The sequence below is a fragment of the Polaribacter sp. genome, assembly GCF_051251875.1.
Lineage (GTDB): Bacteria > Bacteroidota > Bacteroidia > Flavobacteriales > Flavobacteriaceae > Polaribacter.
In genome coordinates, this window is record NZ_JBPOGL010000018.1 from 1 (window position 1) to 57,671 (window position 57,671).

Consider the following 57,671-nt stretch of genomic DNA (forward strand, 5'->3'; position numbering starts at 1 on the left):
CAAACGCTAAATGTCACACTGAGCTTGTCGAAGTGCAAGTAAAAAGGTCTTCGACAGGCTCAGACTGACAATCGTTTAGTAAATTGTTTTTTGAAATAAAGATCAAAATTAGTTTAAATGTAAAATATTACCAAAATAAAACCTGAAGGCAATTCAAACGCTAAATGTCACACTGAGCTTGTCGAAGTGCAAGTAAAAAGGTCTTCGACAGGCTCAGACTGACAATCGTTTGGTAAAATGTTCTTTGGAATGAGTATCAAAAAAAAAGTAAACTTAATACTCAAATATTACCAAATTAACACCTAAATGCAATTCAAACGCCTAATGTCACACTGAGCTTGTCGAAGTGCTAACAAAATGGTCTTCGACAAGCTCAGACTGACAATCGTTTGGTAAATTGTTTTTTGAAATAAAGATCAAAATTAGTTTAAAAGTAAAAATATTACCAAAATAAAACCTAATCACAATTCAAGCGCTAAATGTCACACTGAGCTTGTCGAAGTGCAAGTAAAAAGGTCTTCGACAAGCTCAGACTGACATCCGTTAGGTAAAGTGTTCGTTGGAATGAGCATCAAAAAAAAGTAAATTTAAAACTAAAATATTACCAAAATAAAACCTAATCACAATTCAAACGCTAAATGTCACACTGAGCTTGTCGAAGTGCAAGCAAAATGATCTTCGACAGGCTCAGACTGACATCTGTTTGGTAAATTGTTTTTTGAAATGAGATAAAAAAAATTAAAAGTAAAATATTACCAAGGTAAATCCTAAATGCAATTCAAACTCTAAATGTCACACTGAGCTTGTTGAAGTGTAATTAAAATAGTCTTCGAAAAGCTCTTACTGACAATCGTTAGGTAAATTGTTTTTTCAAATGAGGATAAAAAAAATAAAGAGTAAAAATCTAATTTTAGCTAAAAATCCAAATATTATAAAAAGAAAAACCTCAAACTTGCAAAGCAAAATTCAAGGTTTTAATCAACTAATTATAATTTAAAATAGAATTAAAAACCACCACTATTTTGCTTGGTATTATCATCTCTTTGTCTTCTACTTTTTGCTTTATTTTTACCACTTCCAAAGCGGTAATTAAATCCAAGATAAGCCGTTTGACTTTCCCAATTAAATTTTCCGTTTTGCACAAAAGGACTCGAAGAATTAAAAGCAAATTTCATTCCTTTAAAAATATCATTCACCCTAAAATTAATAGTACCTTTTCCTTTTAACACATCTAAACTTGCCCCTGTATTTACCATCCACATATTTTCTACCTTCCATTGAATGTCTTCTGATGGCCCTCTATACATTGCAAACAATTGAAATCTTAAATTTTTCGATGCTTTAAAACTATTGCTAATTCTTGCATTAAAAACTTCATTGGTTACTTCTATTCTTGGTGCATTTTGACTTACAATTCCTAATTGTTTTTGCGAATAAAAATCTGTGCTTGCGTTTATTCTCCACCAATTATTTACCTTATAATTTGCAGACAACTCTAATCCGTAAGAACTAGTGTCATCAAAATTAGTAAAAGAAAGAATTTGTTTTACCTCCGGATCTAAAGGGTCTGCATAGGTTACACGAGAAATATTATCATTAATTTTTCTATAGAATGAACCAAAAGTTAATGAGCCGTTTTTAATTTGTCTGGTGTAATTTACTTCGAAAGAATTAGTGAATTGAGGATTTAAATCTGGATTACCCACAGAAGTAATTAATGGCGTACTCCATTCTCTAATTGGGTTTAATTGCCCAATACTTGGTCTGTCTACTCTTCTACTATAACTTAATTGAAATTGATTTTTATTTGATGCAGCATAGGTGAAAAATACTGAAGGATATAAGCTGTTAATTTTATCAATTATTTTTTCTGAAGCAAATTCTTCTTTAAAAGTACCTTCTATTTCATATTGTTCAAAACGTGTACCTAATTGCATGGTTAGTTTTCCAAATTTATGTCCGTAGTTTATATATCCAGAGTATATTTTTCTATCATAATCAAAAGAAGAATTCCCTACTCTTTCATAACCTGTTATAGTTCTATTAACATCTCTTATCTCTCGTTCTTGGTCTGTAAGATTTGTATTTGCAGTAGAATTAGTTCTATATTCTAATCCTAGTTCTAATTTACCATCTTTAGAAATTGGGTTTGTATAATCAATATTAATTAAAGAATTGTTTCTATCATTTTCAATATCATTAGTGTAGTTATAAATTTTATAGTCCGCATCATTAGCATTCTTTAAAATATCTGTATTCTGTGCATCTTCAGGTGAATCTGTGTTAGAATATGTAGCTTCAAACTCTAAATTATGTCCTTCTTTTTCGAAATCAATTTTATAATTGACATTATACGTATTAGACTTATTTTCTTGTAATTGTTGGTTATTTGCATTACTTATTAAAACATTATTGGCTGTATTTACAAGTGTTCTTCCACTTCCACCACCATTAAACCAGTTTTTAGTGGTGTAAAAAGAAAGGGTGTTTTTATCGTTTAAATAAATATCTGCACCAATTTTTACTAAATGAGATTGATTGTCATTTACAAATTGAAAATCTTGATTGTTTTGCCCTGGTCTATCTACAAAACCTTTGTTAAAATTTTCTCCACCATTATAACCATAGTTTCCAAAGAAATTAATTTTTCCGGTTTTGTAATTCATGTTTGTTGATGCATTATAACGCACATAATGACCTGCCGTTATTCCTGTATCAACAGAACCATTAAACCCCATATTAGCATTCTTATTTAAAATAATATTGATAATACCACTCATTCCTTCTGGATTGTATTTTGCAGATGGATTTGTGATTAATTCGATACTTTTTATAGAAGTAGAAGGTATTTGTTTTAACAATTGGGCCGCAGATATATTGGTTGGTTTTCCATCTACTAAAACACGCACATTATCATTTCCTCGTAAACTAATAGCACCAGATTGGCTATCTACACTCACAGATTGTACATTATTTAAAAGTTCTGATGCTGTTGTACCAGCAGCGGTTAAATCTTTACCAACATTTATAACTTTTCTATCTACTTTTTGTACAACTGTAGATGTTTCTGCTCGTACAACTACCTCATCTAACGTTGCATTATCTTCTTCTAAAGCAATAGTTCCTAAGTTTAACTCTTTATTTTTATTGGTGATACTAATTTTTTTTGAATAGAGTTTAAATCCAATATATTGCACCTCAACCAAGCTTTTTCCCTTTGGAATGTCCTTTATTTCGAACAATCCATTTTCATCAGTTATACCGCCGGTAAGTATTTTTTTAGCAAAGTCTCTTATCACAATATTTACATAAGGTAAAACTTCTTTGGTGCTTTTATCTATTACTTTGCCCTTAATAACTCCAGGTTTGGGCAATTTGTCTTTAGCCATTTGCGAAAAAGTATTTGCAGATACAATTAAGAAGGCAAGTAGTATTATTTTTTTCATTTTGGTTGATTTATTTCATCTTTGAACACTAACAAGACGCAACTATTTATATATTTGTTACTGTTATTAACTTTGTTTAACGTATTTTTAACATTATGAAAAATGTAACTTTAGTTATTGGTGCATCAACAAACCCTAATAAATATTCTAACATAGCTATTAAAAGGTTGATAGATAAAGATTTGAAAATTGTTGCCTTAGGCTCTAGAAAAGGAAGTGTTTTTGGGGTGTCTATTGATGACCAAAAAAAGGATTACAAAAACATAGATACGGTAACTTTGTATTTAAATCCTAAAAGACAAGTAGAATATTACGACTATATTATTGGCTTAAAACCTAGAAGGGTTATTTTTAATCCTGGAGCAGAAAATATAGAATTTTTTAAACTTTTAAAGGAAAATAATATTGAAGCTGAAGATGCCTGTACCTTGGTTATGCTTAGTACAAATGAATTTTAAAGAGTAAGTAAATTGAATTAGCCTAAATAACTTTCCTTTTTCAAAATATTGTATATTCTAACAAACGCTTTGTGGCTTATCAGAAAAAACCAATCCAATTTACTTAACGCAAATATACTTTGCGCATAAGTAAACGACAATACTCATATTGAGTATTTGTAATTTTAAATTAATTTTGGGTTGTTTTTGAAATAACTTATTAGCTCAAACGTAGAGTTTAAATCTAACTTTTTTAGAATATTTCTTCTATGTGTATCTACTGTGTGTTTGCTAATATTTAGTTTGACTGCAATTTCTTTACTTGTATTACTTACTAGCAGTAATCTAATAACATCTGTTTCTCTATTACTAATTACATGTAATAAATTTTTACTAGATATATTTCTATAGAAAAGCGTTTCATACTCATTTTGGTCATTTAAGTATTTTGCACAAGCACAAATATCCATATGTAAATCGCAATCTAAAACAGTGTAATGTGCCAAACCAATAATAGGTTTATTCTCTTTATCAAATTGTAATGGAGTTGTATTCTGAATAATAGTAACGTAATTCCCTTTGGCATTTTTAATTCTATAATTCCAAGTATAACTCATTTTTTTACGTTGCTCATCACTGAGTTCATTCATTGTAAAAGTCATCAGATCATTTAAACAACTTATCCAAGGTTTTATATCTTTCGGGTGAAAAAGGGACCAAAAATAATCCATTCCGCCGTCCATCATGTTTTCTTTTGACAAGCCCGTACATGCCGAAAAATTTTTACTAATGTATTCGAAATTTTGATGAACCGTATTGGTTATACAAAAGAAAGTGGTGTTATATGGATAATAAAAATCGAGTTCAATAAGCTTTTTAATATGTTTTTTAATCTCTACCTTGGGGTAAGAATTAAAAATCTCATTATACTTTAAATTTATATTTACCTTTTCCAAATAAACCTTTTTTTATATTATAATTAAACACTAAACACTTTTCCCGGTTCTGCCAATTCTGTATTTTCAAAGATTTCTTGTGCTTCTTTTTTAAACAACGAAAGATCTTTATATCTTCCAGAATAATGCCCAATAACAAGTTGTTTTACCACTGAATCTTTTGCAATTTTAGCAGCTTGTTTGGCAGTAGTATGTTTGGTTTTAATAGCCAAATCTTCTCTATCTTCTAAAAAAGTTGCTTCATGATATAGCAAATCTACATTTTTAATGATTGGTATAATATCTGGTTTATAACTAGTATCACTACAAAAAGCAAAACTTAAAGGTTTAGCTGGCGCCGTTGTTAATTCTGAATTTTGTACAATTTCACCAGAAGATAAAACAACATCTTTACCCGCTTTTATATTTAAATAATCTGCTCTACCAATTTCTGGATATCCGCTAATATTTAGCATGTTCAATTTTCTTGGTTTTTCTTTTTCAACAAATAAATAACCATTTGTGTACACTCTATGGTGTAACGGAATGGTACTTACAGAAACCTTGTCATCTTCAAAAATGAGTTCACTTTTTTTTGATGATAACTCATGAAAAATCATCTTATATTTTGCATGAGACTGAGATATTTTTAATTGTAATAAAGTAACGTCTTTAATACCTTTTGGCCCATAAATATGCAACTCTTTGTCTCTACTTAAAATGCCATAAGTAGAAAGTAAACCCACCAAACCATAAAAATGATCGCCATGTAAATGAGAAATAAAAATATGGTCTATTTTAGTAAAACCTACCTTGTATTTTCGCATTTGACGTTGCGTACCTTCTCCACAGTCTATTAAAAAATGACTGTTATTAATCTCTAAATATTGTGCTGTTGGAAACGCGTTTACCCTTGGTGTTGCAGAATGACACCCTAAAATAGTTAACTTAATACTGCTCATCTAATAACCAGTCTTTTAGAAGTTATTTTTTGATTACTTTGAATTGAATAGATGTACAACCCAGAAAGTAAATCTCCTTTAAAAAAAGGAAGTATATTCTTACCTTTTGTAGCTTTTATACTTTTGCTAAAAACTGTTTTTCCCAGTACATTTTTAACACTAAATTGAATATCTTGATTGCTAGTTGATTTAAACTGAATATTAGTATAACTAATAAAAGGATTTGGCACAGCAGACAAAGCATCTATGGTTTTTATTTGTGAAAAACCAATACATGAAATTGTAAAAAACAACATAAAAAGTATTTTTTTTACCATATTTTCCTTTTTAAAAGCCCAATTCTCTCTCCATAGCTTCCATTTCTAAAACATCTTCTGCCTCTTGTAATGTAGGAACAATTGTTAATGTTTCTGGAAAATCATCTACATCTAATAGAGTTTGTATTAGTACAAATGATGTTGCAAGTTCCTTTTTTTTATTTGATAAATTCAAAAACAACAACACATCTTCTTTCGTATAACTCATATTATCAGATATTTGTAAAACAACATGTACCAATTCATATTCCTTTTCAATTTTTAAAAAAGAATTGTAAAAATCTTTAAATACGTTTTCATCCGAAGAAATGAGAAAATAATTTTCTTTTTTTTCTACTATCATTTTTCTTTAATTTGCTTTTGCACAAATTACAATTTAAATATAAGAAATTTATCTTTTAACTTGCTGTGCTAATAAATAAATTACAGCCATTCTTACTGCAACGCCATTTTCTACCTGATTTAAAATAATTGAATCATCAGAATCTGCAACATCACTTGTAATTTCTACACCTCTATTAATAGGTCCGGGATGCATAATAACAATTTTCTTGCCAAGATTGTCTAAAATTTCTTTATTGATACCAAAAAGCTGTGTGTATTCTCTGGTAGATGGAAAATACTTTATGTCCATTCTTTCATGTTGCACACGTAAAACATTGGCAACATCGCACCATTCTAAAGCTTTTTTTAGATTGGTTTCTACTTCTACTCCTAAACTAGAAATGTATTTTGGTATTAATGTTGTTGGACCGCAAACTTTTACTGTTGCACCCTGCAATTGCAATGCAAAAATGTTAGACAATGCAACTCTAGAGTGTAAAATATCACCAACAATAACAATTTTTTTTCCTTTTACGTTTCCTAATTTCTCTCGTATAGAATATGAATCTAATAAAGCTTGTGTAGGATGCTCATGTGTTCCATCTCCTGCATTTATAATTTTAGCATTAACATGATTCGATAAAAAAACACCAGCGCCAACATTAGGGTGCCTCATTACTACAATATCTACTTTCATAGATAAAATATTGTTTACCGTATCTATTAAAGTCTCTCCCTTTTTTACTGAAGATTGACTTGCAGAAAAGTTAATAACATCAGCAGATAATCTTTTTTCTGCCAATTCGAAACTTAATTTTGTTCTTGTACTATTTTCAAAAAACAAATTGGCAATGGTAATATCTCTTAATGAAGGTACTTTTTTTATGGGTCTGTTTATTACTTCCTTAAAATGATCTGCAGTTTTAAAAATAACATCAATATCATTTGGAGTAAGGTATTTTATTCCCAATAAATGTTCTACACTTAATTTTTGCATTTTATTTACTTTCTAGATATACTGCGTCTTTATTATGCGTTTCATTCCAGGTTACTAAAACCTTTTCTTTATTTATAGCATCTACTTGCCTACCTCTATAATTAGGTTGTATAGGTAAATGCCTACTAAAACGCCTATCAATTAAAACTAAAAGTTCTATTTGTTTGGGTCTTCCGTAAGATTGTATTGCTGTTAAGGCCGCTCTAATACTTCTACCAGAAAACAATACATCATCTATAATTACAACTCTTTTATCTTCAATTAAAAAATTAATCTCTGAGGTAGCTGCAGCTAACGGAGTTTCTTTTCTTCTAAAATCATCTCTATAAAAAGTGATGTCTAACAAGCCCAGCTCTAAATCTTTAATGTTGTATTTATTTTTTAGTAAAGCGGCTAATCTATTGGCCAAAAAGATACCTCTAGGTTGTAAACCTATTAAAACAGTATTTGAAAAATCGTTATGGTTTTCGATTAACTGACACGCCAATCTATGCAGAATGATTTCAATATCTTTAGAGTTAAGTAAAGTTTTTTTGCTCATAAGAACGCTATCAAATTAGCTTGATAATAATTGAAAATCAAAATTAGGGTAAATAAATGTATGTGCAAAATTAATTAAGGTTCGAATTGCTTAAATTTTTATTATCTTTAATATAAATAACCATTTTAAGTAATTAGCCATTGGTCTAAAACTGAAATATTCAATAAAAAACAGTTAATTCTGTGGCATTTTTTTTTATATTTATAAAATGATACGTTCACATATAATCACTAAAAAATAAAAAACAGGGTGTAAAAGTAACTGTTTTAATTTTGTCATACGCCTAACTAAACACGAATGAAAAGTTGTTAATTAAATTGTTGAAAACAATTACGTCAAAAGATAATGTGGCCTAAGTCTTGCAGTACCTTTATTTTAATAATTCAAATCTCTTAGCTATGTCTCTATTAAAATTTGAATCCATGCTTAAAACCAACAGTATTTATTTCTTTGATTTGTTAGAATTTGAAGAAATAATTATCCATTATTTGGATGTTGGCAAGCATTCTCTTGCAAAAAAAGCAGTAAAATTAGGGTTACAACAACACCCAGAATCTGTAGATTTAAAATTACTACAAGTAGAAATCTATATTTTTGAAAATGAAATAGATAAAGCCACATCATTATTAAAAAAAATTGAAATAATTGAGCCAAATAATGATGAAGTTTACATACAAAAAGCAACAATTAATTCTAAAAAAGGAAACCACCAAGAAGCTATTGATAACTTTAAAAAAGCTTTAACTTTTACAGATGATAAAGCAGATATTTGGTCTTTATTAGGCATGGAATTCTTGTATTTAGACGATTATGAAAACGCACGTTTTAACTTTGAAAAGTGTTTACAAGAAGATATTGAAGACTATGCAGCTCTTTATAATTTAATGTATTGCTTTGATATGGACAAAGAACATGAGTTGGCAATACGTTATTTAAATGAATATATTGATAAAAACCCGTATTGTGAAATTGCATGGCATCAATTAGGAAGGCAATATTTTATTTTAAAAATGTTTACAGAAGCCTTAACTTCTTTTGATTATTCTGTTTTAATTGATGAATCTTTTATTGGTGGTTATTTAGAAAAAGCAAAGACTTTAGAAGCATTAGAACGCTACCAAGAGGCTATAGACAATTATTTAATTACATTAGAATTAGATGATCCAACTGCATTTGCTTACGTAAGAATTGGCGAATGTTACCAAAATCTAGAAAAAAACGAAGCAGCAATTTCTTATTACAAAAAAGCAGTACATGAAGATCCGTTGTTAGAAAGAGCCTGGATGTTGCTAACCAATTTATTTTTTGAAGAAGAAAATTACCAAAAAGCAGCTTATTTTATTTCTAAAGCATTAAAAATTGATGATGAAAATATTTTTTATTGGAGAAAATATTCTGAAATAAATTTAAAACTTAACTTTTTTGAAGAAGCAATAGAGGGTTTTCAAAAATGTCTTGCTCTAAATGATGATGGTCTTGAAATTTATGTTGGTTTAGCAGATGTTTTAACCTTTTTAGGTGAATTTACAGAAGCGCTTGACGTGCTAGAACTAGCCAAGGAAACTTATACTGATTTTCCTGAAATTAATTACAGACTTACTGGTTTGTACACGCTGCTGAACAAAAATAAACTTGCCAAAGTGCATTTTATCAAAGGACTAGAAGTAGACTACGAGTTTCATTTTATTTTAAAAGAATTGTTTCCTACTGCATTTGAAAATAAAAAAATTCAAAAATTATTATTCGCATTTAAGAAAGCAACACAGTAGTTTTAAGCAACTTACATTCTTTACAAGAGTTATTAATTACAATAACGTTGCGCTTCTAGGTAATTCCTTTTTACCCAAATTGGCGCAAGTCCCGCAGGTCTATTTCTTGTAATATCATTTATTAAGGCATTTTTTTCGAAATCATTACAGCTTTTACTATTTGGTATTTGATGATGGTATAAATCATAAAGTTGTTTATCATACTCAAATATTTCTCTACAATAATAAATTCTTAATGCATGTACATAATTATCTATAACTTCACTTCTTACCTTTCTAATATCTTGAAAAGTAGCCCAAGCATCATCAATTGGCAATTGTAAACTTTCCCACTCATCTAAACCTACTAATAAATAAGACACCAATTTGGTTGTTTTGTCTACAACTTCACTTAAAACAGGTATTTTACCTAAATAACTAAATTTATCACTTACACCTGACAAATAGTTATTCCAAGATTCATCAAATTCTAAAGTACCAACTTGTGAATAATGATCTACAGTCTTGGTACAAAAGTTAACGCGTGTATTTTTATCAAAAGCTTCCATTTCTTTTACTAATTCTGTATATTTTACAGCTGCTTTAGAAATGTTTCCTTGTAACGTGTAAATTAGTTTTCTATAATCATCACACTCTTTATTTGTTTCAATTATTTTGTCTGGTGTATACGGTTTTAAGCAATCATAAAAAGCAATTGAATTTCCTTTTATAACAAAATTAAAAGTACTATTTCTCCAATCTGGCGTTCTATCATCTTGCCATCTATATTTTGTAAGTCCTTTATAAGAATTATTTGCCGTTTTATTAAACGTATAAACAAGTTCATTATCTTTAAAATGATAGCTGCGTTTAGAGGGTCTTACTTTTGTTGTAAAACCTTCAAATTTATTTGGTCCCACCTGTTTAAAAGTATAAATACCTCCATCTTTACATTTATAAACACCAACAAAATCTTTGGGTTTTACTTCTTGTGAGAAACTAGCAATAGGTATTAAAAAAAATGTCAGAAAAACAAAAAGTAGATACCTCATAATACGTAGCTTAAAGTTAGTAGATAGCTAATTTATTAAAAAAAAGGCGCATCAACAAAACATTTAAGACGTAATTAATTAAAAAACAACAAGTTACAACCAGTAAAAATGACTGTATTTTTTTTATCTTTATACTTTAAACAAAAAGTAGATGAATATAGAAGAGTATAAAATTAACAAGGTAATTTCATTAAAAGATTACCCCACAAAAGTAGTACTGAAAGGTGCTGAAAAAAAATTAAAAAAACTGCGAAAAAAAATAAGCAAGCTACAAGATGCCATGTATGCAGAAGGCAAATATAGTGTACTAATTTGTTTACAAGGTATGGACACTTCTGGCAAAGACAGCTTAATTAGAGAGGTTTTTAAAGATGTAAATGCAAGAGGTGTTGAAGTACATAGTTTTAAAGTTCCAACAGAATTAGAATTAAAACATGATTTTTTATGGCGCCATTATATTGCCTTACCAGCAAAAGGTAAAATGGGTGTTTTTAACAGAACTCATTATGAAAACGTGTTGGTAACAAGAGTGCATCCTTCGTATGTTTTTGGTGAAAATATTCCTTCAGTAAAAAGTTTAGACGATATAAACGATGCTTTTTTTCACAACAGAATGGACAGAATTAACCATTTTGAGAAACATTTAGCAGATAACGGAACCATTATTTTAAAATTCTTTTTAAACTTGTCTAAGGATGAGCAAAAAAATAGATTGTTACGCAGGTTAAACATTCCAGAAAAAAACTGGAAATTTTCTGCTGGCGATTTAAAAGAACGTACATTGTGGGATAAATATATGTTTTGCTATGAAGATTTATTAAATAGAACCTCTAAAGAAAATGCACCTTGGTTTGTGATTCCTGCGGATGACAAACCGTCTGTACGTTTTATTTTAGCAGAAATACTACTAAAAGAATTAGAAAAATATAATTTTACAGAACCTACTTTACCCAAAAGAGTGCTAGACCAAATAGATGTTTTTAAAGAACAATTAAATAAAGAATAAACTATAAAATATCAAGGTTGAAATTAAAATATTAAACCTTGATTATAAACCTTAAATTTTAAATTTTGAAGCTTAAACTTAGTAAACCAATCGTGTTTTTCGATTTAGAAACCACAGGCGTAAATATTGCCACAGATAAAATAGTAGAAATTGCTATCTTAAAAGTGTTTCCAAACGGAAATAAAGAAAGTAAAACCTGGCTAGTAAATCCGGAAATTAAAATTCCGCAAGAATCTATAGATATACATGGAATTACAAACGAAAAAGTAGCCTCAGAACCAACTTTTAAAGAATTAGCTCCAAAAATAAATGAAATGATTGCCGATTCTGATTTGGCAGGGTTTAACTCTAACCGTTTTGATATTCCGTTATTGGCAGAAGAATTAATGCGCGCAGGAATTGACTTTAACATGAAAAATAGAAAAGCAATTGATGTACAAGTTATTTTTCACAAAAAAGAACAAAGAACATTAAGCGCCGGTTATCAATTTTATTGCGGTAAAGAATTAGAAGGCGCTCATGGCGCTGAGGCTGACACCAATGCAACCTATGAAATTTTACTAGCTCAATTAGATAAATATGAAGATATAGAAAACTCTGTAGATGCGCTTAGCGAGTATTCTTCTCACGGAAAACGTGCAGATTTTGCTGGTTTTATTTTGATGAATGATGAAAATCAAGAAATTTTTTCTTTCGGAAAACACAAAGGTAGAACGGTAGAAGAAGTGTTAAAAGAAAATCCTGGTTATAATAACTGGATTCAGAATGCAGATTTTCCGTTGTATACTAAAAAGGTATTAAGAGAAATTAAAGAAAGAATGTCAGCGCCCAAAAACACCATGACCGACGCAGAAAAATTACAAGCATTACAACAGAAATTTAATTTAAGATAACGGCACAACCTTATTTTACTTTTAGAGATTGCACACTTCACTAAAAACACAAAGCTGTTAGGTTTTAAAAACCTGACAGCTCTGCAATTTAAATTATTAAAATCTATTATATTTAACAATAATTTAGACTAAAAAAATATAAATTTCCTGTAATTTAGATGCTGAAAATAAAGCATACAAATACATCACAAAAATGTTTACAGAATATAAAAATTTACCTAACAATTCTCGTGTTTGGATTTACCAATCCGATAGAGAATTTACCAATATAGAAATGGAATCTGTTGCTGCAAAAGCAGAAGATTTTATCAATCAATGGACGCGTCATGGAGATGATTTAAAAGGTTCTTTTACCATAAAATACAATCAATTTTTAGTACTTGCAGTAGATGAAAGTTTTAACAATGTTTCTGGTTGTTCTATAGATAGTTCTGTTCGTTTTGTACAACAACTAGAAAACGAATTACAGCTAGATTTAATGAACAAAATGAATGTTACTTTTAAAGATAATGACCATATTAATTTGGTAAAATTATCAGATTTTCAGAAATTTGCGAAGGAGAAAAAAATTACTTCAGAAACCATTGTTTTTAATAATATGGTTGCTACAAAACAAGACTTTGAAAATAATTGGGAAGTTCCGGCAAAACAAAGTTGGCACAAACGTTTTTTGGTATAAAATTTGACATTAAATTTTAGCAATAAGCCAACAAACAAGCTGCGTTAAGGATTGAAATGGCATCCTTTTTAGTTCTTTGTTTGCGTAATAACGACTTTTTGGAGTGATTATGTAAACAAAGAACTAAAAAGATATAATGGAAAGCCTGTTAAAACGCCCAAAAGCATATTCAAAAAATAACATGAAAAATAAACTATTACTCTTATTTTTTGCCGGATTTATGCTAAATATTTCTGCGCAAAATATAGATCCTTTAAGAACTATAGATGCTGAAGCCCAAACTGTTTGGGTAGATACTATTATAAACAATTTGACTTTGGATGAGAAAATTGGTCAGTTATTTATGGTACAAGCATATTCTAACAAGGATAAAAATCATGCAGAACATATTACCGAAATGATTAAAAAATATCATGTTGGTAATTTGATTTTTATGCAAGGAACACCTGAAAAACAAGCAGCATTAACCAACAAGTACCAAGCGGCTTCAAAAACGCCTTTATTAATTGGTTTTGATGGTGAATGGGGTTTAGACATGCGTTTAAAAAACACGTATAGATTTCCTTGGAACATGACTTTGGGCGCTATACAAAATGATTCTTTAATAAAAGAGTTTGGAGAACATTTAGGCCAACATTGTAAACGTTTAGGCATTCATATAAATTTTGCACCGGTTGTAGATATTAACACAAATCCTGAAAATCCTATTATCGGAAATCGTTCTTTTGGCGAAAGCAAAGAAAATGTGACTAAAAAAGCCATTGCTTTTACACAAGGTATGCAAAGCAAAGGAGTTTTAGCAAATGCAAAACATTTTCCGGGTCATGGAGATACTGCAACGGATTCTCATCATACATTACCTGTGTTAAATTTTGATTTATCGCGTTTAGACTCCATAGAATTATATCCTTATAAAAGAATATTTGATGCCGGAATTGCAAGTGTAATGACGGCGCATTTAAGTATTCCTAGTTTAGAGTCTAACCCAGCTTTACCAACATCTTTATCTAACAATGTTGTTACTACTTTATTACAAGAAAAGCTAGGCTTTTTAGGGTTGGTAATTACCGATGGTTTAAACATGAAAGGTGCTGCAAATTATGCATCTTCTGCAGAAATAAATTTGGCAGCCATACAAGCCGGAAATGATATTTTGTTAATTCCGAATGAAATTCCTGAAACAATTAACTTAATTAAAAAAGCGATTGAATTAAACACCTTAACAGAAGAACGAATTGATGTTTCTGTTAGAAAAATTTTAAAAGCTAAATATTGGGCAGGTTTAAATGCTTATAAACCTATTGATTTAATAAATTTAAACCAAGATTTAAACACTGTAAATGATGAGTTATTACACAGAAAATTGGTGAAAAAATCATTAACTGTTGTTAAAAACTCTGAATACGATATTCCTATTAGCAATTTAGAAAGCAGAAAAATTGCTTATGTAAAACTTGGTGATGATACTGGTGATTTTTTTTTAAAAATGTTAAAAAATTACACCAAAATTACACCTGTTTCTGATGTAAATTTAGACGGATTAATTACAAAATTAAGACCATACAATTTGGTAGTTATTGGTTTCCATAAATCGAATTCTAATCCTTGGAAAAGCTATAAATTTACTAATAAAGAACTAGTTTGGCTGCAAGAAATTGCAAGAGAAAAGAAAGTAATATTAGATATTTTTGCAAGTCCATATAGTTTGCTGAAATTAAAATCATTTACCAATATAGAAGGTTTAATAGTGTCTTATCAAAACAGTACATTGGCACAAGAACTCTCTGCACAGCTTATTTTTGGCGCTTTTGGTGCAAACGGAAAACTACCTGTTTCTATAGGAAATGAATTTGCAGCAGGACATGGAATGGTTTCTGCAAATTTAAGTAGGTTTGAGTATTCTATACCCGAAGACGTAAAACTTTCATCAAAAACATTAGCGTTCATAGACAAAACAGCAGACACTATTTTAAAGGATAAAATGGCACCAGGTTTTCAAGTATTGGTTGCTAGAAAGGGAAAAGTTGTTTTTCAAAAAAGTTATGGATATCACACAGGAAAAAAACTAAGAAAAGTTCAAAATTCTGATGTGTATGACTTGGCCTCTTTAACCAAAATTTTGGCTTCATTACCCGTAATTATGAAAGCAGAAGAAGATAAAAAACTATCTTTAAGTTCAAATCTTAGCGATCTGTTGCCTAATTTTATTCATTCTAATAAAGAAAAAGTAACCGTTAAAGAAATTCTATCTCATTACGGTAGATTAAAAGCTTGGATTCCTTTTTACAGAGATACGCAAGATAGTGTTACTCATAAAAATTTATCTACTTGGTACAGCAAAAAAAAGTCGAACGCATTTCAATTACAAGTTGCTAAAAACTTGTACATCAAAAAAGACTACACAGACAGTATTTATAAGCATATAAAAGATGCAGACCAAAGAGAAAGGTTGGGATATAAATATAGCGATTTAGGCTACTATTTATTTAAAGAAGCTTTAGAAAAAGAATACCACAAACCTTTAGACAAATTAGTAGATGAAGAATTTTATCAATCTTTAGGAGCAGACAGAACTACTTATTTACCATTAAAAAAAATACCTAAAAGCCAAATTGTACCCACAGAAATAGATGATTATTACCGAAACCAATTGGTACATGGTTATGTGCATGATATGGGCGCGGCAATGTTGGGCGGCGTTGGTGGCCACGCAGGTTTATTTGCCAATGCAAACGACGTTGGTAAAATTATGCAAATGTATTTACAAAAAGGGTATTATGGTGGCAAACGTTATTTAAAACCAGCCACAATAGCAAAATTTAACCATCGTTATTATTCTAATAAAAAAGTTAGAAGAGGTTTAGGATTTGATAAACCTCAACTAAATCCTAAAATAAAAGCCACTTGTGGTTGTGTTTCTAACCAAAGTTTCGGGCATTCTGGTTTTACAGGAACGTATACTTGGGCAGATCCTGAGAGCGAAATTGTGTATGTGTTTTTATCAAACAGAGTGTATCCACATGCAAATAATAGAGGTTTGATACGCAGTAATGTACGAACAAAAATTCAACAAATTATTCAAGATGCCATTATAGAATAGTAACTTTTTCTGGCTTAGAATTTATCTTGAACAAAGTGGAAGCCCAACTCTTTATTTATTAATTTTAAAGCAAAACAAACAGTACTTTTTACAGGAATTTTATTATTTCTAATAACTATTGAAATTAGTTTGGCATAAAAAGGATGCCGTTTCAATCTTTGCTCAACTTTGTTTTTGGCTTTTGCTATGCTTTAACTTGCACTTGTATTTGTTACAGCAAATTTGCTATACATACCAATTAAAAACAAAGAAACAATTAGATAAACACTTCCTACTCTCCATCCGCAAAAACAACTTAAAACCCACGCTTGAAAAATGTAAAAGACGCAGAAACTTACTGTACTAATTCCAAATCTAAAAGTATCTACAAATTCAATTTCATCAATTTTTTTAGAGGCAATTTTCCAAATTAAATAAGGAAAAATACTATTTAAAAGAATCATTTTATACAATGGCGTTAAGTAGTTTTTTTTTGGTGTTTGCTTTTTTGGTATACTTTCAGAGGCAATCATTTTGTTTACGAAATCAACATTTGTAAAATCTACTTGTGCTTCATTTAATTTAAGTAAAGTAGTTGCATACTGCTCATTATCTTTAATATGAACACTTAGCTTTTTTAATTGAAAACTTACTTCATTCTTTAATTTAACAACAGAAATCACTGGTTGTTTAGTATTATAAAACTCATTTACGGAAATTGGTTTCCCAAAATTTACCGCCACTTTTGTAGGATAAAAAGAAGCATTCTGATAGGTTAAACCTACAGGAATTACTTTTATTTCTAATTCTGGATATTTCTCTAAAGCACCAAAAACAATTCTTGTAAATCCTTTACTAATTGGTCTTATGGTTCTATTTACATGATGACTTCCCTCTGGGAAAATAAGCAAGGTTTTACCATTTTTAAAAATTTGAAAACACTTTTCAAAAATCTGTTGGTTTTTTCCTATTTTTCTAACACCATCTCTAATTCTATAAATTGGCATTAAATTTAATGTTGATAAAAACTTTTTTACGATTGGTTTTTTAAAAACGGCAGCTCTTACTAAATAATGATTTTCTCTAGGACAAACTGTAGTTACAATTAAAGGGTCAATCAATCCATTTGGGTGATTTGCAGCAAATAAAATTGCACCTTTTTTTGGTATATGTTCTCTACCCGTAACTTTTATTCTTTTCGAATAAAAAAACAAACCAGTTTTAACTATAATTTTAAAAAAATGATACCAAAGTTTTTTCAACATACAATTTTATTCTTTTAATTGTTGCATAAGAGTTTCATCTTGTATTGGCTTTCTTCCCCAATAAGTTGCCAATAGCAAGCCAGAAAACACGTCCCAAATTCCCCAAAAAGCTGCCAACAAAGCCATGCCTCCTAAACCTTCAAAAAAGCCAAAAATTAATAACAATCCTAAACCACCATTCTGAATTCCTGTTTCCATAGAAATAGTTGTAGTATCTCTCTTGTTTAATCCAAAACTTTTAGCCGTATAAAAACCAAGAACATAGGCAAAAATATTATGAAAAATCACCAAGAAAATCACATGATGAATATGATTTACAAAAACATCTAAATTTTGTGAAAAAGCAATAAATATGAGTGCAATAAAAACCAACATAGACAACGGTTTTAAAACTTTTTCAATTTTTTGAGCCATTTCTGAATGGTAATAATTAATCAACATGCCAAAGAATAACGGAATTCCTAAAATTAAAGAAACCAATTTAAATAAATCAAACGGATTTAAAGAAACCGTTTTTAAAATTTGATTTGTGGGTTCATATAAACTTCCCCAAAATTGCAAATTAAAGGGCGTCATTACAATACAAATTAACGTTGCAAAAGCGGTTAAACTTACAGATAAAGCGGCATTACCGCCTGCCATCTTACTAAAAAAATTCGAAACATTTCCACCAGGACAAGCAGCAATCATCATCATTCCTAAAGCAAAACTAGGATGTGGATTTAAAATTAAAATGGCTATAAAAGTTGCGGCTGGTAATAAAATAAATTGCGATAAAACACCCACAAAAACAATTTTAGGATTTTTAAATAATCGTTTAAAATCATCTACAGAAATAGCCAAAGCTACCCCAAACATAATGATAGCAATTGCAATATTTAAGACCCAAAGGCCACTTTCATCAAAGTTAATTTTAATATCATCTATGTTAATTTCTGTATTAGTTTTTAAAAGCATATTCTATTATATTTGCGCCCATTTGTAAAGCCTTTTCCCGCACATTTTTTGGGTTATTGTGTATAATTTCATCTTCCCATCCATCACTTAAATCGGTTTCATAATCGTAAAAAACAACCAATCTTCCTTCATAAAAAACACCAAAACCTTGTGCAGGTTTATTATCATGTTCATGAATTTTTGGCATTCCTTCAGAAAACTTAAAACTCTGATGATATATTGGGTGTTCAGAAGGTATTTCTTGAAACGCTAAATTAGGAAACACTTTTTTAAGTTCTCTTCTTATAAATTTATCCAAACCATAATTGTCTGATATGTGTAAAAATCCACCAGAAATTAAATAATTTTTTAAGTTTTGAGCATCATCATCAGAAAATAAAATATTTCCATGACCGGTTAAAAATAACATTGGAAAATTAAAAATATCTTCACTATTTACAGCTACTGCCTGCGGATTTTCATTAATTGCAGTTTTACAATATTTATTCGTAAATGCTATCAAGTTAGGCACTGCAGTTGGGTTTGCATACCAATCTCCACCTCCACTATATTTTAAAATGGCCACCTCTTGGGCGTTTACAATAAAAAAAAAACTACTAAAAAAAAGAAATAAAATGTGCTTCATACTTTTTATTTGAAAGAAATACAAGCAATATAACAAATAGAAATGAATGTTGGTGGGTTTTAAAACTTCAACTTAAAATATTATTTCAGAAACCACTATAACTGTATATTTTACAGAAATTATGGTATTTTTACAAGTATAAAATTATAGATACTTTTAGCCTTCACCAACCACTTATTTTATGAAAATTCTAAAAAAATTCATTAAAGTTTTTACCGTTATTCTATTATTATTTGTAGTATTTGTTTGGTTTTTTGCTAAATCTTATCAACCGAAATATACAGGAAACTTACCCCTTGAAAATCTTACAGAAGAAGTTACCGTACATTTTGATGAAATTGGCGTGCCTCATATTACTGCTAAAAACAAAAATGATGCTTTTACCGCATTAGGTTACGTACATGCACAAGATAGATTATGGCAAATGGAACTGATTAGAAGAATTGCTGCAGGAAGATTGTCTGAAATTTTTGGTAAAAAATTGATCTCAACAGATAAATTATTTTCTGGTTTGGGCATTGAAGAAGCTTCTGAACAAACCATTAAAAACCTAGATACAAATTCCGAACCGTATCAATTAGCAATAGCCTATTTAGCGGGAATTAATGACTATATAGAAAATGGTAAAACGCCAATTGAGTTCTCTTTAATTGGGATAGAAAAAGAAAAATATACACTAAAAGACATGTACAATGTTTTTGGTTATATGGCTTTTAGCTTTGCTATTGCTCATAAAACAGATCCTTTATTAAATGAAATAAAAGAAAAATTAGGCGAAACCTATTTTAAAGAATTGGTAAGTGCAGAAACTAAAAATTTAACATTGATTAAAAATGAAAAAAATGCCGAAATTAAAGCAGTTTTCTCTGAAGCTATGCATACAATTTATGAAGTTTTACCAATTTCGCCTTTTATAGGTAGTAATTCTTGGGTGCTTGGCGCTGATAAAACTAAAAATGGAAAAGTAATTTTTTCTAATGATCCTCATATTGGTTTTTCACAACCTTCTGTATGGTATCAAGCCCATATAAAAACGCCAAATTACGAAATGTATGGCTTTCATTTGGCATTAACTCCGTTTCCTTTGCTTGGTCATAATAGCCATTATGCTTATGGTTTAACCATGTTCGAAAATGATGATGTCGATTTTTATGTGGAAGAAAACAACCCAGAAAATCCGTTAGAATATAAAACAGAAAATGGTTTTTTACCATACAATTTGATTGAAAAAAAATTAAAAATTAAAGATGAAAAAGACTCTATTTACACGATTAAAGTAAGTAGACATGGTCCTTTAATGAATGGTATTATCAATAATTTAAACCACAACAAACCTATTGCAATGCAATGGATTTATACAAAGTTAAACAATCAAATTCTTGATGTAGCCTATGAAATTTCTCATGCAACAAACTTATCAGAATTTAAAAATGGAGCAAGTAAGTTGCACGCACCAGGTTTAAATATGATGTATGGTGATGCAAAAAATAATATTGCGTGGTTTGCCTCTGGAAAATTATATAAATACAGAGATTCTTTATATACAAAAACATTTTTAAATGGTAGTTCTGGCAACGATGAAATAGTAGATTTTATTGACTTTGAAGAAAATCCTCAGGCCATTAATCCTAGGAGTAATTATGTATATTCTGCGAATAATCAGCCAGATTCTAATACAGAAAAGTTATATCCTGGTTATTATTTAAATGAAGATAGAGCAAAAAGAATTGTAAATTTAAATGCCCCAAAAAATGATTGGACAAAAGAAGATGTCGCAAAAATGATTTTAGATGTTACCTCTCCTTCTGCTCCTAAAATTGCCGCAAACTTGATTCACTCCATCAATACTACAGGTTATACAGCAAGTGAGAAAAAAGCAATTTATCAGTTAAAAAATTGGAAAGGTAATTTTGAAAAAAAGGAAGTTGGAACTGTTATTTATAATCGTTTTGTGTATGAATTTCAGTAAAACACATTTAAAGATGAATTGGGAAAAGGCTTTGATAAATTTGCAAATACTCCTTTAATAGAAAAAGTTTTACCAGTACAAGCAGCTAGGAAAAGCTCTATTTGGTGGGATAATATTTCAACAAAAAATAAAATTGAAACCAAAGAAGATATTGTTACCATTTCATTTAAAAAGGCGTTTTCTTTTTTAGAATATCAATTGGGAGAAAATGTAGACAATTGGACTTGGAATAGGGTTATTTCTGTGGAATACAATCATGCCATAGGAGAAGTAGCCTTACTCAGAAAATTCTTTAATGTTGGTCCTTTTATTACAAATGGTGGTGACCAAGTAATTAATAATCAAATTTATAATATAGATTCAACCGGAGTTTACAAAGTAAAAGCCGGGCCATCAACCCGAAGAATTGTAGATTTTTCTGATGTAGAAAATAGCTTGGCAATTTTACCAACGGGTCAATCCGGACGCGTATTAAGCAAGCATTATAAAGACCAAGCTCAAAAATACTTGCATGGCGAATTTGTAAAAATGAAAATAGATTCGGCAGAAATATCATTGAGTAAAAATGTTTTGATTTTGAAACCAAAAAACTAAAAACAATGTAACAAAGAATTTCTGTTCTTTTTAAAAAGACAGTATCTTTAAAAAAACATGTATAATGAAAAAAATCACACTTTTACTTTTGTTAATAAACTTCTCATTTTCAGCACAAACAGATGCTAAAATTTATACCATTATAAATGCAATTTCTTCAGACAGCATTCAAAAAAATGTAAAAACATTGACCGAGTTTGGCACAAGAAATACATTTTCAGATACCATATCTACTACACGAGGAATTGGTGCTGCTAGGCGTTGGATAAAATCTAAATTTGATGAAATTTCTAACCATTGTAACAACTGCATAAGCACCTTTTATCAAAAGGATTTTGTAACAAAAAAAGGCAACAAAAGAGTACCTCATGATGCTTGGGTAGTGAATGTTATTGCAATTCAGAAAGGCACAAAATACCCTAATAAGTATATTATTATGAGTGGAGATATTGATTCTCGTGCAAGTGATACGATGGATTTTACCACAGATGCTCCGGGTGCTAATGACAACGCTTCTGGAATGGCTGGCACCATAGAAGCTGCAAGAGTATTAAGCAACTATAAATTTGAAAGTAGTATAATTTATGTGGGTCTTTCTGGTGAAGAACAAGGGTTATTTGGGGGCGCAGGCTTAGCCAAATATGCAAAAGAGAATAACTGGGATATTATTGGGGTTTTAAACAACGATATGATTGGCAATATACAAGGTGTAGATGGTGTCATTGACAATAGAAGTTTTAGAATTTTCTCTGAACCTGTACCAGCAAATGAAACAGAAAATCAACGTAAACTACGTAGATTTTATGGCGGAGAAGTTGATGGTATTTCTAGGCAATTGGCAAGATACATTCATAAAATCACAAAAACATATATGCCAGAAATGAATCCGATGATGATTTATAGACTGGATAGATTTGGACGAGGAGGCCATCACAGACCTTTTAACGATTTAGGATTTGCCGGAATAAGAATTATGGAAGCTCATGAAAATTACACACAACAACATCAAGATATTAGATTCGAAAACGGAATAAAATACGGTGATACTTTTGAGCATGTAAATTTTGAATATGCAAAAAAACTAACAGCAGTAAACGCAATTACAATGGCAGGTTTAGCTTCTGCGCCACCAAGCCCAAAAGAGGTTGCTATTGGAGGCATTGTTGAAGCATCTGCTAAATTAAAATGGAACAAAGTAGAGGGTGCAAAAGGGTATAAAATTTATTGGAGAGATACCACTTCACCTACTTGGGATTACGCTAGATATACAGAAAACACCGAATTTACATTAGACGGAATTGTCATTGATAACTTCTTTTTTGGAGTTGCTTCTGTTGGAAAAAACGGTCATGAAAGCGTGGTTGTTTTTCCTAATAAAATTAGGAGATAATGTTTACAAACAACTAAACTCTACAATTTCATTTTCTGTAATTTCTGGATTCGCTCCTTCATTTTTAGCGACTAACGCACCAACAGCACACGCAAAATCAATAGCTTTTTGCGGTTTTTCTCCGTTAATTAGTTTACTAATTAAAGAGGCTAAAAAAGAATCTCCAGAACCAACAGTATCGGCAACTTTAATTTTATAACCACTATTGTAAAACAACGCATTATTATAAAACAAAACAGCACCATGTTCGCCTTTGGTAACACAAATATGTGCTGTTTTTGTTTTTTGAGCTATAAAATGTATGTTTTGCTCTAAGTTATGAAAGGGAGAACCTAAAAAAGCACTAATCTCATACAATTCATCATCATTAAATTTAATAAAATTTGCTTTCTGCATCAAGGCAATTAAAACCTCTTTTGTATAAAAAGGAGCTCTTAAATTTACATCAAAAATAGCATATTTGGCAACGTCTAAAAGTTGAAATAACGTTTCTTTAGAAACTTCATCTCTTGTTATTAAACTACCAAAAACAAAAGCATCAGCTTGTTTTACCAATGCAGATGACGCTTCCGTAAATGGAATTTTATCCCAAGCCTTTGGGTGTACAATTTCATAGGTTGCGGCTCCTTTTTCATTTAAGGTTACAGTAACTTCTCCTGTATTATAATCCTCTAAAATAGCTACAGCTTTCGCATTTATATTTAAACCATTTATATTTTCTAGAATAGGTTTTGCTAAATCATCATTACCAACAGCACTAATCATGGACACTTCATTGCCCAAAGATTTTAAACGAATAGCAACATTTAAAGGAGCTCCTCCTATTTTTTTATGCGTAGGAAAAACATCCCACAAGACTTCACCAAAACATACAATTTTAGACATATTTTAAAAGATATTAGATTCCATTGTTTGCTGATTAATAGAACTATTGAAAACAGTTAACATTCTTTTTGCAATCCCTGTCCAACCAAAATTACGGCGTGCAAAACGTGCACCTTCTACAGACATTTCGTTTCTTAAATTAGGATATAACAATGGCATTGCCATCATTGCACCAAATTCTTTAGGTCTGTGTGGGTCTGCAAATAGCGCTTGATTACCAAAATCTATTAAATCACATAAACCACCATGAACCGTTATTACACTTGGCGTTCCGCAAGCCATTGCTTCAATTGCCACCATGCCAAAAGGTTCATACCTAGAAGGCATTACAAAAATACTTGCAGATCTATACACATTTGCCAAATCTTCGTCAGCAATATAATTTTTCCACATTATTTTATCTATAACACCTAGTTCTGTAGCTAGTTCTTTTAATTTTTCAATGCCATCTCTATCTTGTTGAGAATCTCCACCAATGGCAGCTATTAATCTTGCTTCAGGACACAGTTCAAAAACGGTAGGTAATGCATGTAATAATAAATCATAGCCTTTATTATGCGCCATTCTTCCCAATGCCAAAATATCCGTTGGCTTGATATCGTATTTTAATCTAATTTTATCATTTTCTTTTGAAGGAACAGGATAAAATCTATTTTCATCAATTCCTGGAGGAATCATACTACAGTTTCTTGCCAATACATCATACTGTTGTACTAATAAATCTACTTGTGGAAGTGTAGTTGCAATGACGTAATTACACATCTGGTACACAAAATATTCTTTTCTAATTCTTTCTTTAAATCGATATGTTTTTTCCATTTCTTTCTCGTCCATATCACTTCCCATAGTATGCTGTTTCCAATATCCTAAAGAATGCGGCGTATGCACATGACAAACACCTAACTCTTCTGCTATTTTTTGACCTGCCCAACCTGCATCCCAATAATGAGAATACACAACATCGTATTTTTTATTTGCTTTTTTGATGGCCGCCAACGTATTGGTTACAAATTTTTTAAGATGATCATGCATGTCTTCTTTTCTAATGAATTTTTTTCCTCCGAAAGGAATTCTCCATACACTAAAATTATCATCAACTACGTCATACTCTGGTTGCTCTTCAAACTGCCGTGTTACCAGATCTACACGTTTTCCTAATCTACTAAATCTATCTGCTAATTCTAATACATATACTACTTGACCTCCTGTATCTGGTTTTCCTAATTCAGCATTTGCTCCAACATATCCATGTAAAGAGATCATTAATATTGATTTCATAATTCTATTTTTTAGTTTTATTAATTTTTAAATCGTGACAAGCGGCTATATATTGGGCAGCAGACCAAGCTTGATATGCCTTCCCCATTGGTTTTCCGGTAGTTCCATGTGCCCATTCTGTAAACTCCCATTCTTCTGTAATTCCTTCCTTATTGATAAGTGCTAATTTGTGCAACTCTTCAATTGCGATATCTTTAAGTCCTAATTTATTAACAAATTTCACCCAAAAACCACCCACAAAAGGCCAAATACCTCCGTTGTGATAATGGTTTGGCAAGTTTAAAAGATTTACGGTATAATAAGGTTTCCAATCTGGATCTCCAGGGCTTACAACCGGATATACGTTTGCAACAGGAAAAGGATCATTTACACCAACACCCAACATAAATTTAAAAGTTTGATGCGCTTTTTCTGCATCTATGGTTCCGTGTAAAAAGGCTAAAACATTCCCTAAAACATCACAACGCCAACTAAAATCAAAAGGTGTAGTTTGTGCAATTAAATAAGAAGTATCTCCTAAGGTAAATTGTTTTTCAGCAAAAGAAACTGATTGAAATAATTTTTGTTGAGTTGAAGGCCAGAAATTTTGAACAATCTCTTTTTTTATCACTTGAGACCATCTAATATACTCTCCTGCTTCTTCATGGCTTCCTAACATCTCTAGCATTCGTCCGAAACAAACATTAGATCGGTACCACAGAATTTCATCGTATAAAATATTATAACTTCTACCAAATAAATCTGTCCAATCTCCTGCTTCCGGAATTTCTAAAAGTGCATCATTATTACTATCATGAGCACCTAACCATCTCATGGTTTCTTTTATATCTCCAATGTATTTTCTTAAAAACGGTATATCTTTGGTAACATTTACATATTCATAAAATGCAATTATCACCCAAATACCACTATCTATAGAACAAATACCACCTACCCCAGAATAATCTGGTTCACCATCTTTTAATCTTACATTTGCTGGAATTTGCCCATTTCTAGAAATGTTTTCTAGCAAGGTTTCTAAGGTTTGTCTTTGACATTGATGTATTTCTTCATCATCTATTAAAGACAACGAACCTATTACTGTTATTGCACCATCTCTTGCCCAAACACTATGGTAATTTTCATCTGTTCCATTGGGTATATTATCTTTTATAGAACAAGCAGAAAAACCAAGTGGTGTAATATTTTTTCTTAACGCTTCAATAGCTTTTACATATCCTTCTTGAATAAGCGCAATTTTTTCATTATCATCTTCTAATGCAATATTGTCTAATTCTTTTTTGATAAAAAAATCTTCAGAATGGTCAATACTCGTGTTTTCTAGTGCTTCTTTTGGCAAAATTTCATAGAAAATTAAGCCTTCTATAATTCCATCTCCTTTTTCTTTTTCTGTATGGTAGACTTTTTTATGTTTTGTATACAGATATAATTCGTCATGTGCATTGGCAACTACAATTCCTGAAACATCTTTTAAATCGAACATGGCAGAGTCATTACCACTATCTCCGGCAACTAAAACCTGATTAGATTTTAACTTTAACCTTCTGAGTAACCACCGCAATGCATTTCCCTTATTTGCCCATTTTGGTAAAACGTCTAAAAATTTATTACCAGAATAGACCACATTCACATCCATGTCTGCATTCGCAAAGTCCTTTTCTATTTCTTCTATTAACTCGTTACTTGCATCATGAAAAAAATAACTTCTTTTATAAGAATGTTGAAATTTACTTGGTTGATCACTTATAGGGTGTTCTATATTTTGAATGATATTTTCTACAGATTCCAGATTCCAACCATCATCTAAAACGTCATTAAATTCTTTTTCTATAGCTCCTTTTTTATAGTTATAGATATGTGTACCAACACCCGAAATAATATAGTCTGGTTCTGGCAGCACCTTTTTTTCTATTAAATCTAAAACATCACCTATTAAACGCCCCGTATTATAAGTTAAGATTGTATTGTGTTGATCTTGATATTTTTCCCATGTTGTTTTAAAGTTACTTTTATAGGTGTGAAAGTCTATTAATGTATTGTCAATATCAAAAGATAATAATTTGATGTTATTTTCTTTTTTTGAGCCTTTTTCGTCCATTTAAAGTGGTTTTTTAATATTAATTTGTCTATTATCGTTGAAAATAGTTAAAATTAATTTTGTAACCTATTTCAGATTAATCTATCATACATCTAGCTTTAATTTTTATGATTGTGATAATTATGGGTATCAAAAAATAGTAAATAGAGAATGATAAAAGTTATTTTCTTATTTTACCTTCGTATTTAAACAATGCTCAATAATTATCAATTTCAAGCACCCATAATTGACTAAAAAAACAACATAAGTTGCTCTTAACAATATAAATCATGAAAGAAATAGAACTATTTTACTTTAAAAATGATATAGAATGGCGCAATTGGTTGTCAAAAAATCATCTACTTTCAAAAGGTGTTTATCTCATATTTTATAAAGTAGAAAATAAAGAAGAATCTATGCGTTGGGAAGAAGCTGTAAAAGTTGCTTTGTGTTTTGGTTGGATAGATGCAACTGTTAAGAGTTTAGGCAATGGAAAACGCCGGCAATATTTTTGCCCAAGAAACCAAAAAAGTGTCTGGAGCGCCGTAAATAAAAAACATATTAAAAACTTAATTGCTGATAATTTAATGCATCAAAAAGGATTAGAAATTATTGAAATAGCAAAACAAAACGGTTCTTGGCATGCTTTAGATGATGTGGAAAAAGGAATTATTCCTGATGATTTACAACGTGCTTTTGATAAAAATAAAACAGCTTTTACCAATTATTCCAATTTTGCACCTAGTTATAGAAAAAGTTATTTGTATTGGATAAACCAAGCAAAAAGGGAAACCACAAGAGAAAAAAGGATTACTGAAATTATTCAGTTATGTGAAGCAAATAAAAAAGCTAGAGGAAATTGGTAGTTTTAGTCTTCGACAAGCTCAGACCGACCTTTATATATTAAATTGTTTTTTACGAATACCTTAATTTCTGCATCTAAAAAATAAACTAAAATTAAGGGTGTTAAACTGAGCTTGCCTAAGTTTTGTTTATGATTCTTTGACAGGCTCAAATTAACATTCCTATGTAAAAATATAGTTGAAAATTACAATCCACTTATAAAACTCCCATAAGGATCTTTAAATTGAGTGCCTTCTGCAAAACGATATTTACTTAGTTTTTTAAATTCTACCAACGCCCAAAGAATAAACTCTTTGATAAAATAACTTTCTTCTTTTGTACAATTTGGTTGATATTTTTTCACAAAATCATCTAAAGGTTTTACCTTATCCAATTCATTTTTGTATTGCTCCTCAGAATACTCATCTAACAACTCAAAATCTTCATTTGCATTAAAAAACCAAGAAATAATATCATCATAAGGTGTTTCTGCATCTTGTTTCTCCAACTTTTTTATTTCAGGAAAATAGGTTGGAAACAATGTTTTTATAGCATTTTTAATTAGTGCTTCAGCAACCATTTGTGCTCCTTCCTGTTCTCCTTCATAAACCAATTCTACTTTACCAGTTATTGCAGGAATAATTCCGTCAAAATCATTTAAACGGATTATGGTTTTGTCATCTCCAGAAAACAATGCTCTTCTTTCTGCAGTACTTAGCAAATTCTCAAAAGCAGAAATACTTAAACGTGCACTAACACCACTTTTTGCATCTATATATTCACTATCTCTAGCTTCAAAAACAATTTGCTCTAACAAGTCTTTGGCTAATTCTGGTACTTGAATACATTCTTTTTGCGCATTAGATTTATTTGTTTCTTGTGCTGTAATTTGCTTTGCAGTTGCTATATCTTCTGGATAATGTGTAAGAATTTGAGATCCAATTCTATCTTTTAAAGGTGTAACAATACTTCCTCTATTGGTATAATCTTCCGGATTTGCAGTAAACACAAATTGCATATCTAAAGGTAAACGTAATTTAAAACCTCTAATTTGAATATCGCCTTCTTGCAAAATATTAAACAAAGCAACCTGAATTCTAGCCTGTAAATCTGGTAATTCATTAATCACAAAAATACATCTGTTAGCGCGCGGAATCATTCCGTAATGAATTACTCTATCATCTGCATAAGACAACTTTAAATTGGCCGCTTTTATAGGATCTACATCTCCTATAATATCTGCTACCGTAACATCTGGTGTCGCTAATTTTTCTGCAAAACGTTCGTTTCTATGCAACCAATAAATAGGAGTTTCATCTCCTTTTTCTTTCATCAACTCTACAGCAAACCTAGAAATAGGATGTAAAGGATCATCATTAATTTCTGAACCCGCTACAACCGGAATATATTCATCCAATAAATTGACCATCAATCTTGCCAAACGTGTTTTTGCTTGTCCTCTTAATCCTAATAAATTGATATTGTGTTTGCTTAAAATAGCTCTTTCTAATTCTGGAATTACGGTATTTTCATAGCCATAAATGCCTTTAAAAGTAGCTTCTTTATTCTTTATTTTAGCAATCAGGTTTTCTCTTAACTCATCTTTAATAGATTTTGATTGATATCCTGCTTTTTTTAATTCTCCTAATGTTTTTATATTCATAAGTCTATCCTTAATCCTTTCCAAAGGAAAGGAATCACTGTTGTGTTTATATATGGTTTGTTGCGTGGTTTAAACAACTAATTTAATAAATTATATATGGTCTTGGCTGTAGTTATTTTTTCAATTCCATATGTAAAGTTGGATAAGGTTTACCAGAAGAATCCAATTCAGATCGTTTTATAGTTTCAAATCCGCAATGTTTGTAAAATCCTACTGCTTGTTCATTCTGTTCGTTTACATCAACTTTTGTTACTTCCAATTGCTTAATTGAATAATTCAATAGAGTTTTTCCTATCTTTTTTCCTCTATATTCAGGGTGAATAAATAACATTTCCAAATTTTGGTCAGCAACTCCAAGAAAGCCAACTATTTTTTCATCATTATTCCTTATACATCTCAATTCAACTGCATCTAAATAAGTATTTAAAATCAATGGTTTAAAATATTCAATATCTTCCTCTTTTAAGAAGTGATGAGTTGCCCGAACTGAAGATTCCCAAAGTTCAACTACATTTTCATATTCCCCTTTTTTTATTTTATCTATTTTGTTCGTCATTTTTTTCTAATTACTGCCAACTGTGTGTTATTACTATTTTCTTTTTTTATTTCCCTCAAACTTGCTAAAAATCTTCCCTTTGGGAAGATTTAGATGGGCTTTATCTAATTCTTTTTTTTCTATTGGTTTCGTAATCTTCAAAAATCATTTCTCCTAAACCCTTTAAACCTGTATAAAATGCTTTTCCTTGGTTTGCTTGTGTAAATGCTCTTACAAATTGCATTAAATACGAATCTTGTGCAATCATAAAAGTAGTGATTGGAATGTGTAGTTTTCTGGCTTGTTGTGCCATTGCATAACATTTATTTACAATGTATTTGTCTAAACCATTACTATTTTTATAATACTGTCCGTCTGGTAAGCGCAAGCAACTTGGTTTTCCGTCGGTAATCATAAAAATTTGTTTGTTGGTATTTCTTTTTCTTCGAAGTAAATCCATTGCCAACTGCAAACCGGCAACCGTATTTGTATGATAAGGGCCAACTTGTAAATAAGGCAAATCTTTAATTTTAATAGACCAAGCATCGTTACCAAAAACAATAATATCTAAGGTGTCTTTTGGATAACGCGTAGTAATTAATTCTGCCAAAGCCATCGCAACTTTTTTGGCAGGTGTAATTCTATCTTCGCCATATAAAATCATAGAATGACTAATATCAATCATTAAAACCGTACTCATTTGACTTTTATGAAGTGTTTCTTCTACCACCAAATCACTTTCCGTTAAACTAAAATTATCAATTCCGTTGTTAATCTGAGCATTTCTAATGCTTTCTGTCATAGAAATTTTGTCTAAAGCATCTCCAAATTGATAATTTCTAAAATCACCTGTATGCTCATCTCCTATTCCTGGAGATTTACTTTTATGATTTCCTGCGCCACTTCTTTTTATTTTACCAAAAATATGGTTCAACGCTTGCTGACGAATAGCACGTTCTGTTTTTGGCGTAATCTTAGTTCCGCCAGTTCCATCACCTTTTATTTCTTCTTTTATATAACCTTTCTTTTTAAGGTCTTCTATAAAATCATCAATGGTGTAATTTTCATCCGTTAATTTATACTCCTTATCTAAAGAACGCAACCAATCAATGGCTTCATCAAAATCGCCAGAAGTATGCGTAATTAATTCCTTAAAAATTTCGAATAATTTATCGAAAGGAGAGATATTTTCTGCTTCATACGATGTAAATACAAATCCTTTTCTTCTATTGTTTTTTTTCATCTCTATAAAAGTACAGTTTTATATGGATGAAAATAAAAGATTAACATTGCTTTAATATATGGGCGCATAAATTTGTTTTATTATAATTAAAAAACATTAAACAAAAATAATTATCTTTACAATATGGCAAAAATAATTATAACAGGTGGTACAGGATTGGTCGGTAAAAGATTATCAAAATTACTGATTGATAAAAATAATGATGTTGTAATTTTAAGTAGAAATCCTAAAAATACCAACGAGTTTAAATGGGATATTTCTGCCCAATATGTAGATGAAAAAGCATTGGTAAACGCCGATTATATTATTCATTTAGCGGGCGCTGGAATAGCAGACAAACGTTGGACAAAAGAGCGAAAACAAATCATTATAGATAGTAGAGTAAAATCTGCAAATTTACTTTTTGATAAAATAAAAGAATTAAAAATTGATTTAAAAGGTTTTATTTCTGCATCCGGAATTGGTTATTACGGCGCCATTACTTCTGATCTTGTGTTTGAAGAAACAGATAATGTAGGTGCTGATTTTCTGGGTGAAGTTTGCCAAAAATGGGAACATGCTGCGCATCAATTTTCAACAGAAAACATTCCTGTAACTATTTTAAGAACGGGCATTGTTTTGTCTGATAAAGGTGGGGCTTTAGAAAAAATGAAAACCCCAATAATAGCTCCCTTAGGTTCTGGCAAACAGTTTTTACCTTGGATTCATATTGATGATCTTTGCAACATATTCTTAAAAACAATTGAAGACAACCTAGAAGGAATTTTTAACGCAGTTGCACCAGAACATCATACAAGTAAAACCTTTTCTAAAGCCTTTGCCAAAAGTTTAAAAAGACCTTTTTTAGCTATTGGAGTTCCTGGCTTTCTATTAAAATTGATGTTTGGAGAAATGGCCATTATATTACTAACTGGAAGTAGAATTTCTGCAAAAAAAATCGAAAAGAATGGCTATTCTTTTCGATTTAAAACACTTAAAAAAGCGTTGAATAATTTATAATTTTTCTTAAAAAGTAGAAGTAATATTTAAAGCTACATCACTCCAAGTTTTAGAAACGCCATCTGCACCTTTATGTAAATCTAAACACTGAGTATTTAAAGAAGTTAAAGCCGCTCCTGCATTCCATTTTGTAATATCCATGGTAGCTGTCATGTTAAAAACATTATCAACTATTGTATAGGTAAAAGGTACTTTTTCTGAAATTCCATTCATTATTATTTCTGCAACTCCATTGGTATCATCCGTTACTACCAATTTTCCAGAAAGTAATTTAGTATTCTCCATAATACCAAAAAAGAATTTTTTAATTTTAAAATCTCTACTGGTATCTTTTGTAAAAATACTACTTACCGGAATAGAAAAATCTGTATTATTAATTGCTTCTTTAATAGAATTCCCTTCGCCACCGGCAATAATATCAACTTTTTTAAATTGACCACCAACAGCAACTTTGTCTGTAGTTTTATAGGCTGTAAAATTAATCTCGTTTTTTGCTGTTTTTAAAGAAAAGGGAGCTGTGCTTTTTTCAGATTTCTCTACAACTTCTTTAGTTTCTTCCTTTTTAGCATCTGATTTACAACTGGTAAAACTTATACTTACAGCTACCACAAATGCTAATAAAAATACTTTTTTCATAATACTATTTTTTAGTTTCTAATATTGTTTTTGCTAATTTAATATATTCTTGTTTTGCCTCTTCTGAAGACATTCCGTTTAATTGAATCCAAGCGTTAAACTTAAAAGCATTTCTTACATTTGAACCACTATTTAAGGCCAATTTATTGCCAAAATTTGCTTGTTTATAAAAAGCATAAAAAAGTAACATAGTGTCTGGAGCTACTACACCTTTTTTAAGAGCTGAAATTTTATTAAAGGCTTCATTAAACGCTATGTCTAAATCATTTTCCATATTATTTCTGTGCTATAATTTGAGTTCCTCCTTTTACTTTATCACCTAAACTTACAGTTAACTTTGTGCCAATTGGTAAAAATAAATCTACTCTAGAACCAAATTTTATAAACCCTGCATCTGTACCTTGTACAACGGTTTCTTTTTCTGTTGCATAATTCACAATTCTTTTGGCTAAAGCGCCTGCAATTTGTCTGTATAAAACTTCACCAAAAATTTTATTTTCAACCACAATTGTAGTTCTTTCATTTTCTGTAGAAGCTTTTGGATGCCAAGCAACCAAATATTTACCAGGATGATATTTACTATATTTTACAAGACCACTTAAAGCATACCTTGTAACATGTACGTTTAAAGGCGACATAAATATAGAAACTTGTAACCTTTTATCTTTAAAATATTCTGGCTCTTCTACTTCTTCAATAACTACAACTTTACCATCTACAGGAGCAATAATTGTAGCGTCACTTATGGATGTAACTCTTTTAGGATTCCTAAAAAACTGTAATACAATAACTAAAAAGAATAAAATTATTATTTGAATTGATTTTACCAACCAACCTATTTCTAAAAATTTTTCTGCGGCTAAAATTCCTACAATAGAAATAATGAAAGCAATAGTAATAATTTTATATCCTTCTTTATGAAAACGAATCATTTTTATATAATAAAGTTAATGTACAAATATACAAATGGTGCAGCAAATAGCAAACTATCTAGTCTATCTAAAATTCCACCGTGTCCGGGCATTATGTTTCCACTATCTTTTATATTGGCTTTTCTTTTAAATTTAGATTCTACCAAATCTCCAAGAGTGCCAATAACTGAAATAATAACCGCTATAATTAGCCAGTTTATAAGCGTAAAATCAGTATTGTATAGACTAATAATATAAGCCGCTAATAATGCAAAACCCAAACCTCCAACAAAACCTTCCACAGTTTTTTTTGGTGATACGGAAACAAATAATTTTCTTTTTCCAAAGTTTTTACCCACTAAAAAGGCAAAACTATCATTTACCCAGATAAGCAATAAAATACAAATCATAATAAACGGGTTGTATTCTGACTTGTAAAAAGGCAACAAAACTAAAAAGCACATCGAAAAAATAAGGTATCTAATCATTAAACCCAATTTAAACCGCTCATTAGCATAGGTTATTTCTTTTTTTCTTAAAAGCTGAAAAATTAAATAACAAGAAGATAAAATTGTGATAATTAATATACCCGTTATAGCGTAACTTTCTGGTCTTTTAAGCATTAAAAACAATGCTAAACCAAAAAAAATGTAGGATGCAGGGCTTTTTAATTGTATCATTTTTGAGAATTCCCAAATACAGATAAAGCCAAAAAGACCTATAAGAATCACATAAGATTCTTCAGAAAAAAGAATAGCTGATAAAAATAGGGTAATATAAATGACTCCAGAAAAAATCCTTTTAAAAAGGTTGCTCATATTATAAATCTTCTAACAAAAGCAAATATAAGTTTTTTGAATTACTGTAGCCATAATTTGAAAAAATATCATCATTTTTAAGTGTAGTATAATTTTTTACAGAGGTAATATTTGTAGGAATATCTTTTTTATTGTGAATTTTAATTCCTGTTAAGCCTTCGCTAGTGTCTTTTACCAATTGACTAGTCTTTGCAAAAACAATAAAATTTTCTGAAAACTCCGCCAATTTTATACTTTTTAATTGATTTGATGAAAACATAATGCTGCCATCTCCTGCAATAAGATGTTCGCAAGTTGTAAAAAAAGGTGCTTTAGATTGAAAGTTTTGGGTAATTTTTACATTGTTCCTATTAATTAAAGCTTGTAGATTTATATCTAATAAAAAAACTTCTTTCCAATTATTTTCAGAAAGTATTTTCATTAAGTTGTTGTATACTTCATCCTCCTTTAAGCAATATAAAAATTTCCCTCCTTTTTCAAGAAAGTTATGTACAAACAAATCATCTAAGGGCAAAGAAACTTCTTGTTTCTGAATTTCTTTGTCCTCAGTTGATTTATTAAATATTTTTTTAAAAAAATTCATTTAATATTGAAGTTTTTTTTAATTACTCTTCTGTATTTTTAGTTTCCGTAATAATTTTTTCACCTACTTCTTCTATGATCTCTGTAGGAGTTTCCTCCAATTCATCAAAAGGTCTCTTTCCGAATATTTTAAGTAAATCGTCTTTAAAAATAACTTCTTTTTCAAGCAATAATTCTGCAAGAACAGTTAATTTTTCTTTATTATTTTCTAATAATTCAATGGCTCTAGCATACTGAGCTTCAATTATTTTAGAAATTTCCTTATCAATTTTACGTCCTGTTTCTTCACTGTAAGGTTTTACAAATGAATCATTTCCTGAAGAGTCATAAAAAGTTATATTTCCAACTTCTTCATTTAAACCATACACGGTAACCATTGCTCTAGCTTGCTTTGTAACTTTTTCTAAATCACTTAAAGCACCTGTAGAAATCTTGTTAAACATCACTTTTTCTGCGGCTCTACCTCCCATTGTTGCACACATTTCATCTAACATTTGTTCTGTTTGTACAATCATTCTTTCTGCAGGCAAATACCAAGCTGCACCTAAAGACTGTCCTCTAGGAACAATTGTTACTTTTACTAATGGCGCTGCATGTTCTAACATCCAACTTACGGTTGCATGACCAGCTTCATGAAAAGCAATTGTTTTCTTTTCTTTGGGTGTAATAACTTTATTCTTCTTTTCTAAACCACCCACAATTCTATCTACAGCATCTAAAAAATCTTGATGATGAATTGCTTTTTTACCTTTTCTGGCAGCAATTAATGCCGATTCGTTACACATATTTGCAATATCTGCACCAGAAAAACCAGGAGTTTGTTGCGCTAAAAAGCCAATATTAACATCTTTCGCTAATTTTAAAGGTTTTATATGAACTTCAAAGATTTCTTTACGCTCATTAATGTTTGGTAAGTCTACATAAATTTGTCTATCAAATCGTCCTGCACGCATTAAAGCGCTATCTAAAACATCTGCTCTATTGGTAGCTGCAAGTACAATTACATTGGTATCTGTACCAAAACCATCCATTTCAGTAAGCAACTGATTTAAGGTGTTTTCTCTTTCATCATTTCCACCAGTCATACTATTTTTTCCACGAGATCTTCCAATTGCATCAATTTCATCTATAAAAATAATAGAAGGAGATTTTTGCGCTGCTTGTTTAAATAAATCTCTAACTCTAGAAGCACCAACACCTACAAACATTTCTACAAAATCTGAACCAGATAAAGAGAAAAACGGAACATCTGCTTCACCAGCAACAGCTTTTGCTAATAATGTTTTACCTGTTCCTGGAGGACCAACTAACAAAGCACCTTTAGGTATTTTACCTCCCAAAGAAGTATATTTTTCAGGATTTTTTAAGAAGTCTACAATTTCTTGTACTTCTTCTTTAGCTCCTTCTAAACCTGCAACGTTTTCAAACGTAGTTTTTACTTTGGTGTCTTTATCAAATAATTTTGCTTTCGATTTTCCGATGCTAAAAATTTGTCCGCCACCGCCTCCTGCTCCAGCTCCGCCAGACATTCTTCGCATAAAAAACAACCATACTGCAATTAAAACTATAAAAGGTAAAAACCCAATAAAAGTATCAACCATACTGGTTCTTTCTTCATTTTTTTTATCGAAATCTAAATTATATTTTTCTTTTTGGCTTTCTAAATCATTTTCAAAATTCTGTAAATCACCAAAATTATATTCATATAAAGAAGACCCTTCTCTATAAAAAGCAGAATTCTTTATTTTTTGATATTTTTCTTTAGAAAAAGCTTCTTTCTTAATAAAAACATGAGCATTATTATTATTTACAACAATAATTTTAGAAATATCATTGTCTTTTAATATTTCATTAAACTCATTTTTTGAGATTTGTTTAGTTGCCAAATCTCCACTATTAAAGAATTGAAAAGCTATTAAAACCAAAAATATTGCACCATAAATCCAGTAAGGACTGAACTTTACTTTTGGTGAATTAGACTTATTATCTTTTTTTGAATCACTCATTATTTTTAAAAATCAAAAAGTTTACACTGTTTTTATTTCCGTAATTTTTGCATCACCCCAAAGACTTTCTAAGTCATAAAATTCGCGAACATGCTTTTGAAAAACATGTACAACTACGTGTACATAATCCATTAAAATCCATTCAGAATTTGTTTGCCCTTCTATATGCCAAGGTTTATCTTTTATTTCTTTGCTAACTGTTTTTTGAATAGAACCAGAAATTGCATTTACTTGGGTGTTAGAATTACCAGAACAGATAACAAAATAATCACATACTGTGTTTTCTATTTCTCGTAAGTCTAATAATTGTATGTCTTCTCCTTTTACTTCATCTATTCCTTTAAGGATAACAGCGATTAAATCGTCTGTACTTACTTGCTTTTTTGTCATTAATTTTCTCTAAATTTGCTGCAAAGTTATTGTTTTTTTGCGAGTATTTTATGTAATTTTATGCTAGTTTACACTTTATTTAACAGTTGAAAATAATCAAACTTAATGCCATTGATTCTACCAATTCTTTTTTAAAAGAATTAGTGCAAACTTCTACGCAAGAAAATTACACCACAGTTGTTACCAATTCTCAAACCAACGGACGCGGACAACAAGAAAGCTCTTGGTACTCAAAACCCAACAAAAACCTTACCTTTAGCGTGTTTATAAGGTTTGATGATTTAAAAATTGACAAAAAAAAATATTTAAATTTTGCTATTTCTTTGGCTGTTTACGAGGTGCTTTTTGCTGAAAAATTACCTAAACTTTCTATAAAATGGCCTAACGACATTCTGTCAGCTAATAAGAAAATTTGCGGAATCTTGATAGAAAACACCATAAAAGGCAGTAAAATAAGTGCTGCTATTGTTGGGATTGGGCTAAATGTAAATCAAGAAAATTTTCCTATTTCTCTTAAAAATGCAACTTCTTTACAAATAGAAACAAATACAACGTATTCTTTAGACACACTTTTGCATAGTTTAATTGAAAAAATAAAAGAAAAAATAAATCTGCTTAATTTTTCAAAATTTAAAGAATTAGAAGCTCAATATTTACAAGTTCTATATAAAATAGGTGTTCCTACCATGTTTAAAGACATCAAAGGAAATTTATTCTTAGGAATTATCACCGAAATATCTAAACACGGTAATCTAATTATTCAACTAGAAGATGATAGTTATAAAGAATTTGGAATAAAAGAAGTTGGTTTTATTTAAAGTTTTGCTATATTTTCTGTTAATGTATCTACAAATTTGGTCAATGGTTTTTTAATCATCATAGACATCATTGCATTAAATTCTCCATCAAATTGAAGTGCTACTTCACTTACATTTTCAGAAACCTCAGTAATATTAGCCGCTAAAGTAAATGGCAATTTACTACTTGCTGCACCAAGAATTATAGAAGAAAATGCTGTTTTTTCTTTTAAAACCAATCTAATTTCTGGCATTCCAGGTAAGCCAAATAGAAAAGAATCTCCATCCACTTCAAATTTTTGTATATTTTCTGGCATTATAGATTCAAAATTTTTTAAATCTGTAAAATATACAAATAACGCTTCTGCAGATTTTTGTACGGTTACTTTTGTTCCTTCAATATTCATTTTTATGCGTTTAATGGGGTCCACTCACTAGGATTTCTTCTCCACTCACTAAGTGTTACTAATTCACTTTCTGAAATATAATTACTATCTAAAGCTTGCTCTAACAATCTTTCATAATTACTTAAAGTAGTTAAACTAATATTCTTGTTTTTAAAATTATTTTCGGCAATTTCAAATCCATAAGAAAAAATAGCCACCATTCCTTTTACAACACCTCCAGCTTCTTTAATGGCATCAACTGCATTTAAGCTGCTATTTCCTGTGCTTATTAAATCTTCTATAACCACAACATTTTGTCCACTTTCTAAGTGCCCTTCAATTTGGTTCTTTCTACCATGTTCTTTTGGTTCTGGCCTCACATAAACAAACGGAACACCTAATTCTTGTGCAACCAAAATACCAATTGCAATTGCTCCTGTAGCAACACCGGCAATTACATCTGGCTTGCCATATTGTAATTCTACAATTTTGGCAATTTCTTCTTTTAAAAATACACGAACTGGTGGATAAGACAGTGTTATTCTGTTATCACAATAAATAGGAGATTTCCAGCCAGAAGCCCATTGAAACGGTTCATTTGGGTTTAACTTTATCGCTTTTACCTGTAATAAAAGTTCAGCTGTTTTTTTTGCAGTATCTTTGTTCAAAATCATACCGCAAATGTATAACGTTTTTGTAAATGATACCCCAATAATTATCACTTCTTCATTAAAAAAAATAAATAATTTTCCTGTTTATTTATTAAAAGATGTTGTAATAGAAGAAATAGTCTACAAATTACAGCATGAAAAAATAAACGGAATTATTCTATTTTCTGATAATTTAGAAAAAGATTGGGTGTATTTTCTTAAAAATTTCAAAGTAATTGCCGCTGCTGGTGGTTTGGTCTTAAATGCAAATGAAGATATTTTATTCATTTTTAGAAATGGTATTTGGGATTTACCCAAAGGAAGGATTGAAAAAGGAGAAGCCATAGAAACTGCAGCTATTAGAGAAGTTGAAGAAGAATGTGGCATTGCTAACTTAACTATTATTCAACCTCTTATTACTACCTACCATATTTTTTTTCAAAACGGAATGAAACTAAAAAAAACTTACTGGTTTTTAATGACTTCTGATTATGATAAAAAATTAACTCCACAAACAGAAGAAGGCATTACTAAAGTTGCTTTTAAAAATGAAGTTGATGTGACAAAAGCGCTAAAAAACACCTACGGAAATATAAAAATAGTCTACAATACTTACAAAGAACTACCTTAATTTTCTAAAAAAAACGAAGTACCTTTGCCCACTTTAAAAAGTAACTAAATATTATGACTGAGTTTATCAAGAAAATAATACCCAATGCAAAAGATGATACATTAGCCGGAATTACGGTTTCATTAGCAATGATACCCGAAGTTGTTGCTTTTGCTTTTGTGGCACAAATAAGCCCTATAGTAGCCCTATTTGGGGCTTTTGTTATAGGAATTATTTCAGCACTTTTTGGCGGAAGACCTGGACTAATTTCTGGTGCAGCCGGTGCTGTAGCTGTTATTTTTGTACACATGATTCAAGAAGGACATGCAAAAGGACTATTGTTTGACAACCCCGTTGAAAATATGGGCTATTTTTATCTATTAGCCGCCGTAGTTTTAATGGGAGTAATACAGATATTTGCTGGTTTGTTTAAATTAGGGAAATTTGTACGTTTAATTCCACACCCAGTAATGATGGGCTTTGTAAACGGATTGGCAATAGTTATTTTTATGGCGCAACTAGGAATGTTTACAGAAAATAAAAAAGATTTCTTCGGACAAAATATGCGTAAAACCGAATCGAAAGAATTGGTTTATAACCTATCTAATAATCAAGTTAAAGATGTAACTTCTGATACCATATTATTTACGATAGAAGGTAATTCTGTGAAAAACAATAGCACTAATAAAGAAATGTTTTTAATATCAGAAGGTCAAGTTTTTGATATAAACACAAAAAAAGTTGTTTTTAATATTTCAGAAGAAGGATTTTATTCAATAAAAGATAACGGTGTTTTAAAATCTAGCATGCAAGGAAAAACCTTATATATAATGATTGGTTTAGTATTACTAACCATGTTCATTGTTTGGGGATTGCCTAAAATAACAACAAAAATACCAGCAGCTTTAACAGCCATTTTAATTGTTTCTTTAATTTCAATTTTTGGAGGATTAAATTCTATTAATGTGGGAGACTTTATTAGAGATGGTGGCGGAGCTGGTTTAAACGGAATTGCTGAAATTTCTAAAAATTTAAATGTTTTAGAATTATGGAGTAATCTACCTTTTAATCTAGATACCTTAAAATTTATTGCACCTTATGCCTTTTTAGCAGCATCCGTTGGTTTAATAGAAACTTTAATGACTATGAATTTAGTTGATGAATTAACAGAATCTAGAGGAAACGGAAACAAAGAATGTATTGCACAAGGAGCAGGTAACATTATGAGTGGCGCTTTTGGAGGTACTGGTGGTTGCGGTATGATTGGCCAAACTGTAATAAATATTAATGCTGGCGGACGTGGACGCTTATCTGGCGTAATGATGGCGTTAACCTTATTAACTTTTATTCTGTTTGCAGACAAATATATAGAGCAAGTGCCTATTGCTGCCTTGGTTGGTGTTATGTTTATGATGGTGATTGAAACATTTGCTTGGTCTAGTTTTAGAATTTTAAAGAAAATTCCAATGTCAGATGCCTTTGTATTGATTATTGTTTCTGCAGTTACTGTTTTCTTCGATTTGGCAATTGCCGTATTTGTAGGGGTCATTATTTCTGCCTTATCATTTGCCTGGACAAGTGCAAAGAAAATTAGAGCAAGAAAACGTTTTAAAGAAGATGGAACAAAAATTTATGAAATTTGGGGACCACTATTTTTTGGAAGTATTACTGAATTTAATGCAAAATTTGATATAAAAAATGACCCAGATTTTGTAGAAATAGATTTTGTAGAAGCGCGTATTTCTGACCACTCTGCCATAGAAGCCATTTTTAATTTGGTTGAAAAATACCAGGCAGCCGATAAGAAAATTACATTAAAACATTTAAGTGAAGATTGTAAATTGTTGTTATTCAAATCTAGTCCAATATTTACAGATATTATTGTAGAAGATATAGATGATCCTCGTTATCATTTAGCGGCAAATCCAGAAGATTTCCCTAAACCATTGGGTGAGTATAAGTTTTAGGTTTACTTAAGTAAAAAAAGGAAAAGGTTAGCCATTGGCTAACCTTTTCCTTTTTCTACTATACAATGAGTTTCTTATAATTTAAAAACAAATTATTGAAGTCTCTTTTAGAGTATTAAAATTGATCTTTCTCAATTGAGTTTATAGCCAACTAAACTTAGTACACACTTGTTTTTTACTGTAATTTAATTGCTTCCATAAGATTACTTCTTAGATATTTAAGCATATATACATTAAAAAAACAACTTTTCTAACGCTATAAAATATTTGCTAACATGAAATATCACCAACAAAAAAAAAAGAAGTTCAAATAAAAAAACCTGAACTTCCTTTCTTTTTATTCCTAAAGTATTAAGTATCTAATGTAGATAACTAACCATTTACTTTCAATAGAAATTATTAATTAATCTAGTATTACTTTTTTAACCAATTTACCAGATTCTGTTTTTAAATGAACAAGGTAAACTCCTGCGCTCAAGTTTGAAAGAGCAATCTCTTTTGGCCCTTGTATAGATGTCATGAATACATTTTTCCCAGAAACATCAAATATTTTTACTTCAGAATTTCCTTCTTTAATTCCTTGTATGTGCAACTTGTTATTTGATACATACATAACTGCATCGTCTAAATATACCTGAGAAACATCTAAGGTCTTACTACTGGTATGTAAATAAAAACGCCCTATTCCATTTAAATCACTTTCTAGCGTTGTTGTAAATTTTGAAGTATCATCTAACAATAGAAATGAATTGTTCTTTATATCTTCTAAATAGATACTAATTCCTGCTGGTAAATTAGTGCCTTTGGCAGATAACGTAATTTTTGCACCTACAGAGGCTTTTATACCTATTGGAATAATCATATCCTCATAATTACTATTTGGTAATGATTGTATTCCTAAGTTTTTTTCATCATCCAATGCAACAGTACGCGTGTAAACAATAATAGAATTTGCTGCTCCACTAAAGATAGAACTATCATACCCGTTATCAAAACCTGTAGTAGTTCCTTCAATATAATAAATATCAGTTTTTCTTGTATTTGTTTCATCACTTAAAGTAACTTCTATCTCTGGTCTACCATCAGTAGTACTTTTCTGAAATGTATCTGTAGTTTGATGGGATTGCATATTCTCATTAAACTTGAAAGTACTTAATCCATTTGTTTTTACAAAAAACCCTTGTGCAGGAGCAATAAACTTGGCCGCTGTTGTTTGATTAACAATTTCATATAATTCTGTTGCCTGATTCCAGTACCACAAGGTTTCTTCTGTTAGCCCACCTGTATTTACCTTAAGTACATTGTTTGTATTATCTGCAGAATTATTACCTGCAACATAAGAAATATATGGATTTCCGGTAAGATTAAAACCAGTGGTATTCAGAAAAGTTACCACTGTTTCTGATTCAGTACGCATATTGCCCACAAAAGCAATATCTCCTACACCTGCTAATTTTAAAGATTTACCGTCTCCCTTTAAAAAATCACCTGTTCCTACAGCTCCATTTTGATAGTAGGTCCAACCTGGTAAAGTATTATTATAACTTCCCAAACCTCTATTATTTACATTTGTAGAACCTACAGCCAAACCTTCGTTTGTTACAAAAGCGTCTATGTCTTGACCATCAACAGGAGAAGAAATTAAGTGCCAATTGGTAGTTGGTATATTTCTATTATAAGTTATGGTTCCTGTAAAGGTAGATTGTGCAATTAACGAACTACCAGAGTTCATAGTTACAGAATTAACAGTTACTGGATCTATAGCTGTAGGATAGTTGGTGAGCCCAGAAGGAATAATTACATCTTGAGAGCTTATTGGCAAAGCATTTGAACTCCAATTTGTGCCAATATTCCAATCATTGTTTGTTGTTCCAGTCCATGTTACATTATTATCGGTAAAATTAGAGGTAAACATCCCTCTACCATGCGAAGCTGCTAAAATTAAATTATCACTTGCTCTATATTGTAACATATCTACTCTTACAGCACCCATACCTGATGAAAATGAAGTCCAAACTGGTGTTGTAGCAGTAATATCTGATGTTTTCCAGATACCTGCATCTGTTGCTAAAATCACTTCGTTCATATGCAAAGGATTAAACAGACTCCATCTTACTGGCATATCTGGTAAATTTCCTTCTTTATTTAACCATGTAACACCACCATCCGACGTGTAAATTACACTAGTAACACCAAAATTAGAATAGGTTACTAGAAGTTCATTATCCGTAGCACCAACCTCTACACAAGAAATTGCACCACCAATGGTACTGTTATTTATTATAGTTGTGGTACCATCATTTGTTCTTTTAATAAGTCGCCCAGTAATTGTACCAAAAAAAACAGCTCTATTTCCAGCATTATAAGGAGATACTCTAATATGTGTTACAATATTATTAATGTCGGCAATGGTAAGGTTAACAGTAGTACTTGACTGGGTAGTATTGTCTGGTTTAAGAGTAGATTGACTTATACTAGTACCTCCATTATATGAATAAAGAACATTATTTTGATCATCATAATCTGCTGGATTGATAAAACTTCCATTACTTGAATTACTTACTATTGGTATATTATAAATAGTATTATTAAAATCATGCAATCTATAGGCATTCCCTGTATTTGAAACTATATAATAAGATCCATCAGTACCACTTGTTAAAAATGCCGTTTGATCTATAAAAGCAAAACCCCCATCTCCACCACTAAAATCGCTTGTATCATCTATTCCAGGAGAATCAAAATAAGGCGTTCCGTTATCTTGTGTACCTCCTAAAAAACCATTTGTATTCTTTGGATCTATAGCTCCAGAGAAAAACTGTGTAACATTATAATTTTTATTTCTAGCAAAAATTCCTGTTGTAAAGGCATTTACACCACTTGTAGGAATTATAGATGCATCAGGCGCAAAAAACATTCCACCGTCCGTTGCATATAAAATAGAGTTATTGTTTGGTCTATATAAAATGTTATGGATATCTGCATGAACATGGCTAACGGAATCATCCCAATAACTAGACCAACTAGATGTTTTTTGCCAAGTTGCACCTGCATCTGTAGTCTTAAAGGTATTAACGCCACCAACATGAACCTCATTAGGGTTTGTAGGGTTTACAACAGCTATCAAGTCATACCAAGCTTGGCCTCTTGTAAAATCTACACTTGAAACTGTGGCATCATTTGCATCATCAGGTAACGTGGTATTTGTCCATGTAGCTCCTCCATCAGTGCTTTTTATAATTTCTCCTATAAGACTTCCTGAAGCAATTAAAGCGTAAACTACATTTGCATTAGAAGGTGCAACGGCTAATTCTACCCTACTACCAGTGGAAGTATAAACCTGATTCCATGTAGTGCCATTGGTTGAATTAAAAACATCTCCATTAGCTCCTCCCGCCCATATAACATTATCAGGTCCAATTTCTAAATCACGATAAGGCGATGTTGTTGTTGTGGTCCAGGTAGTTCCACCATCTGTAGACCTTAGCAAATCTGTGTTGCCAGAAATTCTAACCGAGGCATAAACTACACCTTGAGCTCCACTTTCATTTCTAACAACGAGGTCATAAACTTCATGAAAACCAGTAGTATTGGCTAAAATAGTCCAACTATTTCCCCCATCTATAGATTTATAAATCCCTGCTCCTCTTGTAGCATCTGCATTATTCCAGCCTTCACCTGTTCCTGCATAAAATGTTGTAGTAACAACAGGATCATAATCCATTGCTGAAATTGCAAAGTTTGGTAAACCTACCTCTACTTGTATCCAAGAAACATTTTCATCAGTAATATCTTCATTTTTCCAAATACCTCCACTTACACCGCCAGCAAAAACTCTTTTATCATTTACATCATTCGGATCAAAAAAAACACCTCTGGTTCTTCCAGCAACCTGCAACGGCCCTCTAGATTCCCAGTTAAAATTTACCGTTCTTCTCGATTTATTTAATGTATTAATATTCTCAATCACTCCAAAAAGTCTTTCTCTAGGAACCTTTCCTGTTTTTGGATCTAATGTCCTTAAAAAATCCTGTTCAAAAACTAAATCTGGCCTATCTTGTTTCGCCATATTTTTCAACTCTTTAGAAGTTAATATCTTCCTTTTTGAATATGGATGATTGTTGATAAGTTCAGCAAGTTTATCAGCGTCAGTCATTGTTTTATCAGTTTCACAAGAGAAAAAGACAAACAAGACTAAGGAACATGAAAATAAACATAGTTTAATTAATTTCTTTGCAATAGGTTTGGTTAATAGTGTCATAACAGTTTAGTTTTAGAATAATTATTATACCAGTAGGAAACGTATAATATTAATAGTTGAATACCAAATATAACGAAATATTTTCTTACACCACTTGTTTTCAATAGATTAAACAAAACAAATACTCAAGTTTTTTCTATCTTTACTACTCAACTTAAGTACTAAGGAGTAAAAAATTGGCAGTATTATAAGTAAAAGTTATAAAACTTAGCTGCAATTTCAGATTTACTTAAACTTAATTCTGTATAAATTACAACAGATCAAACCTATCTTTTGAAACACTTTCTATAACTTTTATAATTTCTGGTTTTGATTGTACTAATTTTTTAAAATCGTAAGAAGTAAGCTCAAACATTTCGCACCTTTTTTTCGCTTTTACTGTGGCGGTTCTTTTTACATCTTTAATTAAGGCTATTTCACCAAAAAAATCTCCTTTATTCAATATAACATTAGCTTCTTTTTCAGGAAACACTACCTCCACTTCTCCTTCTAACAAAAAATACATCGCATCTCCAACGTCACCTTTTTTTATAATTACTTCGTTTTTTGTAAACCTTTTCACCATTAAAAGTCGTGCAATTTCAGAAATAGTACCTTTATCTAATTCTGAAAAAATAGGCACTTTTGCCACTAAATTCCAACTAGTAACGTATTTGACTCTTTTTAACTCTTGTGCAAAACCATTTGCCAAAATACCTGCTGGCAAGGCAAACATTCCTAAACCAATTATTGATGCCAAAGCTCCCACTAATTTACCCAAAACTGTGATAGGTACAACATCTCCATAACCAACCGTAGCCAAAGTAACTATAGACCACCACATAGATTCTATAATACTACCAAAGCCTTTAGGATTTGCTTCTTTTTCAACAAAATATAAAATAGTGGAAATAAAAAAAGTCAATAAAAACATGAGGTATAAAGATGCCAAAATCGATTTTCTTTCACTTATAATTACATCTTTAAAAATAGTTAATGCATCTGAAAATCTTGCTATTTTTAAAAAAGTTGCAATACCAAAAGTATATTTCACAACCTCTATGTTCTGAAAATCAAAAAAAGTAAGAACAAAAGGAACCACTGCTATAAAGTCTACAAAACCTTCAAAAGATTGCAAATATATTTTACATCTTTTAAGTTGCAGCGCTTCCAGAATATGAAAAAAATAATCTATGGTTAAAACGCCAAAAAGAATTCTTTCTATCTGAAAAATAGTAAAGGAATAAAAATTACCCGTTTCAGCAGATTCAATTGCTATTGAAAACGTAGCCATTACAGTAACTAAAATAATAAAATAAGTATAAAAACTAGATTTTTTTAATTCTGAAAAAGCTTGTATCATATTCATTTAATATTAAATCAAACCTTGATCTATTAAAGGTAAAGAACGTACACGTTTCCCTATAGCATTAAAAATAGCGTTGCAAATTGCAGGTGCCATTACCGGAACTCCAGGTTCACCAACTCCCGTCGGATGTTCATCCATAGCATCCATTATATCTACTGAAATAGTTGGTGCATCCTTCATTCTGGCCACTTGATAGTCAAAGAAATTATGTTGCTCAACGGCTCCTTCTTTTGCAGAAATTTTTCCATACAAAGCCAAAGAGATTCCAAAAATTGCGGCGCCTTCTAACTGATTTTTAATATTGTCTTTGTTCAAGGCCAAACCACAATCTATGGTTGTCCAAACATTTTCTACTTTTACTTTTCCTTGTAACACAGAAACCTCTACTATTGTAGCAACATAACTATAAAAACTACGATGAATAGCAACGCCTAGTCCATGGTTTTTTGATAACTTTTTACCCCAATTAGCCATTTTGGCAGTGTTTTTTAAAACATCCTTCATTCGTTTAGAATTATAAGGATGATTAGATGTTCCTTTTAAAATTCTATCTTTTCCTATTAAATCTAAATGAAATTGTACCGGATCTTTTTTAGCCGCAAATGCCAGCTCATCAACAAAAGAATTATTACCAAAACCACTGTGAATATTTACTACAGAACGCAACCAACCAATTCTTACATGAGCCTCTGCTTTTACATTTTCTAACCTAAAGTTAGTTAAATCATAAAGATTTTGAGTAAACCCTTGATTTAATTCTAAACCAGAAGCATAATCAGACATAGGTTTAAAAGAAGACACAATAGATGGCAATGCAACACGTTGCAACCAACCAATAGTTTGTCCTTTTTTATCCAACCCACCTTTTAAATATTGCACGCTTGTGGCATGGTAAAAACTGTTTTGTATATCATCTTCACGGGTCCAAACTACTTGAACAGGCGCGTTTATTTTTTTTGACAAAGCAACTGCTTCTACCACAAAGTCAGATTTTGATTTCCTACCAAAACCTCCTCCTAAAAGCGTAACATTTATGGTTACATTTTCTACTGAAACATCAAAGAAATGAGCAATTTCTGCTCTTGCTGTTTGCGGATCTTGTAACGGCGCCCAAACTTCAATTTTATTACCTTGAAACCAAGCAGTGGCATTTGGTACTTCCATGGGAGCATGTGCCAAAAACGGAACGTGATACGTTGCTTCTACTATAGTTGTTGCATCTTTAAAAGCTGAACGTACATTGCCAAAACTACCAGGAACTAATTTTCCTTTTTGATGCACTCTTTCCGTGAGTTTTTCTTTGAATTTCTCAGTATCAAAAGAATGATTTTCTCCATAATTCCATTCAATATTCAAGTTTAATTTTCCTTGAAAAGCAGCCCAAGTATTGTTAGCAATTACAGCAACACCTCCTAATGCACCAAAAAACTGACCGGTTGGTGGCACCATTCTTTTTAGTTCTATTACTTGTTCTACGCCTGGTGTTTTTTCCGCATCGGATTTTTGAAAACTCTTTACAGATCCAAAAGCAACAGGACATCTTGCAATTGCAGCAAATTTCATATTTGGTATTTTTACATCAATACCATACGTAGCTGTTCCGTGAGTAAAATCTTTTAAATCGACACTTTTTAAATGTTTGCCAATGTATTTAAAATCTTCAATCTTTTTAAGTGTAATTGTTTCTTCTAATGGAAGAGCAACTTTAGCTGCGGCTTCAACCAAATCTCCAAAGAAAATTTTATCATTTGTTTTCTTATTGATAACAAAATGATTTTCTGCTGTACAATCTGTTGTAGCAACCTTCCATTTATCAGCAGCGGCAGCAAGTAACATTGCTTTTGCGGTTGCTCCCATTTTTCGCATGGGTGCTAATAAAGTTCTTACACTTCTAGAACCGTCTGTATTTTGATTGCCGTATTTGGCGTCTCCAGTTGCTTGTTTTACCGTAATATATTTCCAATCGGCTTCTAATTCATCCGCAATTGCGGAAGCCAAAGAGGTTTTAATTCCTTGTCCCATTTCTGACCTTGAAGCCATTAAAATAACCTTTCCGTCTTTTTGAATTTGAATAAATAAGTTGGGTGTAAAAGTTCCATCCACTTGTGGAATAAACTCTTTTTTATCTGAAGACAATGTACATCCTAAGAGAATTCCTCCGGAAGCTAAGCCAAATAATTTTACAAAATCTCTACGATTTATTTGCTGTATTTTACTCATTTTGCTTCATTTTTAAGTGCAACAGCCGTATGAATTGCTTTTCTAATTCTTGTATAGGTTCCACATCTACAAATGTTTCCGCTCATAAAATCGTTGATATCTTTGTCTGTAGGATTTTCATTTTTATCTAATAATGAAGTTGCCGCAATTAGTTGTCCTGCTTGACAAAAACCACATTGTGGAACATTACCTGCATGCCATGCTTTGCGTAAGTATTCTAAATTTTCTGAAGTGCCTTCTATTGTAAAAACCTCTTTTCCAAAAACAGAAGAAATAGGAATTCCACAAGATTTAAGGAGTCTTCCATCAACTAAAACAGAACAGGCTCCACATTCACTTACACCACAACCAAATTTTGTTCCTGTTAAGCCAATAATATCTCTAAGAACCCATAATAAAGGCATATTATCCTGTACACTAACAGTGTATGCCTTTCCGTTTATTGATAGTATTTTACTCACCTGTATTTGTTTTAAAGTTACAAGTTACGAATAAAATGATTTTAAAGAAATTTTTTAAGGCTTATAAATAGTAAAGACTACAGTAGGTATAAAGCACTTGCAGCAAACAAAAAAATCCATTATCCATAGAAATCTTAAAGAAAACAGCTGATTATTTTTGCATTGAATACAATTTGACACATAAAAGAATTGCAAAAAATGATGCTTACATCATTGCCATGTACCTAAAACCTGGTACATTTTTTTTGCAAAATCTGAATGATTTTAACTTTAATCTTAAAACAAAATACACACAGGCATTGGTGCAGAAACTTCGCTTACAAAAGTTAACATGCCTGTTGCTGAATTTCTTTTAAAGGAAATAATATTGTCTGTATCTTGATTGGCAACCAATAAAAAATTTTCATTTGGTGATAAAGAAAAATTACGAGGACTTTTCCCTAAAACGGGTTCATAACCAATTGTTTTTAAAGTTCCGTTTTCTGGGTTTACTTCATAAATAACAATAGATTCATGTCCGCGATTAGAAGCGTACAAAAATTTTCCGTCTTTAGAAATATGAATATCTGCTGCTTTGCTATATGCTACAAAATCTTTTGGCAAGGTAGAAATTGAAAAATCTACATAATAAGATTCGTTTTTTTCTTTTACAAGAGAAACAGTGTTATTTAATTCATTTAACACATAAATCCATTTATTATTTGGGTGAAAAGTTAAATGTCTTGGGCCAGCTCCATCAGCCATTTTTAAGGTTTTTTGAGGGGTTAACACCAATTCATTTTTAGTTGCATCTATGGTAGAAAACCACAACTGATTTGTACCTAAATCAATAGAAATAATTTCTTTTTTTACGGGGTGAAACCATGCCGAATGTGCATGAGGTGCTTTTTGTCTATTAGTTGTTCCTTTACCAACGTGCTGTTGCACAAATAATAATTCAGATAATTTACCAGTATTATCTGCTTTTAGCAATCCTACACTTCCACCGCCATAATTTGCGGTTACAATATAATTATCATCATTTATAGCCACAAAACAAGGGCCACCTCCGCCAGATTTTTCATTACTTATTAATGTCAACCCTTCTTTTTCAATTTTAAAAGACTTCACAAATCCTGTTCCGTTTTCATTGGTTTCACCCACGGCAAATAATGATTTTTTATCTTTCGATTTTACCAAAAAAGTAGGATTTATGGTTTCTGCCACCAAACCAACTTGTTGTAAGTTTCCTTCTTTAGAAAGTTCATATTTATAAATACCTTTGGCATCTTTTTTTGTGTAGGTTCCTACATAAAAACTTTCACTTGTTTCTTCTTTCACTTTTGATGTTTTACAACTAAATACTACTACTAATACAACAAAAAATACGGTGGATTTTATCATTCTTTTACTACTTAAAATTTTATGCTAGGCACTTTCCAACTAATGGAATCTCCTAGTAATTTATGTTTTTCACTAATAATATATGCCATGTTGGGTGTAAACTTAATTAAAATATAATCTGTTGTTCTATTTTTATAAAAATTTTCCCAATCTTTTTTCCAATATTTTTTTTTGGCACTTTCTGCATTCACAAGCTTAGCAATTCCTTGCAAAGTAACATAACTTCCATTGTTTTTATCAAAATAAAACAAAGAAACCTGTTTGTTTTTTTGAATCTGTTTTACTTTTTCACTCTTCGGATTTGTTCCCAACCAAACAGTAAAATCTTCTTCTGGTAAAAAAGGATCCATTGCTCTTACATGCGAAATACGTAATGAATCTACTGTAATTAAAGCGCAGTTTTTTGCACTTTTCATAATTTCTTTTGCAATTGTTTTTATATCTTTTTTTGATTCCTCTACCTTAGTTGTACAGCTTACCAAAACAAAAACCAAAAAGGTTGATAAAAAAAACTTCATAACGTATACAAATTTAGAAAACTTTATAAACAGGCAAACGCAAATGCGCTTTTTCATAATGTGGTGTTCGTTTGTAAATCCAATTTAATTGCGCGCTGGCATTTTCTCTAAAATCTTTATCTACCAGTAAGTTGGACTCAAATTCTTTTTTTATTGATGGGTTTTCTGCTAAAAACTTTTCGGCAACATCTTCAAAAACATAAGCAGAAAAACCTTCTTTTTGTTGTAAAACAGTATCAAAAAAATTCCAGTTAAAAAAAGAATCTGTTGCTTCTGCTTCTAAAGTTTCTAATACATACCTAATTCCATTTTGTTTGGTGGTAATATATACATCTCCTTTTTTAAACTGAATATCTTTTGTTGTAGTGGTTACCGTAGTATTAAAATGTAAATAATGACCTTCATAAGGTGTTTTTCTACTTTCAAATTCTTTAATATGCTGTACTTCAACGGCAATGGTTGTGTCTTTTTTTAATCGCGTAAATGCAATATTATTCTTTTTTAATCTTTCTATAATAGTAAACCAACCTTGTGGTAAAATATAGGCTTTGGGGATTGTAATTTCTTTGGTTACTTTAAATTCATCAAAATATGGAACTACTTTCTCAAAAGGTTTCTTTGTATCATAAAATAACCTTTTTCCGTTGGTAACTTTACTATCAATAAAAGAGCTCTCAAATCCTTTAAAATACAAATCTCTCCATTTTTTTTCATCCACTTTATAATGAATAGGATACGTTTTTTTTGCTATAATTTCTTCAGCTGCTTTTGATCGTAATTTTTTGATAACCGCAGAATTTTCCTCAGTAAAATCAATGGCAGAAAACAACAACTCATAAGTTTGCTCAACTCTAATTTTATAGGGTTTTAACATGTGCGTTTCTACCATGAAACCTAAGGTATGAAAGAGCGATGTATACCCTGTAGAATATCTTGGCGAATCGAAAAATTGAGAAAAACCTGTTTCTGGAGTTGTACCCCAAACATTTACATAAGGTGTAATTATAATGCCTTTATTTTCTAAAGACTCTTCTAATTGCGGACGCATTTCATTTCTTAAAAACGTACCCAAACTACCACCTAATTTATTGTGTTGTGTAAATAAATGTGTAATGGCATATTGATAATCTGCGCCATTACTTACGTGATTATCAATAAAAACATCCGGATTTACAGCGTGAAATATTTCAGCAAAAGCAGCGGCATTTTTGGTATCTTGTTTTATAAAATCTCTGTTTAAATCATAATTTCTAGCATTTCCTCTAAAACCATATTCTTTTGGGCCATTTTGATTTGCTCTGGTATGTGAATTTCTATGTAATGAACCTCCTATATTGTAGACCGGAATTACGCAAATAATTGAATTCTTATAATGTTCTTGAAGCGAATCATTTTGAACAATATCTCTTAAAAGCAACATAGATGCATCTATACCATCAGATTCTCCTGGGTGAATTCCGTTATTGATTAAAATTCTGTTTTTTGATGACTTTTTAATTTCATCAACAGTTAAGTTTCCTTCGGTATTAAAAACCACTAAATGTAGCGGATTTCCGGAATCTGTTTCTCCGAATTCAAACAAACTAATTTGCTGATAAGTGGCTGACAAATCTTTGTAAAAAGAGATGATAGCTTCATATTCAGGAGTTTCTTTTCCGTTAGATTTTTCAAACAAGGTGGTAAAATCTTTAGATGTTTTTATAGTTTCTTTACAAGAAAATAACAAGACCACTACTAAAAATAAACCTACTTTTTTAATCATCTAACTCTTACGGTTTTAGGAACTAGCTTTGTATAATCTCCATTATTTCTAATAACATCTCTCACAATTGAAGAGGAAATATAAGAAGTGCTTGCCGCAGTTAATAAAAAAACCGTTTCAATAGGTGCTAAATCTCGGTTGGTGTGAGCAATTGCTTTTTCAAACTCAAAATCAGCCGGATTTCTTAATCCTCTAAGTATAAATTTTACATCATTTTTTATACAAAAATCTACGGTTAATCCTTTATAAGTAACAACCTTTACTTTTGAATTGCCTTTAAAACTATCTTCAATAAATTTTTTCCGTTCCTCTAAGGTAAACATGTAATTTTTATCGCTATTAATTCCTATTGCAATAATTAGCTCATCAAACAATGCTACACCTCTGCTAATTACATCAAAGTGTCCTAAGGTTAATGGATCAAAAGATCCTGGAAAAATTGCTCTTTTCATGTGTTTTTATTTGATGTTCCTTACCAAGAATAATTCTTAATTCTTGATACTTAATACTAAATACTTGTTACTTGTTACTACTTTGTCAACGCCATTTCAATTGCATTTTCAAATAATTTATCCAAAGAAATGCCTGCTTTTTGGGCTTGCTGCGGTAAAATACTTTCTTCGGTTAAACCTGGCACTGTATTCATTTCTAAGAAATGTGGTTCTCCGTTTACAAAAATAAATTCAGATCTAGAAAAACCAGACATATTTAAAACTTTGTAAACTTTTTTAGCTACTTTTTCTACTTTTTGTTGTTCTTCCGCAGAAATTCTGGCCGGTGTAATTTCTTGTGATTTTCCTTCGTATTTTGCTTCATAATCAAAGAAATCATTTTCTGACACAATTTCTGTAATTGGCAATACTTTAATGGCATTATCATATTGAATTACCCCCACAGAAACCTCTGTACCATCTAAAAAAGATTCGATTAAAATCTCTGAATCTTCTTCACATGCTTTTTCTATTGCGGGCAAAATTTCTTCTTTTGTATGCGCTTTAGAAATACCATAACTAGAACCTGCATTGTTCGGTTTTATAAAACAAGGCAAGCCTACTTTTTCAATAATTTTAGCCACATCTACCACATCTCCTTTATTTAAATAGACAGAAATTGCCGTTTTAATGCCGTATTCTTTTACCACACTTAGGGTATCTCTTTTGTTAAAGGTTAATGCCATTTGATAAAAAGGCGCAGATGTGTGTTTTAATCCTATTAAATTAAAATACGCTAACAACATTCCGTTTTCACCTGGCGCGCCATGTATAGCATTAAAAACACAATCAAAAACAATAGAACTACCATTAAGCACAAAAGAAAAATTATTTTTATCAATAGGATATTCATTTTCTTTATCATCTAAAGCTACCCATTTTTCTTTTAAAATAAGTACTCTAAACGCATTATAACTTGTTCTATTTAAATGTTTGTAAACCACGTTTCCGCTGGTTATAGAAATGTTTACTTCGGATGAATATCCGCCCATAACAATGGCAATGTTTCTTTTCATTTTTTTATCCAATAATAAAACAAATTTATCAAAATATAAATAGAATCAGCAACGTTTAGTTTTTATATCTTTGTATCTACTAAAAAATTAAAATAATGAGTGTTTTTAAATTTCTAAAAAGTAAAACTTTCTTTAAACAAGTTGCTATTGCAATTATTGGTTTATTGGTGTTTATCTTTATTCTAAAATATTGGCTAGGCGTAACTACTAATCATAATCAAAAAATACAAGTTCCAGATTTGCAAAAACTGTCTTTAAATGATGTTCAAAATAAATTGAAAGAACTTAATTTAGATTTTAAAGTAATGGACAGTGCTAGTTTTAATCCAGAATATCCAAAAAAATCTGTAATTGAACAAACGCCAGAAGCCGGTGCTTTTGTAAAAGAAAAAAGAAAAATTTATTTAACTTTAAATCCGTCTAAATACAGAGATATTACAATTCCTGATTTAAACGGACGTACAAAAAGGCAAGCTTCTTCTGAATTAAAAGCTATTGGCTTTAATATTGGCACAAATTTTACATACGTAAGCGATATTGGCGAAGATGTTGTGCGTGGTTTACGCCATAAAGGAAACATATTACAACCCGGAGATCAATTACCACAAAACGCCATTATAGATATGGTTTTAGGTGACGGAAAAGGGAATTAAAAATTAGTATTCAGTAGTTAGTATTCAGTATTCAGTATTCAGTATTCAGTATTCAGTATTCAGTATTCAGTATTCAAAACTAAAAATTTTTCAAGCTTTGAAACTAAAAAACTGTAAAACGCTGAAACTTCAAATTTAAAAATAAAAGGTGCAAGAAAACCAACCACAAGATTTAGAAAACGACGATTTATACGAACATTATAGATTTACAGCAAGTGATGGTCAAGAACCATTACGTGTTGATAAATTTTTGATGAATTTTATTGAAAATGCCACTAGAAATAAAGTGCAACAAGCGGCCAAAGCGGGTAATGTTTTGGTGAATGATGTTGTTGTAAAATCGAACCATAAAGTAAAACCAAAAGATGTTGTGCGCGTAGTTTTGGCATATCCGCCTGCGGAAAACCTTTTGGTAGCAGAAGATATTCCATTAGATATTATCTATGAAGATGACGTGGTTATTGTGGTAAACAAACCTGCCGGAATGGTAGTGCATCCTGGGCATGGAAATTATTCTGGAACCTTGGTAAATGGTTTAATTCATCATATAGAAAACTTGCCAACAAATTCTAATGAAAGACCTGGTTTAGTTCATAGAATTGATAAAGATACTAGTGGATTATTGGTGGTTGCTAAATCTGAATTTGCAATGGCTCACTTATCGAAACAGTTTTTTGATAGAACTACAGAGCGATTATATTACGCTTTGGTTTGGGGTAATATTGAAGAAAATGAAGGAAGAATTGAAGGTCATATTGGCAGAAGTTTAAAAAACAGATTGCAAATGACTGTTTTTCCTGATGGAGAATTTGGTAAACATGCAGTTACTCATTTTAAAGTTTTAGAACGATTAACGTATGTAACTTTGGTACAATGTAAATTAGAAACGGGAAGAACGCATCAAATTAGAGCACATTTTAAACATATTGGTCATACACTTTTTAATGATGAACGTTATGGAGGAGATGATATTTTAAAAGGAACAACATTTACCAAGTACAAACAATTTGTACACAACTGTTTTAAAGTGTTGCCTAGACAAGCTTTACATGCAAAAACATTAGGA

49 protein-coding genes and 1 pseudogene (1 of these 50 running past the window's edge) are annotated in these 57,671 nt (G+C 30.8%); 15 read left to right on the top strand and 35 right to left on the bottom strand.

Annotation, left to right across the window (positions count from 1 at the left end; genetic code table 11):
* Positions 1–1,004 precede the first annotated feature (1,004 nt).
* Positions 1,005–3,446 (bottom strand): TonB-dependent receptor domain-containing protein, encoded by a 2,442-nt coding sequence (locus ACSHW5_RS09490; RefSeq protein ID WP_435675888.1) that lies wholly within the window; start codon positions 3,444–3,446, stop codon positions 1,005–1,007.
* A gap of 95 nt (positions 3,447–3,541) precedes the next feature.
* On the opposite strand from ACSHW5_RS09490, the gene ACSHW5_RS09495 reads away from it, so the two are divergent.
* Positions 3,542–3,904 (top strand): CoA-binding protein, encoded by a 363-nt coding sequence (locus ACSHW5_RS09495; protein ID WP_435675889.1) that lies wholly within the window; start codon positions 3,542–3,544, stop codon positions 3,902–3,904.
* A gap of 164 nt (positions 3,905–4,068) precedes the next feature.
* Here ACSHW5_RS09495 and ACSHW5_RS09500 read toward each other — a convergent pair whose 3' ends face one another.
* Genes ACSHW5_RS09500 through pyrR form a run of 6 tightly spaced genes read right to left on the bottom strand, consistent with a single transcriptional unit; the run spans position 4,069 to position 7,959 of the window.
* The gene (locus tag ACSHW5_RS09500; RefSeq protein WP_435675890.1) at positions 4,069–4,839 is read right to left on the bottom strand and encodes a response regulator transcription factor; all 771 of its coding nucleotides are present in this window, start codon (positions 4,837–4,839) and stop codon (positions 4,069–4,071) included.
* 23 nt (positions 4,840–4,862) lie between these two features.
* Complete coding sequence (locus ACSHW5_RS09505; protein WP_435675891.1) at positions 4,863–5,780, bottom strand: ribonuclease Z; 918 nt, start codon at positions 5,778–5,780, stop codon at positions 4,863–4,865.
* On the bottom strand, positions 5,777–6,097 hold the full coding sequence (locus ACSHW5_RS09510) for a T9SS type A sorting domain-containing protein (protein WP_435675892.1): 321 nt from the start codon (positions 6,095–6,097) through the stop codon (positions 5,777–5,779). Before ACSHW5_RS09510 ends, ACSHW5_RS09505 begins: the two co-directional genes overlap by 4 nt.
* Positions 6,098–6,107: 10 nt before the next feature.
* On the bottom strand, positions 6,108–6,440 hold the full coding sequence (locus ACSHW5_RS09515; RefSeq protein ID WP_435675893.1) for a hypothetical protein: 333 nt from the start codon (positions 6,438–6,440) through the stop codon (positions 6,108–6,110).
* A gap of 48 nt (positions 6,441–6,488) precedes the next feature.
* On the bottom strand, positions 6,489–7,418 hold the full coding sequence (locus ACSHW5_RS09520) for an aspartate carbamoyltransferase catalytic subunit (RefSeq protein ID WP_435675894.1): 930 nt from the start codon (positions 7,416–7,418) through the stop codon (positions 6,489–6,491).
* A 1-nt stretch (position 7,419) separates the two neighbouring features.
* The gene (gene pyrR, locus ACSHW5_RS09525; RefSeq protein ID WP_435675895.1) at positions 7,420–7,959 is read right to left on the bottom strand and encodes a bifunctional pyr operon transcriptional regulator/uracil phosphoribosyltransferase PyrR; all 540 of its coding nucleotides are present in this window, start codon (positions 7,957–7,959) and stop codon (positions 7,420–7,422) included.
* Between the two features lie 398 nt (positions 7,960–8,357).
* Here pyrR and ACSHW5_RS09530 point away from each other — a divergent pair, with 398 nt between their 5' ends.
* A complete protein-coding gene (locus ACSHW5_RS09530) occupies positions 8,358–9,728 on the top strand; it encodes a tetratricopeptide repeat protein (protein WP_435675896.1) in 1,371 nt (456 codons plus the stop codon).
* A gap of 32 nt (positions 9,729–9,760) precedes the next feature.
* Here the strand turns inward: ACSHW5_RS09530 and ACSHW5_RS09535 are convergent, their stop codons facing one another.
* Positions 9,761–10,759 carry a hypothetical protein gene (locus ACSHW5_RS09535; protein ID WP_435675897.1) on the bottom strand — a complete coding sequence of 333 codons (999 nt, stop codon included), beginning with the start codon at positions 10,757–10,759 and terminating at the stop codon, positions 9,761–9,763.
* A 151-nt stretch (positions 10,760–10,910) separates the two neighbouring features.
* Here ACSHW5_RS09535 and ACSHW5_RS09540 point away from each other — a divergent pair, with 151 nt between their 5' ends.
* From ACSHW5_RS09540 to ACSHW5_RS09555, 4 genes are all read left to right on the top strand, one after another.
* Complete coding sequence (locus ACSHW5_RS09540) at positions 10,911–11,765, top strand: PPK2 family polyphosphate kinase (protein ID WP_435675898.1); 855 nt, start codon at positions 10,911–10,913, stop codon at positions 11,763–11,765.
* 65 nt (positions 11,766–11,830) lie between these two features.
* Positions 11,831–12,658 (top strand): exonuclease domain-containing protein, encoded by an 828-nt coding sequence (locus ACSHW5_RS09545; RefSeq protein WP_435675899.1) that lies wholly within the window; start codon positions 11,831–11,833, stop codon positions 12,656–12,658.
* 193 nt (positions 12,659–12,851) lie between these two features.
* Positions 12,852–13,337: an ABC transporter ATPase gene (locus ACSHW5_RS09550; protein WP_435675900.1), complete on the top strand. Its 486-nt coding sequence runs from the start codon at positions 12,852–12,854 to the stop codon at positions 13,335–13,337.
* Between the two features lie 181 nt (positions 13,338–13,518).
* Complete coding sequence (locus ACSHW5_RS09555) at positions 13,519–16,437, top strand: glycoside hydrolase family 3 N-terminal domain-containing protein (protein ID WP_435675901.1); 2,919 nt, start codon at positions 13,519–13,521, stop codon at positions 16,435–16,437.
* Between the two features lie 191 nt (positions 16,438–16,628).
* Here the strand turns inward: ACSHW5_RS09555 and ACSHW5_RS09560 are convergent, their stop codons facing one another.
* From ACSHW5_RS09560 to ACSHW5_RS09570, 3 genes are read right to left on the bottom strand one after another with little or no spacing between them, the layout of a single operon-like run.
* Complete coding sequence (locus ACSHW5_RS09560; RefSeq protein WP_435675902.1) at positions 16,629–17,681, bottom strand: lysophospholipid acyltransferase family protein; 1,053 nt, start codon at positions 17,679–17,681, stop codon at positions 16,629–16,631.
* Between the two features lie 6 nt (positions 17,682–17,687).
* Entirely contained in the window at positions 17,688–18,638 is a 951-nt protein-coding gene (locus tag ACSHW5_RS09565; protein WP_435675903.1) for a bile acid:sodium symporter family protein, read from the bottom strand.
* Entirely contained in the window at positions 18,622–19,263 is a 642-nt protein-coding gene (locus tag ACSHW5_RS09570) for a DUF4159 domain-containing protein (RefSeq protein WP_435675904.1), read from the bottom strand. The genes ACSHW5_RS09565 and ACSHW5_RS09570 overlap by 17 nt, the downstream gene beginning before the upstream one ends.
* A gap of 181 nt (positions 19,264–19,444) precedes the next feature.
* Here ACSHW5_RS09570 and ACSHW5_RS09575 point away from each other — a divergent pair.
* Both ACSHW5_RS09575 and ACSHW5_RS09580 read left to right on the top strand, forming a co-directional pair.
* Positions 19,445–21,826 (top strand): annotated as a pseudogene (locus ACSHW5_RS09575) (penicillin acylase family protein).
* A gap of 64 nt (positions 21,827–21,890) precedes the next feature.
* Positions 21,891–23,216 (top strand): M28 family peptidase, encoded by a 1,326-nt coding sequence (locus tag ACSHW5_RS09580; protein WP_435675905.1) that lies wholly within the window; start codon positions 21,891–21,893, stop codon positions 23,214–23,216.
* Between the two features lie 3 nt (positions 23,217–23,219).
* Here the strand turns inward: ACSHW5_RS09580 and ACSHW5_RS09585 are convergent, their stop codons facing one another.
* The 3 genes from ACSHW5_RS09585 to ACSHW5_RS09595 are packed head-to-tail and all read right to left on the bottom strand — an operon-like array spanning position 23,220 to position 27,477.
* Entirely contained in the window at positions 23,220–24,101 is an 882-nt protein-coding gene (locus ACSHW5_RS09585) for a carbohydrate kinase family protein (protein WP_435675906.1), read from the bottom strand.
* Positions 24,102–24,104: 3 nt separating this feature from the next.
* Positions 24,105–25,379 carry a glycosyltransferase gene (locus ACSHW5_RS09590; protein WP_435675907.1) on the bottom strand — a complete coding sequence of 425 codons (1,275 nt, stop codon included), beginning with the start codon at positions 25,377–25,379 and terminating at the stop codon, positions 24,105–24,107.
* Positions 25,380–25,383: 4 nt separating this feature from the next.
* Entirely contained in the window at positions 25,384–27,477 is a 2,094-nt protein-coding gene (locus ACSHW5_RS09595; RefSeq protein WP_435675908.1) for an HAD-IIB family hydrolase, read from the bottom strand.
* A gap of 269 nt (positions 27,478–27,746) precedes the next feature.
* On the opposite strand from ACSHW5_RS09595, the gene ACSHW5_RS09600 reads away from it, so the two are divergent.
* Positions 27,747–28,322, top strand: coding sequence for a YdeI/OmpD-associated family protein (locus tag ACSHW5_RS09600; protein ID WP_435675909.1), 576 nt, complete (start codon positions 27,747–27,749; stop codon positions 28,320–28,322).
* A gap of 182 nt (positions 28,323–28,504) precedes the next feature.
* Here ACSHW5_RS09600 and ACSHW5_RS09605 read toward each other — a convergent pair whose 3' ends face one another.
* The 3 genes from ACSHW5_RS09605 to ACSHW5_RS09615 all read right to left on the bottom strand — a co-directional run bounded on the left by ACSHW5_RS09605 (position 28,505) and on the right by ACSHW5_RS09615 (position 31,740).
* Complete coding sequence (locus ACSHW5_RS09605) at positions 28,505–29,962, bottom strand: magnesium chelatase (RefSeq protein WP_435675910.1); 1,458 nt, start codon at positions 29,960–29,962, stop codon at positions 28,505–28,507.
* Between the two features lie 112 nt (positions 29,963–30,074).
* On the bottom strand, positions 30,075–30,518 hold the full coding sequence (locus ACSHW5_RS09610) for a GNAT family N-acetyltransferase (protein WP_435675911.1): 444 nt from the start codon (positions 30,516–30,518) through the stop codon (positions 30,075–30,077).
* Between the two features lie 100 nt (positions 30,519–30,618).
* Positions 30,619–31,740, bottom strand: coding sequence for a vWA domain-containing protein (locus ACSHW5_RS09615; protein WP_435675912.1), 1,122 nt, complete (start codon positions 31,738–31,740; stop codon positions 30,619–30,621).
* 123 nt (positions 31,741–31,863) lie between these two features.
* Between ACSHW5_RS09615 and ACSHW5_RS09620 the strand changes: the two genes are divergently transcribed.
* Complete coding sequence (locus tag ACSHW5_RS09620; RefSeq protein ID WP_435675913.1) at positions 31,864–32,739, top strand: TIGR01777 family oxidoreductase; 876 nt, start codon at positions 31,864–31,866, stop codon at positions 32,737–32,739.
* Between the two features lie 6 nt (positions 32,740–32,745).
* On the opposite strand, the gene ACSHW5_RS09625 is transcribed toward ACSHW5_RS09620, so the two are convergent.
* The 7 genes from ACSHW5_RS09625 to rsfS are packed head-to-tail and all read right to left on the bottom strand — an operon-like array spanning position 32,746 to position 38,082.
* Entirely contained in the window at positions 32,746–33,375 is a 630-nt protein-coding gene (locus tag ACSHW5_RS09625) for a YceI family protein (protein WP_435675914.1), read from the bottom strand.
* A gap of 4 nt (positions 33,376–33,379) precedes the next feature.
* Positions 33,380–33,649, bottom strand: a complete 270-nt coding sequence (locus ACSHW5_RS09630) for an acyl-CoA-binding protein (protein WP_435675915.1) — start codon at positions 33,647–33,649, stop codon at positions 33,380–33,382.
* A 1-nt stretch (position 33,650) separates the two neighbouring features.
* Positions 33,651–34,307 carry a phosphatidylserine decarboxylase family protein gene (locus tag ACSHW5_RS09635; RefSeq protein ID WP_435675916.1) on the bottom strand — a complete coding sequence of 219 codons (657 nt, stop codon included), beginning with the start codon at positions 34,305–34,307 and terminating at the stop codon, positions 33,651–33,653.
* 2 nt (positions 34,308–34,309) lie between these two features.
* Positions 34,310–35,104 carry a phosphatidate cytidylyltransferase gene (locus ACSHW5_RS09640; RefSeq protein ID WP_435675917.1) on the bottom strand — a complete coding sequence of 265 codons (795 nt, stop codon included), beginning with the start codon at positions 35,102–35,104 and terminating at the stop codon, positions 34,310–34,312.
* 1 nt (position 35,105) lies between these two features.
* Entirely contained in the window at positions 35,106–35,687 is a 582-nt protein-coding gene (locus ACSHW5_RS09645; RefSeq protein ID WP_435675918.1) for a hypothetical protein, read from the bottom strand.
* Positions 35,688–35,709: 22 nt separating this feature from the next.
* Entirely contained in the window at positions 35,710–37,692 is a 1,983-nt protein-coding gene (gene ftsH, locus ACSHW5_RS09650) for an ATP-dependent zinc metalloprotease FtsH (RefSeq protein ID WP_435675919.1), read from the bottom strand.
* A gap of 21 nt (positions 37,693–37,713) precedes the next feature.
* Positions 37,714–38,082: a ribosome silencing factor gene (gene rsfS / locus ACSHW5_RS09655; RefSeq protein ID WP_435675920.1), complete on the bottom strand. Its 369-nt coding sequence runs from the start codon at positions 38,080–38,082 to the stop codon at positions 37,714–37,716.
* Positions 38,083–38,168: 86 nt separating this feature from the next.
* Between rsfS and ACSHW5_RS09660 the strand changes: the two genes are divergently transcribed.
* Positions 38,169–38,900: a biotin--[acetyl-CoA-carboxylase] ligase gene (locus ACSHW5_RS09660; RefSeq protein WP_435675921.1), complete on the top strand. Its 732-nt coding sequence runs from the start codon at positions 38,169–38,171 to the stop codon at positions 38,898–38,900.
* Here ACSHW5_RS09660 and ACSHW5_RS09665 read toward each other — a convergent pair.
* Both ACSHW5_RS09665 and pyrE read right to left on the bottom strand, forming a co-directional pair.
* Positions 38,897–39,286 carry an SRPBCC family protein gene (locus tag ACSHW5_RS09665; RefSeq protein WP_435675922.1) on the bottom strand — a complete coding sequence of 130 codons (390 nt, stop codon included), beginning with the start codon at positions 39,284–39,286 and terminating at the stop codon, positions 38,897–38,899. The genes ACSHW5_RS09660 and ACSHW5_RS09665 overlap by 4 nt on opposite strands.
* A 2-nt stretch (positions 39,287–39,288) precedes the next feature.
* Complete coding sequence (gene pyrE, locus ACSHW5_RS09670) at positions 39,289–39,939, bottom strand: orotate phosphoribosyltransferase (protein ID WP_435675923.1); 651 nt, start codon at positions 39,937–39,939, stop codon at positions 39,289–39,291.
* A 7-nt stretch (positions 39,940–39,946) separates the two neighbouring features.
* Here pyrE and ACSHW5_RS09675 point away from each other — a divergent pair, with 7 nt between their 5' ends.
* Both ACSHW5_RS09675 and ACSHW5_RS09680 read left to right on the top strand, forming a co-directional pair.
* A complete protein-coding gene (locus ACSHW5_RS09675) occupies positions 39,947–40,546 on the top strand; it encodes an NUDIX hydrolase (RefSeq protein WP_435675924.1) in 600 nt (199 codons plus the stop codon).
* Between the two features lie 53 nt (positions 40,547–40,599).
* Positions 40,600–42,492: a SulP family inorganic anion transporter gene (locus ACSHW5_RS09680; protein ID WP_435675925.1), complete on the top strand. Its 1,893-nt coding sequence runs from the start codon at positions 40,600–40,602 to the stop codon at positions 42,490–42,492.
* A gap of 403 nt (positions 42,493–42,895) precedes the next feature.
* On the opposite strand, the gene ACSHW5_RS09685 is transcribed toward ACSHW5_RS09680, so the two are convergent.
* From ACSHW5_RS09685 to ACSHW5_RS09725, 9 genes are all read right to left on the bottom strand, one after another.
* Positions 42,896–46,648 carry a T9SS type A sorting domain-containing protein gene (locus tag ACSHW5_RS09685; RefSeq protein WP_435675926.1) on the bottom strand — a complete coding sequence of 1,251 codons (3,753 nt, stop codon included), beginning with the start codon at positions 46,646–46,648 and terminating at the stop codon, positions 42,896–42,898.
* 355 nt (positions 46,649–47,003) lie between these two features.
* Positions 47,004–48,095 carry a cyclic nucleotide-gated ion channel gene (locus ACSHW5_RS09690; RefSeq protein WP_435675927.1) on the bottom strand — a complete coding sequence of 364 codons (1,092 nt, stop codon included), beginning with the start codon at positions 48,093–48,095 and terminating at the stop codon, positions 47,004–47,006.
* Positions 48,096–48,107: 12 nt separating this feature from the next.
* Positions 48,108–50,321: a molybdopterin cofactor-binding domain-containing protein gene (locus ACSHW5_RS09695; RefSeq protein WP_435675928.1), complete on the bottom strand. Its 2,214-nt coding sequence runs from the start codon at positions 50,319–50,321 to the stop codon at positions 48,108–48,110.
* Complete coding sequence (locus ACSHW5_RS09700) at positions 50,318–50,782, bottom strand: (2Fe-2S)-binding protein (protein WP_435675929.1); 465 nt, start codon at positions 50,780–50,782, stop codon at positions 50,318–50,320. Before ACSHW5_RS09700 ends, ACSHW5_RS09695 begins: the two co-directional genes overlap by 4 nt.
* Before the next feature lie 276 nt (positions 50,783–51,058).
* Positions 51,059–52,165: a lactonase family protein gene (locus tag ACSHW5_RS09705; protein ID WP_435675930.1), complete on the bottom strand. Its 1,107-nt coding sequence runs from the start codon at positions 52,163–52,165 to the stop codon at positions 51,059–51,061.
* 11 nt (positions 52,166–52,176) lie between these two features.
* Entirely contained in the window at positions 52,177–52,683 is a 507-nt protein-coding gene (locus tag ACSHW5_RS09710; RefSeq protein ID WP_435675931.1) for a pyridoxamine 5'-phosphate oxidase family protein, read from the bottom strand.
* Between the two features lie 13 nt (positions 52,684–52,696).
* On the bottom strand, positions 52,697–54,445 hold the full coding sequence (locus tag ACSHW5_RS09715; RefSeq protein ID WP_435675932.1) for a M14 family metallopeptidase: 1,749 nt from the start codon (positions 54,443–54,445) through the stop codon (positions 52,697–52,699).
* Entirely contained in the window at positions 54,442–54,897 is a 456-nt protein-coding gene (coaD, locus tag ACSHW5_RS09720; RefSeq protein ID WP_435675933.1) for a pantetheine-phosphate adenylyltransferase, read from the bottom strand. Before coaD ends, ACSHW5_RS09715 begins: the two co-directional genes overlap by 4 nt.
* Before the next feature lie 77 nt (positions 54,898–54,974).
* Positions 54,975–55,952, bottom strand: a complete 978-nt coding sequence (locus ACSHW5_RS09725; protein WP_435675934.1) for a D-alanine--D-alanine ligase — start codon at positions 55,950–55,952, stop codon at positions 54,975–54,977.
* Between the two features lie 95 nt (positions 55,953–56,047).
* On the opposite strand from ACSHW5_RS09725, the gene ACSHW5_RS09730 reads away from it, so the two are divergent.
* Both ACSHW5_RS09730 and ACSHW5_RS09735 read left to right on the top strand, forming a co-directional pair.
* The gene (locus tag ACSHW5_RS09730) at positions 56,048–56,605 is read left to right on the top strand and encodes a PASTA domain-containing protein (RefSeq protein ID WP_435675935.1); all 558 of its coding nucleotides are present in this window, start codon (positions 56,048–56,050) and stop codon (positions 56,603–56,605) included.
* A 148-nt stretch (positions 56,606–56,753) separates the two neighbouring features.
* Positions 56,754–57,671, top strand: the 5' portion of a protein-coding gene (locus tag ACSHW5_RS09735; protein ID WP_435675936.1) for an RluA family pseudouridine synthase. 123 nt of this gene lie beyond the right edge of the window; only the first 918 of its 1,041 coding nucleotides appear in the window; the start codon lies at positions 56,754–56,756; its stop codon lies beyond the right edge, outside the window.

Coding starts and splice junctions, on each gene's coding strand:
- ACSHW5_RS09490 (WP_435675888.1), bottom strand. CDS start 3,446: ATGAAAAAAATAATACTACTTGCCTTCTTAATTGTATCTGCAAATACT.
- ACSHW5_RS09495 (WP_435675889.1), top strand. CDS start 3,542: ATGAAAAATGTAACTTTAGTTATTGGTGCATCAACAAACCCTAATAAA.
- ACSHW5_RS09505 (WP_435675891.1), bottom strand. CDS start 5,780: ATGAGCAGTATTAAGTTAACTATTTTAGGGTGTCATTCTGCAACACCA.
- ACSHW5_RS09510 (WP_435675892.1), bottom strand. CDS start 6,097: ATGGTAAAAAAAATACTTTTTATGTTGTTTTTTACAATTTCATGTATT.
- ACSHW5_RS09515 (WP_435675893.1), bottom strand. CDS start 6,440: ATGATAGTAGAAAAAAAAGAAAATTATTTTCTCATTTCTTCGGATGAA.
- ACSHW5_RS09520 (WP_435675894.1), bottom strand. CDS start 7,418: ATGCAAAAATTAAGTGTAGAACATTTATTGGGAATAAAATACCTTACT.
- pyrR (WP_435675895.1), bottom strand. CDS start 7,959: ATGAGCAAAAAAACTTTACTTAACTCTAAAGATATTGAAATCATTCTG.
- ACSHW5_RS09530 (WP_435675896.1), top strand. CDS start 8,358: ATGTCTCTATTAAAATTTGAATCCATGCTTAAAACCAACAGTATTTAT.
- ACSHW5_RS09535 (WP_435675897.1), bottom strand. CDS start 10,759: ATGAGGTATCTACTTTTTGTTTTTCTGACATTTTTTTTAATACCTATT.
- ACSHW5_RS09540 (WP_435675898.1), top strand. CDS start 10,911: ATGAATATAGAAGAGTATAAAATTAACAAGGTAATTTCATTAAAAGAT.
- ACSHW5_RS09550 (WP_435675900.1), top strand. CDS start 12,852: ATGTTTACAGAATATAAAAATTTACCTAACAATTCTCGTGTTTGGATT.
- ACSHW5_RS09555 (WP_435675901.1), top strand. CDS start 13,519: ATGAAAAATAAACTATTACTCTTATTTTTTGCCGGATTTATGCTAAAT.
- ACSHW5_RS09560 (WP_435675902.1), bottom strand. CDS start 17,681: ATGTTGAAAAAACTTTGGTATCATTTTTTTAAAATTATAGTTAAAACT.
- ACSHW5_RS09565 (WP_435675903.1), bottom strand. CDS start 18,638: ATGCTTTTAAAAACTAATACAGAAATTAACATAGATGATATTAAAATT.
- ACSHW5_RS09570 (WP_435675904.1), bottom strand. CDS start 19,263: ATGAAGCACATTTTATTTCTTTTTTTTAGTAGTTTTTTTTTTATTGTA.
- ACSHW5_RS09580 (WP_435675905.1), top strand. CDS start 21,891: ATGAAAAAAATCACACTTTTACTTTTGTTAATAAACTTCTCATTTTCA.
- ACSHW5_RS09585 (WP_435675906.1), bottom strand. CDS start 24,101: ATGTCTAAAATTGTATGTTTTGGTGAAGTCTTGTGGGATGTTTTTCCT.
- ACSHW5_RS09590 (WP_435675907.1), bottom strand. CDS start 25,379: ATGAAATCAATATTAATGATCTCTTTACATGGATATGTTGGAGCAAAT.
- ACSHW5_RS09595 (WP_435675908.1), bottom strand. CDS start 27,477: ATGGACGAAAAAGGCTCAAAAAAAGAAAATAACATCAAATTATTATCT.
- ACSHW5_RS09600 (WP_435675909.1), top strand. CDS start 27,747: ATGAAAGAAATAGAACTATTTTACTTTAAAAATGATATAGAATGGCGC.
- ACSHW5_RS09605 (WP_435675910.1), bottom strand. CDS start 29,962: ATGAATATAAAAACATTAGGAGAATTAAAAAAAGCAGGATATCAATCA.
- ACSHW5_RS09610 (WP_435675911.1), bottom strand. CDS start 30,518: ATGACGAACAAAATAGATAAAATAAAAAAAGGGGAATATGAAAATGTA.
- ACSHW5_RS09615 (WP_435675912.1), bottom strand. CDS start 31,740: ATGAAAAAAAACAATAGAAGAAAAGGATTTGTATTTACATCGTATGAA.
- ACSHW5_RS09620 (WP_435675913.1), top strand. CDS start 31,864: ATGGCAAAAATAATTATAACAGGTGGTACAGGATTGGTCGGTAAAAGA.
- ACSHW5_RS09625 (WP_435675914.1), bottom strand. CDS start 33,375: ATGAAAAAAGTATTTTTATTAGCATTTGTGGTAGCTGTAAGTATAAGT.
- ACSHW5_RS09630 (WP_435675915.1), bottom strand. CDS start 33,649: ATGGAAAATGATTTAGACATAGCGTTTAATGAAGCCTTTAATAAAATT.
- ACSHW5_RS09635 (WP_435675916.1), bottom strand. CDS start 34,307: ATGATTCGTTTTCATAAAGAAGGATATAAAATTATTACTATTGCTTTC.
- ACSHW5_RS09640 (WP_435675917.1), bottom strand. CDS start 35,104: ATGAGCAACCTTTTTAAAAGGATTTTTTCTGGAGTCATTTATATTACC.
- ACSHW5_RS09645 (WP_435675918.1), bottom strand. CDS start 35,687: ATGAATTTTTTTAAAAAAATATTTAATAAATCAACTGAGGACAAAGAA.
- ftsH (WP_435675919.1), bottom strand. CDS start 37,692: ATGAGTGATTCAAAAAAAGATAATAAGTCTAATTCACCAAAAGTAAAG.
- rsfS (WP_435675920.1), bottom strand. CDS start 38,082: ATGACAAAAAAGCAAGTAAGTACAGACGATTTAATCGCTGTTATCCTT.
- ACSHW5_RS09665 (WP_435675922.1), bottom strand. CDS start 39,286: ATGAATATTGAAGGAACAAAAGTAACCGTACAAAAATCTGCAGAAGCG.
- pyrE (WP_435675923.1), bottom strand. CDS start 39,939: ATGATTTTGAACAAAGATACTGCAAAAAAAACAGCTGAACTTTTATTA.
- ACSHW5_RS09675 (WP_435675924.1), top strand. CDS start 39,947: ATGTATAACGTTTTTGTAAATGATACCCCAATAATTATCACTTCTTCA.
- ACSHW5_RS09680 (WP_435675925.1), top strand. CDS start 40,600: ATGACTGAGTTTATCAAGAAAATAATACCCAATGCAAAAGATGATACA.
- ACSHW5_RS09685 (WP_435675926.1), bottom strand. CDS start 46,648: ATGACTGACGCTGATAAACTTGCTGAACTTATCAACAATCATCCATAT.
- ACSHW5_RS09690 (WP_435675927.1), bottom strand. CDS start 48,095: ATGATACAAGCTTTTTCAGAATTAAAAAAATCTAGTTTTTATACTTAT.
- ACSHW5_RS09695 (WP_435675928.1), bottom strand. CDS start 50,321: ATGAGTAAAATACAGCAAATAAATCGTAGAGATTTTGTAAAATTATTT.
- ACSHW5_RS09705 (WP_435675930.1), bottom strand. CDS start 52,165: ATGATAAAATCCACCGTATTTTTTGTTGTATTAGTAGTAGTATTTAGT.
- ACSHW5_RS09710 (WP_435675931.1), bottom strand. CDS start 52,683: ATGAAGTTTTTTTTATCAACCTTTTTGGTTTTTGTTTTGGTAAGCTGT.
- ACSHW5_RS09715 (WP_435675932.1), bottom strand. CDS start 54,445: ATGATTAAAAAAGTAGGTTTATTTTTAGTAGTGGTCTTGTTATTTTCT.
- coaD (WP_435675933.1), bottom strand. CDS start 54,897: ATGAAAAGAGCAATTTTTCCAGGATCTTTTGATCCATTAACCTTAGGA.
- ACSHW5_RS09725 (WP_435675934.1), bottom strand. CDS start 55,952: ATGAAAAGAAACATTGCCATTGTTATGGGCGGATATTCATCCGAAGTA.
- ACSHW5_RS09730 (WP_435675935.1), top strand. CDS start 56,048: ATGAGTGTTTTTAAATTTCTAAAAAGTAAAACTTTCTTTAAACAAGTT.